The organism is Burkholderia sp. BC1 (assembly GCF_052683555.1).
Genome location: NZ_JBQYLP010000022.1, coordinates 1 through 56,702, shown reverse-complemented (window position 1 = coordinate 56,702; position 56,702 = coordinate 1). Strand labels below are relative to the sequence as shown.

Here is a 56,702-nt window from a genome sequence, read left to right as displayed (position 1 = left end):
TATCCGCTCGCGCTGATGCTCGAGCCGCTGTTCCGCTGCAACCTCGCGTGCAACGGCTGCGGCAAGATCGATTATCCGGATCCGATCCTGAACCAGCGCCTGTCCGTCGAGGAATGCCTGCAGGCCGTCGACGAGTGCGGCGCGCCGGTCGTGTCGATCGCCGGCGGCGAACCGCTGCTCCACAAGGAGATGCCGGAAATCGTCAAGGGCATCATGAAGCGCAAGAAGTTCGTGTATCTGTGCACGAACGCGCTGCTGATGGAAAAGAAGATGGACGACTACCAGCCGAGCCCGTATTTCGTCTGGTCGGTCCACCTCGACGGCGACAAGGAGATGCACGACCACTCGGTGTCGCAGGATGGCGTGTACGACAAGGCCGTCGCGGCGATCAAGGAAGCGAAGCGCCGCGGCTTCCGCGTCAACATCAACTGCACGCTGTTCAACGATGCGATTCCGGAGCGCGTCGCGAAGTTCTTCGACACGCTCAAGCCGATCGGCGTCGACGGCATCACGGTGTCGCCGGGCTATGCGTACGAGCGCGCGCCGGATCAGCAGCACTTCCTGAACCGCGACAAGACGAAGAACCTGTTCCGCGAAATCCTCAAGCGCGGCGAAGGCGGCAAGCGCTGGTCGTTCAGCCAGTCGTCGCTGTTCCTCGACTTCCTGGCCGGCAACCAGACGTACAAGTGCACGCCGTGGGGCAACCCGGCGCGCACCGTGTTCGGCTGGCAGAAGCCGTGCTATCTGGTCGGCGAAGGCTACGTGAAGACCTTCAAGGAACTGATGGAAACGACCGACTGGGACAGCTACGGCGTCGGCAACTACGAGAAGTGCGCGGACTGCATGGTCCACTGCGGCTTCGAGGCGACCGCCGTGATGGACACCATCGCGCATCCGCTGAAGGCGTTCGCGGTGAGCCGCAAGGGCGTGCGCACCGACGGCCCGTTCGCGCCGGACATCTCGATCGCGAAGCAGCGCCCGGCCGAGTACGTGTTCTCGCGCCACGTCGAGATCAAGCTCGAGGAAATCCAGCGTGCCGGCAAGGGCAAGCTGCAAAAGCCGGCGAAGCCGGCCACGGCGGCCTGAGCGACTGTCGCGCAAAGCGGAGGCCTCGCCTCCGCGCATGCACGCAGGAATAGAAGCGCCACGGAGTGAATGCCGCTCCGTGGCGCTTTCGTTTTGGGCCGCGTCTTGCCGGTATGCGCTCGCGTCGGCAGCCGCGAGGACGCACGGTCGGCCCTGTCTCCTCCTACCTCCCTCGGTGCGCGGCCTCTAGGCGGCCAGCGCCTCGGTGCGGTGCGCCCGCATCCGCGCGGCCGCATGCTCGATCAGCTTCGGCTGGCCGCTCGCCACGAACGCGCAGACATGCCGCCACAGCTCCGCCAGCCGATATCGCGTCAGCGAGTCGACACAGGCGTCGTTCGCGGCAAGCACGCGCTCGAGCAATGCCCCTTCGTCGTCGGTCAGCGTCCATGCGCCGCTTTGCTCGGCGCGCGCCGTGCTCGCGTCGAGCGCGCGTTCCGCGTCGACGCAGAGGTCGACGCTCGCGTCCGCGCCGGTCAGGTCGTCGAGTGCCAGGAACACGAGGTAGAGACTCGTGCGCAAGCGCAGCAGCAGCGCTTCGCTGCCGTGCTCGCCGCGCAGCGCGACGAGCGCCATGTGGCATTTGAGGGAAATGTCGCGCGCGTACGCGGGCGGCAGCGGCAACAGCCACTCGCGCGTCAGCGGCGCGTGGCGACGGGTTTTCTTCCTGGCCTTCATGATTCGCGCTCGCTTCGCGGATCGTCGTCCGCGCTCACATCGGGCAATCCGGTTCGGCACGCGCAGGCGCCGCGGCTCGCACCGCGATGGCCGGGCGGACGCCGCCACGCGCCGCGCAGATCGATCCTTCGCGACGCCGGGCGCACGTCCGGCAGCCGACGCAGTGCCGATGCACGCACGACGTCGGGGAATCGGGTCATGCATCCCATGCTCGCCTCCTGCATCAGAACGTGTTCTCGCCCTTCAGGTAATACGCGGTCTTCACGAAGAACGCCCTGACCGGATGACCCGTCTGCGCGTCGCGCGCCGCGCGCGCCTGCATCGCGGCCTTCTCTTCGGCCGAGCGGTCCGGCACCGGGTTGCGTACGCGTTCGAGCGCGCGCTGCATCGCGAGCGGATAGTTCTGGTTGCCGGCCGTCGTCGCGCGATAGCCGACGCGCGTCATCTGCATCAACTGCACGTCGGTTTCCGCGCGTGCCGCGGACCAGGTCAGATGCGTGGCGTTCGGCGACCAGTCGGCACCGGCGGACTGCGCGAAAGCGACGGCGGGCAGCGCAACGAGTGCGCCGGACAAAACAGCAGCGGATACGAGAGATCGCATGGTGGTGTCCTCAAGATAGTTGTTTCCGCATCGATCGTCGCGATGCGTCGAAACCATCGTATGCCGCGCACTGCCCCGCTTGAATAGCCGAATCCGCAATTGATATTTTCGGGTCGGGTGTTCAGGCTGAAACCGGCCGCGTTCGAGAATCGCGCCGGAATGGAATTTCCTTATTCCATTCAATTACCTGATCGCGTTTTGCGCGGCAGTTTCGCGCGGCGCGCACGGCTTTTTTTCAATTTGCGTAACGACATGTTGCCGATGCCAAGAAGGAGGGCGCGCGCGTCGTTGCGCGATGCGCCGCACGTGACGCCGCGTGAAAAATCCCGCACCTGCATCGCATCTTTTCGACATCCGACAAGCACTTGCTCGCCAGGACGCGCTACGCCCGACGCGTGCGCGCGATAATGACGTATCGCGCCGCTTCATGCGGCGCATCATGCAGGTTCTACTTTTCTTCGGGTCTTTCCATGGATTTCATCGACGTCAATGCCATCCGGAACTGGCACGCGCACGTCTACTTCGATGCGGCCAGCCGCGACGCGGCATGGACGTTTCGTCAGACCATCGAAGCACGCTTCGGCGCGATCATCGAACTCGGCCGCTTTCACGAACGCCCGGTCGGGCCGCATCCGGCATGGTCGTACCAGATCGCGTTGGGCGCCGCGCAGTTCGACGAGATCGTGCCGTGGCTCGTGCTGAATCACGGTGCGCTCGATATCTTCCTGCACCCGAATACCGGCGACGATCTGCGCGACCATCGCGATTCGGCAGTGTGGATCGGGAAGTCGTATGCGCTGAATCTCGACGCGCTGGCGGGATAGGGATCGCGCATCGCGCGGCGCCGATGCCGCGCGCGTGACGGCATCGACATTTCGGTTTGCGTTGAAACGTCCGTCGGGGCAGCGTCGATACAGTGGGCCTCCTTCGTCACCGATCTTTCGAGGAACCCGCGATGACTCCATCCGATGCCGACGCCTGCGCACGGCGCATTCACGACGACTGGCACGCCGCCGTCGTTGCCCGCGACCTCGATGCGCTGATGGCACTGTATGCGGACGACGCGGTGCTCGAAACGCCGCTGATCGTCGTCACGCTGCCCGCGCACGGTTCAGGCGTGCTGCACGGCAAGGCCGCGATCGGCGCGTTCTTCGCGGCGGGCCTGCGCAATCCGCGCAATCGGCTCGGACGCTGGTACCGCACCGGCCTGTTCTTCTCGAACGGCCGGCAACTCCTGTGGGAATATCCGCGCGCGACGCCGGAAGGCGATCAGGTCGATCTCGTCGAAGTGATGGATCTCCGCGACGGGCTGATCGCGCATCACCGCGTGTACTGGGGATGGGTCGGCTTCCAGGCGTTGGCGGCGGCGGCAGCCGCGCGCGATCTCGGATGAAAGTCGCGCCGCCGCGCAGCGTCACGCGCCGCGCTCACGCGACATACATCGCGACACTGACGAACTGGCACAGGCTGCCGGCCAGCACGAACAGATGCCAGATCCCGTGGCCGTGGCGAATCCGTTCGTCGTTGATGAAGAAGTAGATGCCGACGCTATAGATCACGCCGCCGGCGACGAGCCATGCGGTGCCGACGGGCGGCAACGCATGAATCAGCGGACGGACCGCGACGAGCGCGAGCCACCCCATCAGCACGTACAGCACCATCGACAGCACGCGCGTACGCCGGCCGAGCGTCAGTTCCTGCACGATGCCGAACACCGCGAGCCCCCAGCTCACGCCGAACAGCGACCAGCCCCACGGGCCGCGCAGCGTGACGAGCGTAAACGGCGTATAGCTGCCCGCGATCAGCAGATAGATGGCCGCGTGGTCGCATTTCTGCAGGATCGCCTTCAGGCGCGGATCGCGCACGCTGTGATAGAGCGTCGAGATCGCATAGAGCACGCAGAGCATCGCGCCGTATACGCTGAAGCTGACGACCTTGTAAGCGTCGCCGTCGAGTGCGCCCATCGTCACGAGCGTCGCCAGCCCCGCGACCGACAATAGCGCGCCGACGAGGTGCGTAATGCTGTTGAAACGCTCACCGACATGCACGACCCATCCTCCTGCACGATTCCTCGATACGAACGGGCTCCATGATACCGGGCGCCGCACAACGGCGATGCGCCGCGCGCGCAATGAAAAAGCGCCGTGACTTGCGTCACGGCGCCTTCGACTGACATCACCGGAGTCCGGCCGGTTCAGTTCAGCAGCACTTCCCCGCGCCCGATCCGTACCGCGCGTTCTGACGCTCGCGGAAGAATTCCTCGTACGTCATCGGCTCGCGGTCCGGATGCGTCGTGCGCATGTGCGCGACGTAAGTGTCGTAGTCGGGCAGCCCGACCATCAGCCGCAGCGCCTGCCCGAGATAACGTCCGGCGCTGCGCAGGTCGCTGCCGAGATCGCTGAACATCGCGGCCTCCGCTTCAGCGTCCGCTGCCGAGCGCCTGCGCGGCCGGCATCGCTTCGTACGGCGTCTCGCGCACCGTCGGCTTCGCCTCGCGGCGTGCGCGCAGCACGGCGATCAGCCCGTACACCGCGATGCTGACGACGACGAGAATGAACAGCCCCGCGAGCGCGGCATCGACATAGTCGTTGAAGATGATCCGCTTCATCTGCGCGATCGACTTCGCCGGCGCGAGCACCTTGCCTTCGTCGACTGCCGCCTGCAGCTTCGCCGCGTGCGCGAGGAAGCTGACCTTCGGATTCGCGTCGAAGATCTTCTGCCAGCCGGCCGTCAGCGTGCAGATCAGCAGCCAGGCCGTCGGCACGATCGTGACCCACGCATAGCGCTCGCGCTTCATCTTGAACAGCACGACGGTGCCGAGCACCAGCGCGATCGCGGCGAGCATCTGGTTCGAGATGCCGAACAGCGGCCACAGCGTGTTGATGCCGCCGAGCGGATCGACCACGCCCTGATACAGGAAGTAGCCCCACGCCGCTACGCACAGGCCGGTCGCGATCAGGTTCGCGGGCAGCGACTCGGTGCGCTTGAGCGCCGGATGGAACGTGCCGAGCAGATCCTGCAGCATGAAGCGGCCCGCACGCGTGCCGGCGTCGACCGCCGTCAGGATGAACAGCGCCTCGAACAGGATCGCGAAGTGATACCAGAACGCCATCATCGCTTCGCCGCCAATCACCTGGTGCAGGATGTGCGCCATCCCGACCGCCAGCGTCGGCGCGCCGCCCGCACGCGCGATGATCGTCGTTTCGCCGACGGCCTTCGCCGTCTGCGTGAGCATGTCGGGCGTCAGCACGAAGCCCCACTGCGTGACGGTGTTCGCGACGGCTTCCGGCGTCGAGCCGAGCACGGCGGCCGGTGCGTTCATCGCGAAGTAGATGCCCGGCTCGATCACGCACGCGGCGACGAGCGCCATGATCGCGACGAACGATTCCATCAGCATCGCGCCGTAACCGATGAAGCGCGCGTTGGTTTCGTTGTCGATCAGCTTCGGCGTCGTACCCGACGAGATCAGCGCGTGGAAGCCCGACACCGCGCCGCACGCGATCGTGATGAACAGGAACGGGAACAGGTTGCCCGACCAGACCGGGCCCGTGCCGTCGACGAACTTCGTCAGCGCGGGCATCTTCAGTTCCGGCGCGACGATCAGGATGCCGATCGCGAGACCGACGATCGTGCCGACCTTCAGGAACGTCGACAGATAGTCGCGCGGCGCGAGCAGCAGCCACACCGGCAGCACCGATGCGACGAAGCCGTAGCCGATCAGGATCCAGGTGAGCTGCGTGCCGCTGAACGTGAACCAGGCGGCGAGCGTCGGCGAGTCGTGCACGTGCTGGCCGTACGCGATCGACGCCATCAGCAGCACGAAGCCGATGATCGACACTTCGCCGATGCGGCCCGGCCGGATGAAGCGCGTATAGACGCCCATGAACAGCGCGATCGGAATCGTCGCGGCGACGGTGAACGTGCCCCACGGCGAATTGGTCAGCGCCTTCACGACGATTAGCGCGAGCACGGCGAGGATGATCACCATGATCAGGAACGCGCCGAACAGCGCGATCACGCCGGGCACCGTACCGAGTTCCATCTTGACGAGATCGCCGAGCGAGCGGCCATCGCGGCGCGTCGAGATGAACAGCACGATGAAGTCCTGCACCGCGCCGGCGAACACGACGCCGGCCAGGATCCACAGCATGCCGGGCGTGTAGCCCATCTGCGCGGCGAGCACGGGCCCGACGAGCGGCCCGGCGCCGGCGATCGCGGCGAAGTGATGGCCGAACAGCACGTACTTGTTGGTCGGCACGTAGTCGAGGCCGTCGTTGTACTTGACGGCCGGCGTCATCCGCAGGCCGTCGAGCTGCATGACCTTGCTGGCGATGAAGCGGCTGTAGAAGCGATATGCGATCAGATACACGCAGACTGCGGCGATCACGATCCACAACGCGCTGACGCGCTCGCCGTGTGCGAGTGCGATCGTTCCGAACGCGAACGCGCCTAGCAGCGCGACCGCGATCCAGATCAGGGTGCTGGATGCCCGATTCATGGCGTCTCCTAGTCTCCTATTTGGTTCTCGATTGAGCGCGGCGGCACACCGCGCCCACGTGACGTCAAAGCGTCGCGCCCCGGTCCTGGGCGGCCGGGGCAGTGGGTCGTAGTATTCCGGCGGCGCGCATCACTTACAAGCGGACAACTACGTACCATCTCTACGTAGAATTACGTAGCGCGCGGACGCGGCCTGCATGTCGCGTCCCGCGCAGCGGCCCGTACGCCGCGCGGCCGCGCGCGCATCGGATGCGCTGCGCGTCCCGTAAAATACGACATCGGCCGGCGCGCGACGCGCGTTCGCGCCGGCTTGCGCAACGCCCCACTCTTCGACGGCAGGAAACATGGAGCTACGCCATCTGCGGTATTTCGTTGCGGTCGCCGAAGAACGCAGCTTCACGCGCGCCGCGCAACGCCTGCATATCGCGCAGCCGCCGTTGAGCCGGCAGATCCAGCAGCTCGAACAGCTGCTCGACGTGCAGCTGTTCGAGCGCAATTCGCGCCCGCTCAAGCTCACGGAGACGGGGCGCTTCTTCTATCAGCATGCGGCGCAGCTGCTCGCGCAAACCGCCGAACTCGAATCGATGACGCGCCGCGTCGGCAAGATCGAGCGCAGCCTGTCGGTCGGCTTCGTCGGCTCGACGCTGTACGGGATGCTGCCGAAGATCATCCGCCGCTATCGCCAGCAATACGCGGAAGTCGAGCTGAGCCTCCACGAGATGTCGACGATGGATCAGATCAAGGCGCTGAAGGAAGGCCGGATCGACGTCGGCTTCGGCCGTATCCGTCTCGAGGATCCGAGCATTCGGCGCGTCGTGCTGCGCGAGGAGCGGCTGATCGCGGCGCTGCCGCTCGGCCATCCGCTCTGCGACGCGAAGCCGGTGCTGTCGCTGCACGACCTGCTGAAGGAAACGCTGATCATCTTCCCGAAGGCGCCGCGGCCGAGCTATGCCGATCAGGTGCTCGCGGCGTTCCACGACCGTTCGCTGAAACCGGCGCGCGTGATCGAGACGCGCGAGCTGCAGATCGCGCTCGGGCTCGTCGCGGCCGGCGAAGGCGTGTCGATCGTGCCGAAGAGCGTGTACGGGCTGAAGCGCGACGACATCGCCTACAAGGATCTCGACGACGCGAAGCTCGTGTCGCCGATCATCATGAGCATGCGGATGCTCGACCAGTCCGAGGACATCGAGCGCATGCTGCAGCTGATCTACGATCTGTACGAAGAACAGGGCATGGAATACATGACGCCGTCGGAGCACGAACCGACGGCGCGGCGCGGGCCGGCGCCGGACTGAACGGGCCGACGCCCGTTCGCGGCGTCAGCGGTTCGCCGCTGCGAGATCGGCGCCCGGCGTGCGGCCGAGACGCAGCCCGAACGCGGCGAGCGCGGCGCCGGCGAGCGGCACCGCCAGCGCGGTGAAGAAGCCGGGCGCACCGCCCCACGCGAGAAACGTGCCGCCGATCGCCGAGCCGGCAATCGCGCCTGCACGCCCCATTCCGATCGCCCAGCCCGTCGCCGTCGCGCGCAGCGCGGTCGGATACGCGCCGACGATCAGATAGTTGAGCGCGATCTGCTGGCCGCCGATCCCGAAGCCGGCCGCGCCGACGAGCACGAACACGAGCGTCCAGTTCGTGCCGGCCTGGCCGAGCGCGAGCGCGACCGCGATACCGAACGCGAACATCGCGCACAGCAGGTTGCGCACGTTCACGCGCGGCAGCACGATCGACAGCGGAATCGCGCAGACGATGAATACCGCATTCACGATCACGGTGCCGACCGGCGCCTGCTGCGCGATCAGACCGGCCGCCTTGAGCACGGTCGGCAGCCACGACAGCAGCATGAACCATGCGATCCAGTTCAGCAGATAGATGGCCCAGATGCCGAGCGTCCGGCGCGCGTAGCCGTTGCGGAACAAGGCGCCGACGCTCGCCTTCGCGCTTGCTTCGTCGGGCACCGTGAAGCGCACGTCGGCCGGCAGCGGCTGCGTCGCGATTTTCGACAGCGTCGCCCGCACGCGCTGCTGTGCACGCGCATCGTCGCGCGACACCAGATAGCAGAGCGATTCCGGCAGCAGCAGCGCGACCGCGCCGAGCATTGCGAGCGGCACGCCGCCGCCCACCACGAAAATGCCCTGCCAGCCGATCGCCGGCAGCATCCGCGCGGCCAGCAGCCCGCCGAGCATCGCGCCGGCGGGCAGCCCGAGCAGCACGCCGGTCATCACGGCGCCGCGCAGCCGCGCGGGGCAGTATTCGGCCGCGAGCGCGAGCAGCACCGGCGTACAGCCGCCCATCCCGAGTCCGGCAATGAACCGCAGGACGAGAATCTGCGACGGACTGCTCGCCCACGCGGTCGCGAGCGTCGCCGCACCGAACAGCGCGAGCCCGATCATGATCGCGGGCCGGCGCCCGATGCGATCGCCGACGAGGCCGAGCGTCATCGCGCCGATCGTCATGCCGACGATCCCCGCGGTCAAAATCGGTGCGAGCGCGCCGGCCGGCAATGCAAACGACGCGAGAATCGCGGGGCCGGTAAACGCGATCGCCTGCGTATCGAAGCCGTCGAGCAGCGCGATCAGCACGCACAGCGCGAGCACGCGGATCTGGAACGCGCCGAGCGGCGCATCGTCGATCCACGCGGGGATCGAGCGGGTGGCGGAAGCCGTCATCGAGGGAAGTCTCCTGAGTCCGGGCGCGACGACGCCCGGTTGTTTTTTTGTCTGTCGTGGTCGAACGCCGCTCGCGCACTCAGCGCGACAACACCGCCACGGCCTTGATCTCGACGATGTAGCCCGGCGCACCGCCGAGCATGTGCGCGCCGACGGCCGTCCACGCGGGCAGCGGATCGGCGGTGAAGTAGCGGTTGCGCACCTGCATGAACAGCGGCAGATCGCGCATGTCGGTATGGAACGTGGTCAGATCGACGACGTCGGCGAGCGAGGCGCCGGCCGCTTCGAGCACATAGCGCAGATTCTCGAATGCCTGCACGATCTGCGCCTCGCGGCCGTCGACGAGCTGCATCGACCGGTCGCGCCCGATCTGCCCCGACACATAGATCGTGTCGCCGACCTGAATCGCCGGTGCATAGCCGATCTGTTCGTAGACGGCCTCCATTCCTGCGGGCACGATGGCCTTGCGCTGCTGCATCGATGTCTCCTCGTCCGGCGTATGTGCCGGCTGCGATGATGGAATGCGCACCGTCGCTCGACGGCGCGCGTACGTGCATGACGCGTGCGCGTCAGCCGTTGTCGCCGCCCGCGACGGGCAGCACGGTGCCGGTGATGTAGCTCGCCTCGTCCGACGCGAGGAACAGGATCGGCGCGATCTGCTCGTCGAGCGTGCCGTAGCGTTTGAAGAACGTCGATTCGGTGACCTGCTTCACCGCCTCGCTCATCCACGCCTGCTCCTGCTCGCTGTCCCCGGCCGCATTGCGCGGCACACGGCGCGGCGGCGCGGTCGTGCCGCCCGGCGCCGTCGCGACGACGCGAATGTTGTGCTCGCCGTATTCCATCGCGAGCGCCTGCGTCAGCGCATTGACGCCGCCCTTCGCGGCCGAGTACGGCACGCGGCGAATGCCGCGCGTCGCGTTCGACGACACGTTGACGATCGTGCCGCGCCCGCGTTCGAGCAGATACGGCAGCACCGCGTGGCACGCGTAGAGCGTCGGCATCAGCGAACGGCGAATCTCGGCGTCGATCTGCGCGGGCTCGAATTCGGCGAACGGACGCATCCGGATCGCGCCGCCGACGCCGTTGATCAGCACGTCGATCGCGCCGAACCGGCTGGCGGCGAACGCCATCGTCGCGCGCGCGCCTTCGTAGGTTTCAAGATCGGCGACGAAGCCGGCCGCGCGGTCGGTGCCCGCTTCGGCCGCCACGTCGGCGACGAACTCGGCGCGATCGACGAACAGCACTTGACCGCCTTCGGCCGCGGCGCGCAGCGCGACGCCGCGGCCGATCCCCTGCGCGGCGCCGGTGACGACGAGGGTCTTGCCAGCGAATCGTTGCATGGTCATGCCGCCTTTGCCGTCACGTTCGGCGTGAACTTCTCGTAGTGGAAGCTGTTCGGCTTCACGCCCGTATCGTCGAAATGCTTGCGCACCGCATCGACCATCGGCGGCGGGCCGCACAGATAGACGTCGACGTCGCCGTCGTTCAGCGCGTCGGCCGGAATGTGCTGCGTAACCCAGCCCTTGCGCGGGTGGCTCGACGCCTCGTCGGCGACCACCGTCGCGTAGCTGAAGTTCGGCAGCTTCGCGACGTAGGCGTCGATCGCGCCGACCTGCACGAGATCGAGATCGCGCGTGACGCCGTAGACGAGATGGATCTTCTGCTGCGACCCGGCGCGCGCGAGCACTTCGAGCATCGACAGGAACGGCGCGAGCCCCGTGCCGCCCGCGAGGAACAGCAACGGCCGCTGCACGTCGCGCAGATAGAAGCTGCCGAGCGGCCCGTGCAGGTCGAGCTTGTCGCCCGGCTGCGCCGCTTCGAGCCAGCTGCTCATCACGCCGCCCGGAATCTTCTTGATCAGGAAGCTGACCTTCGTCTCGCCGGGCGCCGACGAGAACGAATAGGACCGATGCTGACCGCTGCCCGGCACGTCGATGTTCACGTACTGGCCCGGCAGGAACACCGGTGCGTCGGCGGCCGTGTCGATGTCGAGTTCGAGCACGATCGCCGCGTCGTTGTGCGGCTCGATCTTCGCGACGGTCGCCGCGAACCGGCTGTTGCCGGTCTTGCACGCCGTCGACGACGTCGGCACCGCGATCACGCAGTCGCTCTGCGGCACCATCTGGCACGTCAGCACGAGGCCTTCGTCCTTCTCGTCCTCGGTCAGCGCGTCGTCGATGTAGTCGTCGCCGAGGTCGTAGCGGCCGCTTTCGGCGCGGCACTTGCAGGTGCCGCATACGCCGTCCGAACAATCCATCGGCAGGTTGATGCGTGCGCGAAATGCCGCATCGAGCACCTTCTCGCCGGCCTTGCATTTGATGAAGCGCGTGACGCCGTCCTCGAAGTTCAGTGCAATCTTGTAGCTGGACATGGAACGCTCCTCCATTCCGTTTTCGATATCAGGCATCAGACGTGATAGACGTCGAGCACCTGGCGGATGTAGTCGTTCTTCAGCACGATCTTCTTGTACGAGATCAGCAGCGCGTCGCCCACCTTGCGCAGCGTGACGAACATCGTGCCGAAGAAATGGTCGGTCACGCGGTAGCGATGATTGAGCGTGTGGAAGTTGTAGCGCACGTCCACTTCGTCGCCGCGTTCGGCCAGCACCTCGACGTTCGTCACGCTGTGGCTCGTGCGCGGCTCCGGCGTCGATGCGCCGCTGCGCTCGGTCTTGATGCGGAACACGCGATCCTCGAGGCCGCCGCGATCGGGGTAGTACATCAACGAGATCTGGCTTTCGTGATCGTCGGTCAGGCGATCGTCGTCGTCCCACGCGGGCATCCAGTACGTGACGTCGTCGGTGTAGCAGGTCAGCCACTCGTCCCACTGACGATCGTCGAGCAGGCGCGCCTCGCGGTACAGCGTCGCGCAGATGGTGTGGTAATCGAAGCTCATGACAGCGCCTCCTCGCGTTCCTGCTTCAGCGCGTCACGCATCACGCGCACCCAGTATTCGTGCTGGCACACGAACAGCCCTTCGTCTTCGCTGCGCTCGCCCGAGATCAGCGGCTTCAGCCCCATCTTCGTCGCGTTCTCGTCCGGCCCTTCGATCCAGAGCGGCGCGCCGCGCGACAGGTCGTTCCACAGCGACGTGATGCCCGCATAGCCGGCCTGGCATGCGCGAAACTCCTCGAGATCGTCCGCGGTGCCCATGCCCGACACGTTGAAGAAGTCCTCGTACTGGCGGATGCGCAGCGCGCGGTCTTCCGCGCTTTCGCCCTTCGGCGCGAAGCAGAAGATCGTCACTTCGGTCTTGTCGACGGCGAGCGGCCGCACGACGCGAATCTGCGTGCTGAACTGGTCCATCAGGAACACGTTCGGATACACGCACAGGTTGCGCGTCTGGTTCACGATGAAATCGGCGCGCACCTCGCCGACGCGCGCGCGGATCTCGTCGCGGTGCCGGTAGACGGGACGCACTTCCGGGTTCATCGTCTTCGTCCACAGCAGGATGTGGCCGTGGTCGAAGCCGTACACGCCGGCCACCGAGCGGCTCCAGCTGTTCGCGTCGACCGCCTTCGTGCCGTCTTCCTTGCGCCGGCCCATCGTCGCCGCGTAGTTCCAGTGAACGGTGCTGACGTGATAGCCGTCGCAGCCGTTCTCCATCTGCATCTTCCAGTTGCCCTCGTAGATGTAGGAGGAATTGCCGCGCAGCACTTCGAGGCCGTTGGGCGCCTGGTCGACGATCTGGTCGATGATCACGCGCGCTTCGCCGAGATAGTCTTCGAGCGGCAGCACGTCGGCATTCAGGCTGCCGAACAGGAAGCCGCGATAGTTCTCGAAGCGCGCGACCTTCTTCAGGTCGTGCGAGCCGTTCGTGTTGAACTGCACCGGATACTCGGTCGTCTTCTCGTCCTTCACCTTCAGCAGCTTGCCGCTGTTCGAGAACGTCCAGCCGTGGAACGGGCACGTGAAGCTGCCCTTGTTGCCATGCTTGCGGCGGCACAGCATCGCGCCCTTGTGCGCGCACGCGTTGATCACGGCATGCAGCTCGCCGTTCTTGTCGCGCGTGATCACGATCGGCTGGCGGCCGATCCATGTCGTGTAGTAATCGTTGTTGTTCGGGATCTGGCTTTCGTGCGCGAGATACACCCAGTTGCGCTCGAAGATGTGCTTCATCTCGAGCTCGAACAGCGCGTCGTTCGTGAAGATGTCGCGGCGGCAGCGGTACAGGCCGGCGGCCTTGTCGTCCTGTACGGCGGACGACAGCAGTTGGTCGAGTGCGTTCGCTTGGTCGAAATTGGCGGACATGGTGGTTCCTCCCATGCACGCGCCGGCGTGCATCGGTGTCGAAAGAGGGGTCGCGGGAGCCGCGCGGCGCAGCGCCGCCGCGGCGCCGGGGCGTTACGCGTCGGCGGACGCGCGCGGACGATGGACGACCTGGTTGTCGCGACCGTCGAGCAGCGGCGTCAGTACGATGTCGAACTCGATTTCCTTGTACGCATCGCTCTTCATGCCGAGCGCGGCGCCGCCGGTCTTGTCGACCACGTGCGGAATCAGTTCCTCGCGCGTCGCGTAAGCGAAGTCGTCCCAGATCAGCGGGTCGCCTTCGATGTTGAACTGCGTGGTCAGCTTGCGATGGCCGTCGCCGGACACGAAGAAGTGCACGTGCGCCGGGCGGTTGCCGTGGCGGCCGAGCCCGTTCAGCAGCTGCTGCGTCGCGCCTTGCGGCGGGCAGCCGTAACCGACCGGCATCAGCGTGCGGAATTCGTACTTGCCGTTGGCATCGGTGCGCACCGCGCCGCGCAGGTTGAACGCGGTCTGCGCGCCGGTCGGGTCGAAGTGCGAGTAGAAGCCCTTCGAATTCGCGTGCCAGCATTCGACGAGCGCACCGGCGAGCGGCTTGCCGTCGGTGCCCGTCACGGTGCCGCGGATCACAAGCGGGCCCGCGTCGGCGTCGTCGTCGAGATCGATCTTCGCGACGCCGTCGCGCACGGGCGCGCCTGCGACGTACAGCGGCCCTTCGATCGTGCGCGGCGTGCCGCCGTCGAGGCCGGCCGCGCGGTCGGCCGCATCCATCCGGATGTCCAGATACTTCTCGAGCCCGATGCCGGCCGCGAGCAGCGCCGCTTCGCCGTCCTGGCCGAGCTTGTTCAGATAGTTGACGCCGGCCCAGACTTCGTCGGGCGTGATGTCGAGATCGTCGATCGCCTTGAACAGGTCGCTCAGCAGACGATGCACGATCTGGCGAAAGCGCGCGTTGCCGGCGTCGCCGTTCAGGTTCGCGGCGGCCTTCAGCAGATCCTGCACTTCCTTCGTATCGAATACCTTGACGCTCATAATGGTGTCTCCACGTGTGTTTTAGGAAAAATCGACCGGCGCTCGCGCGGCATCGCGCGGCCGGCTCAGACGTCGTCTTCGCGAACCGACGACGGGTGGCGACACAACGGCGTCACCGAAATCTTCATGTACGGAAACAGCGGCAGCTGCGTCAGGATGTCGTGCAACTCGGCGTTGTCCGCGACGTCGAAAATGCTGTAGTTCGCGTATTCGCCGACCACGCGCCAGATATGGCGCCACTTGCCGCTGCGCTGCAGCGTCTGCGAATACGCCTTCTCGCGCGCCTTGATCTCGTCGGCCACGCCGGCCGGCATGTCGGCCGGCAGATTGACGTCCATGCGTACGTGGAAAAGCATCGTGATGATCCTGATACGTGTGTGGGGAATTCAGTTAGCGGACGACCTTCGTCAGCCCGTCGCGCGTAAAGCGCGCGACCTTCTCGTCGTCGAGCTCGATGCCGAGGCCCGGGCCGCTCGGCACGGTCAGCTCGAACTCGCTGTAGTCGAGCGGCGTCGCGAGAATCTCTTCGGTGATCAGCAGCGGCCCGAACAGCTCGGTGCCCCACTGCAGGTTCGCGAAGCTCGCGAACAGATGCGCGGACGCGACCGTGCTCACCGCGCCTTCGAGCATCGTGCCGCCGTACAGCTCGATGCCGGCCGCATCGGCGATCGTCGCGACGCGCTGCGCGGCGAACAGCCCGCCGCTCTGTTCGATCTTGATCGCGAAGACGTCGGCGCCGTGCTGCTTCGCGATGTCGAACGCGCTGTCCGGGCCCTGCAGGATTTCGTCGGCCATCAGCGCGACGGGGAAGCGGCGCATCAGCCGTGCGAGCGCGGCGGCCGATGCGACCGGCTGCTCGACCAGTTCGCAGCCGGCGTCCGCGAGCGCCGGCAGCGCGCGTGCGGCCTGCGTCTCGCTCCACGCCATGTTCACGTCGACGCGCACCGCCGCGCGATCGCCGAGCGCCTTCTTGATCGCGGCGACGTGGCGGATGTCGGCATCGAGCGCCTTCGCGCCGATCTTCAGCTTGAACACGTTGTGCCGGCGCACGTCGAGCATGTGCTCGGCCTCGTCGATGTCGCGCGCGGTGTCGCCGGATGCCAGCGTCCATGCGACCGGCAGGCGCTCGCGGCGGCGTCCGCCGAGCAGCTCGCTCACCGGCACGCCGAGACGCTTGCCGTGCGCGTCGAGCAGCGCCGTTTCGAGCGCGCTTTTCGCGAAATGGTTGATCTTCACGAGCTTGCCGACATACGCCATCAGCGCCTGGATGCGCGTCGCGTCGCGGCCGATCATCGCCGGCGCGAAGTACGTGTCGATCGCGAGCTTCATCGCTTCGGGGCTTTCCGGGCCGTAAGCCATCCCCGCGATCGTCGTGCCTTCGCCGATGCCCGTCACGCCGTCGCTGCAGAACACCTTCACCAGCATCAGCGTCTGGCCGTGCATGGTCGCGACCGACAGCTTGTGCGGACGGATCGTCGGCAGATCGACGAGCCGGGTTTCGATGCGTTCGATGGTGATCGGGGTCATGGGATACGTCGTGTATGTGGAGTGCTTGGAGCGATTTATACGTCTCGCCCAAATGCAGCGTCCAATACTTTTGGGCACCCCTATCCATACCTGTCAGGTATTCGATATTCGGCGCCGCATCGGAATGACCGTGTTTTCCATACCTCACAAGATTGGTCGGACGACCGGGGAGCCGCGTCGGAGCGAGGTTCGCGACAAGTCGGCAGGCGCGGCGGCGACGCGCCGGACGGCGCCGGTCCGATGGCTCGCAGCGGCAGGAAAAAACGCGCTCGACGATGCGCGATCAGGGTTTTCCTGAGGGGAAATCGCGGCACCGGCGCAGCCGGTCCGACGGCAATCGCATGGCTCGCGGAGTCGATGGCGCCGCCAGCGGCCTGAATCGAATCGGTGAAGGTGCAGCAGGAATGCGCGCGCATGCCGCTCGGCCGTCGCGGTGCGCGCGACGACGTCGCGCACGCGATCGCGTCGCTTGCGTCGCCGCAAGCGGCATGGAGGAGAGGACAGGGAGCGGCGGACGACGGCGGGCTCGATGCAGGGCAATCGCCGCGACGTCGCGGGACGCGCGTGCAGACCGGCGCCGCACGCGTGGCGCCCGGCGCGCGACACGCGGCGCATCACGCCACGGGCGCACGCGGACGCGCGAGGATCAGTGCTTGTCGTCGACCTTCTTCGGCTTCGGCGGCGACGGCACCTTCGCGTACTGGAATGCCGGCGTCGCCTTCAGCGCGTCCTTCGTCGCGCCCGGCAGATAGATGTTGCCGCTGCGCACGTCGAGCGACGCGATCGGCACCGCGACGTCGTGCGCGGCGACACCGAGGAAGCCGCCGGCCGAGACGATCGCCGCCGACACGGAGCCGTCGGGTGCGACGATCAGGTCGCGCACGGTGCCGACCTTCTGGTTCTGATCGTTGTAGACGGCTTTGCCGAGCACGCTTTTCTTCACGCTCCAGCCTTCCAGCAGCGCCTGCGATTGCTCGACGGTCACGCTGAGCGGCTGCGCGCCGGCGATCTGCGCGTGCGCGCTCACGCTCGATGCGAGGACGGCCACTGCGACGAGGGTCTTGTAGAACGCCATGCTTGTTTGCTCCGTTGATTGAGGAACGCTTCTGGCAGCAAAACCCGGACCGCGCCGGCCATCCGCGATACGGACCGCCGTCGCGACGCCGGGCTTCGCCGAGGGATCGGCGGCACGGCCGCGCCGCCGCGTGCAGGTATCGACCGGGCCGGCATCGCGGGCCGTCGATACGTCGCACGGCCCATGTTAGCGTCTGCGCGAAAGCGCTGCAGCGAGCACGATGTCGCAGTGCGCGTGCACCGTCACGCGTTGCGCGCGAACACGCGGCGATGACGCACGGCTTCGGCGAGCACGTCGAGCACCGGTTCGGTCTGCGCCCAGCTCAGGCATGCATCGGTGATCGATACGCCGTACTTCAACGGCACGCCGGGCTTCAGATCCTGACGGCCGGCTTCGAGATGGCTCTCGATCATCACGCCGACGATGCGGTGCTCGCCTTGCGACAGCTGGCGCGCGAGATCCTGCGCGACGTCGATCTGCCGCTCGTGCGACTTGTTCGAATTCGCATGCGAGCAGTCGACCATCACCTGCTCGCGCAGGCCCGCCGCGCGCAGCACGGCGCAGCTCGCGTCGACGTGCGCCGCGTCGTAGTTCGGGCCGTTCTTGCCGCCGCGCAAAATCACATGAGCGTCGTCGTTGCCGCGCGTCTCGAAGATCGCGGCCATGCCCATCTTCGTCATCCCCATGAACGCATGGCTCGCGCGCGCGGCGACGATCGCGTCCGACGCGACCTGCACGCCGCCGTCGGTGCCGTTCTTGAAGCCGATCGGGCAGCTGAGGCCCGACGCGAGCTGACGATGGCTCTGGCTCTCGGTCGTGCGTGCGCCGATCGCACCCCACGCGATCAGGTCTGCGATGTACTGCGGGCTCAGCAGATCGAGGAATTCGGTCGAGGCGGGCAGGCCGAGCGCGTTGATGTCGAGCAGCAATTGCCGCGCGGCGCGCAGCCCTTCGTTGATGCGGAAGCTGCCGTCGAGACGCGGATCGTTGATGTAGCCCTTCCAGCCGACCGTGGTGCGCGGCTTCTCGAAGTACACGCGCATCGTGATCAGCAGATCGTCCTTCAGCGCATCGGCGGCGGCCTTGAGGCGGCGCGCGTAGTCGAGCGCCTGGTCGTGATCGTGGATCGAGCACGGGCCGACGACGAGCAGCAACCGGTCGTCGCGGCCGTGCAGGATGTCGCCGATCGCCTTGCGCGTGTCTTCGACGAGCGTCTGCGTGGCCGCCGGCACCGGCAGTTCGTCGAGCAGCAGCGCCGGCGAAATCAGCGGACGCACGGCGCCGATACGGACGTCGTCGATGCGCGTCGTATCGAGCGTCGCGTCGGCGACGCCGACCTCGCGATCGTGCGTGGGATTGTCGAGCTTCTGCATGGGGATTCTCCGCGGGCGTCTGGATGGATCGGCAGGCTCGATTATGGCACCCGCGTCGGGCGTCAGTTCGCGTCGCCCGGCGCGTCGGCGTCGATCCCGAGTTCGGACGCCATGCGGCGCACCAGCGCGTTCAGCCGCGCGACTTCGTCCGCGAGACGCTTCTGCTCCGCCTTCAGCGCCTCGAACTCGGACGGCGCCACGGCCTCCGCGCCGCCGCCGTCCGCGCCCGCGAATTCGCCGACGTTGACGTCGCCGCACAGCAGATGCATCCAGCGGTTCTCGCGTGCGCCCGGCGCGCGCGGCAGCCGCACGACGAGCGGCGGCTCACGCGTCGCGAGTTCGTCGAGAAACGCCTCGACCGACGAGATGTCCGCGAAGCCGTGCAGCCGCGCGCTGTTCAGCCGCAGCTCGGCCGCCGTCTGCGGGCCGCGCAGCATCAGCACCGTCAGCAGCGCGATCGCCTGGCTCGGAATGCCGAGCACGCGGTTCAGGTTGTGTTCGAAACGCGGCACGCGGCTGCTGCTGCCCTCGAACACGAGGCTCAGATGCTTGAGCGCGTCGAGCGCCGTCGTCACTTCGTCGTCGGTCACGTTCATCACCGGCGCGCGCGCGGTCTTCTGGTTGCAGCCCGCGGTCAGCGCATTCAGCGACAGCGGATAGGTATCCGGCACCGTGTGTTGCTTCTCGACGAGCACGCCGAGAATGCGGGCCTCGAGGGGCGTGAGTTCGCGAAGGGCGCGTGGCGTGGGCGTGTCCGGCGTGGTGTTCATGAGTGGCGTCGCGGCAGCAGCAGAGAGGAATCGGTTCGGTGCGCGTCCGGCAGGCGGACGGGTGACGCATATGATAGCTCGCGGCGAAGCGCGCTCGCGCAGGCACGCGTGCCGCCGTTTGCGCGTCGCGCGGTGCGGCGCTACGATAGCCGTTCATCCGGATATCCACGACGCGACGCAGCCCCGCCCGGCGCGCGCCGCGTACCGTTTCGTTTTCGCGCGACGCCGCCGCGCGTGCGCGCTCCACGTTCTTCATCGTTCACCGACATGACTTCATCCGCCAGCGCACCGAACGTGCGCGCCATCGTCACCGGTCATACGCGCGGGCTCGGCGCCGCGCTCGCCACGCAATTGCTCGATCAGGGCATCGCCGTGCTCGGCGTGTCGCGCAGCCGTCATCCGTCGCTCGCGGCCGCGTCGCACGCGCCGTTCGCCGAGATCGAGCTCGATCTGTCGGACACGGCCGCCGTCGCCGCGTGGCTCGCCGGCGATACGCTGCGACGCTTCGTCGATGGCGCATCGCTCGTGCTGCTGTTCAACAATGCGGGGATCGTCGATCCGATCGGCCCGCTCGACGTGCAGGACGCGAATACGGTCGCACGCGCGGTCAACCTCAACGTCGCGGCGCCGCTGATGCTGTCGGCCGCGCTCGCGCAGGCCGTCTCGGCGCCGACGGAGTGCCGGATCGTGCACGTGTCGAGCGGCGCCGCACGCAATGCCTACGCGGGCTGGAGCGTCTATTGCGCGACCAAGGCCGCGCTCGATCACCATGCGCGCGCGGTCGCGCTCGACGCGAATCGTGCGCTGCGGATTGGCAGCGTCGCGCCGGGCGTCGTCGACACCGGCATGCAGGCGACGATCCGCGCAACCGGCGACGACCGCTTTCCGATGCGCGACAAGTTCGAGCAGTTGAAGGCGAGCGGCGCGCTGTCGACGCCCGAGGCGGCCGCGCGACAGCTGATCCGCTACGCGCTGAGCGACGCGTTCGGCGCGACGCCGACGGCCGACGTGCGCGAACTGCCGCCCGCCTGATCCGCTAGAATCCGTCGATCGCCTTTGCCCGAGAGTTTCCCGATGGTCATGAAGACCACCGCGCCGTTCCAGCAGATCAAGACGCTCGTTCGCCAGAAAACCGAAGCGGGCGAATGGCGGCCGGGCGACCGCATTCCGTCCGAACTCGATCTCGCCGCGCAGTTCGGCGTCGCGCGCATGACGGTCAACCGCGCGCTGCGCGAACTGACCGAGGAAGGCGTGCTGAAGCGGATCGCGGGCGTCGGCACGTTCGTCGCCGAATCGAAGCCGCAGTCGAACCTGCTGATGATCGCGCATATCCGCGACGAGATCCGCGCGCGCGGGCACGCGTACCGATGCCGCGTGCTGAGCCAGTCGCGCGAGCCGGCGTCGTTCGACGTCGCCGCGGCGTTCGGGCTGCCGGTCAATACGCCGGTGTTTCATGTGGTGTGCGTGCACGAGGAAAACGGCCGCCCGATCCAGCTCGAGGATCGCTACGTGAACCCCGCCGCCGCGCCCGCGTTCATCGATCAGGACTTCGGCCAGGAACCGCCGTCCGAGTATCTGTACAACAACGTGTCGCACGACGAGCTCGAGATCGAGCACGTCGTCGACGCGTCGCTGCCGACGGCCGAGCAGGCGCGGCTGCTCGACATGCGCGCGGACGAACCGTGCCTGACGCTCACGCGCCGCACATGGACGAAGGGGTTGCCCGTCACGTTCGTGCACTTCCTGCATCCGGGCAACCGCTATCGGCTCGGTTCGCGCTTCAAGCCCGGCGCGGGACGCCGCCAGACCTGAGCGCACGCGGCCGTGCGGGCGCCGCACGCATCGCGTTCGCGTTCGCGTTCAGATCGCGCTCGCCTGCCCCGCATCGCGCGACCATACGACCGGAAACAGCGGATGCACGAGCGGCGCGCCGTCCGGCAGTTCGTCGGCGAGACCGGGGAAGTCCGGCGACGTCTTCCAGCGACGCGGCGCGTGACGGATGTCGTCGCCGACGAAGCGGATCGAGAACGCGCGCCGCCGGTTGCGCGTGCCGCCCGACGCATGCAGCGTCAGCATCCGGAAGCAGACCATGTCACCGGGCTCCAGCGCCCAGCGGCGGATCGGGAACGCGGCGCGGTCGGCCTCGATGTCCGGCAAGTCCGCGAGGCTGCCTTCCGGAAACCATTTCGCTTCCTTGTCCATGAACGTGCGCGGCATCAGCCACGGCCCGCGATGCGAGCCCGCGACGAACTCGAGCGTCGACTCGAGCGGCACCGGATCGACGGGAATCCACATGCTGACGTTGTCGTCGCCTTCGATGTTGTAGTACGGCTGATCCTGATGCCACGGCGTGCGCTGTCGCGTGCCGGGCTCCTTCACGAGCAGATGGTCGTGATGCAGCCGCACGGTCGCGGTGCCCATCAGCGCGGCCGCGACCGACGGCGCCGGCGAACGCACGATGAACTGCCGATACGCGTCGTTGTGCTGCCAGTTGCAGAAATCCTCGAAGAACCAGCCCGGATCGTCGGGCCGGCTCGCGACCTTCGCGCGTGCGCTCGGATGCGCGAGGTTCTCGTCGATGCCGGCGCGCAGCGCGGCCACTTCGTCCGGCGAAAAAATGCCGCGGATGCATACCGCGCCCTCGGCGCGGAACGCTTCGATCAGGTCGGGCGTCACGGCTTGCGCGACACGCTCGGAGATGCTCGTCGTCATGGTCTGCCTGCAGTCGGTTGAATGCGCGCCGCTTACTGCTTCGCGCCGTAGATGTCGAAGTCGAAGTATTTCGCGGCGATCTTCTGGTAGGTGCCGTTCGCGCGGATCGCCGCGATCGCGTCGTTCAAACGCGCCTTGAGCGCCGCATCGCCCTTGCGCAGCCCCATCGCGACGCCGAAGCCCGTGATCCGCGAATCGGTGATGTCGTCGCCGGCAAACGCGAAGTGCTTGCCGCGCTCGGTCTTCAGAAACGAATAGCCGGCCTGCGTCTTGTCCTGGAACGTCGCGTCGAGGCGGCCGTTCACGAGATCCTGATACACCTGGTCCTGGTTCTGGTACGTGACGATCGTCACGCCCTTCGGCGCCCATTCGGCCTTCGCGTACATGTCCTGCGTCGTGCCCTGGATGATCCCGACGCGCTTGCCCGCGAGCGACGCGGCCGTCGACTGCAGCTTCGAGCCGGCCGGCGCGACGAGCGCGGCCGGCGACGCGTAGAGCTTGTTCGAGAAGTCGATCTGCTTCAGCCGTTCTTCGGTTGCCGTCATCGCCGACATGATCACGTCGAACTTGCGCGCGCGCAGCGCCGGAATCATCCCGTCGAAGTTTTGCTCGACCCATACGCATTTCGCATGCAGCTGCGCGCAGATCGCGTCGCGCAGGTCGATGTCGAAGCCGGTCAACGAGCCGTCCGGCTGTTTCGCCTCGAACGGCGGATACGTCGGGTCGATGCCCCAGCGGATCGTCGACGTGTCCTGCGCGAACGACACGAGCGGCGCGCAGGCGAGTGCGGTGGCGAGAAGCTTGGCAATCCGGTTCATGGCAGATCCTCTGGGTCTCGACGCGGCGCGCGGGCGCGCGACGTCCGGTGGATACGCCGCGCCGGATACGAATACCGGCGCGGTGTGATGCGCGAAACACGGCATTTCGATGACGTGCGATGCAGTCTAGACCGCTGATTTTCCGTGCGCAAGACAGGAGCGACGCGCTTGCACGCGGCTGTGTGCGACGAGTGATCGGTCGCACGCAGGAAGCCGGATGGATGCGCGTTGTTGGTCGGAAATTCGGCGGTACTTGCACGCAGTTTCCATGTTTACCCTGTCCGCTGTTCGACAGTCCCGTCGTCGGTTTTTTTCTGGCTGCCGGTTCGCGACGGATGTCTATACCGCCCATGGTCAATCATGCCCGCTCCGGCGAAACCGCGATTGCCCGGCGTGGCGCCGCATGTTAAAAGTCGTCCTCCGCATTCGGAAACGCAATGCTCGCCCCACCAGAAGTGCAGAAATGAATAGACCTTTGTTCGACCTCGACCTGCTTCGCGCGCTCGTGATGGTCGCCGATTGCGGCAGCTTTACGGCCGCGTCCGCGCGGCTGCACTCGACGCAGTCGACGGTGAGCCAGAAGGTGCGGCGGCTCGAGGAAATCGCGGGGCATCGTCTGCTCGATCGCGGCACGCGCGACGTGCGGCCGACCGATGCGGGCGTGACCGTGCTGAGCTATGCGCGGCGCATGCTCGCGCTGAACGACGAGATGCTCGAAGTACTGGCCGGCGCGACGGTGGCGCTCACCATCCGGCTCGGCGTGCCGGACGATTTCGCGGCGGGCCGCACGACGCACGCGCTCGCCGCGTTCAAGCGCGCCCATCCGCAAGTGAAACTCGAAGTGACGTGCGGGCTGAGCCGCGACGTCAGCGCCGCGTACGATCACGGCGAACTCGATCTCGTGCTGATCAAGCAGCGGCGCGACAGCCGCGAAGCGGTCGCGCGCTGGCCCGAGAAACTGCGCTGGATCGACAGCGCGAAGCATCCGTCGATCGATCTCGACCCGCTGCCGATCGTCGCGTTTCCGCCGCGCGGGCTCTATCGCGACGACATGATCCAGGCGATCGAGGCGCGTGGCCGCCGCTGGCGCATCGCGTTCACGACGTCGAGCCTGAGCGGCATCCAGGCGGCCGTCGCCGATGGGCTCGGGATAAGCGTGCTGCCCGCGCGCGCGGTGACGGCCGAGCATGTCGTGCTGACCGCGACGCAAGGCTTCGCGCCGATCGAGAACATGGACGTCGCGATCCTGCATCGGCCGACCGCCGATCCGATGGTGCGCGAGCTGACGAAGGCGCTCGCAGACATGCTCGAACACGAGCAGTAAGCTGCGCGCGGCATGCGCGGCATGCGCGGCGGTATGCGGCCACACACGTGCCGCCGCGCACCGCCGTGCGCCGGTCAGACCAGCGCGCCGTTTCGCGCGACGATCTTCCCCGACGACACGACGAGCCGCCGCACCGGCCGTGCGACCACGGCCTCCGCGAGCGTCATTGCATCGACGAGCACGACGTCGGCGCGCGCGCCGGGCTGCAGCCCGTAAGCGTCGAAGCCGCAGCCGCGCGCGGCGCCGTGCGTCACGCATTCGAGCGCGACTTCGAGCGCATCGTCGCGGCGGAAGTCGTTGCGCATCGCGATCAGCATCGCGCGCTCGAGCATGTCGGGCGATCCGTACGGCGTCCACGTGTCGCGCACGCCGTCGTTGCCGCCGATGACGGTCACGCCGGCCGCGCGGCACGCGAGGACCGACGGCACCGGCACCGCGGCCGGCGCGGTCGTGACGACAGCGACGCCGAGCTCGGCCATCCGCACAAGCAGCGCATCGCGCTCGCGTTCCGCGAGGTCGCCGAGACAGAACGCGTGGCTGATCGTCACCTTGTGCTGCATGCCGAGCGCGGCCGTGCGCTGCAGGATCAGGTCGAGCGAATACGCGCCCATCGAGCCGCGCTCGTGCAGATGAAGGTCGAGCCCGCGGCCGTGGCGCTCCGCGATCCCGAACAGCACGTCGACCGCTTTTACCGGGTCGCCTTCGATCGCGCACGGATCGAGGCCGCCGAGCAGATCGGCGCCGGCCGCGAGCGCGTCGGCGAGCAGCGCGTCGGTGCCCGGCCGCTTCAGCACGCCCGACTGCGGAAACGCGACGATCTGGATCTCCACCTGGCCGCGCAACGTCTCGCGCGTGTCGAGCACGCGATGCAGATGACGCAGCCCCGCATCGGTATCGACGTCGACGTGCGTGCGGATCCGCGTCGTGCCGGCCGCGAGGAACGCGCGCGCGAGCGCGAGCGATGCCGCGCCGGCATCGTGACCGCTCGTCGCGCGATAGTGCCGCTCGTTCTCGATGCGATCGACGAGGCGCGGGCCGACCGCGTTGCGATACCACGGCATGCCCCAGTGCGTCTTGTCGAGATGCGTGTGGCCTTCGACGAGGCCCGGCAGCGCGATCGCACCGGCGCCCTCCTCGATCGCGCAGCCGGGCGGCACATCGAGCGACGGGCCCGTGCGCGCGATGCGGTCGCCTTCGATGAGGATGTCGAGCGCGTCGTCGGCGCCCGTGCGGACATTGCGGATCAGCAAGGCGGTCATGTCGATCTCGTGCGGTCGGTGTGGAGGCGGGCGCCGTGTGAACGGCTGCAGTGCAAGCTGACGGCGCGCGATGCGCGCGCGGTCGGCATCATCATCGCGCGAAATCGAGCGCGGGCGCGTACGGCGCACCGCGGTCGCTTTCGCCGCGGCGCACGACCCAGCGCTCGGCCGGCACGCCGGCGACGGCCGCCGCCGCATTCGGCGCGCGCACCGCGACAAAGGTTGCGTCGCAGCCGACCGCGAGCCCGTAGTGTGCGCGGCCGATGGCGCGTGCGCCCGCGTGCGTCGCCATGTCGAGCGCGATGCGCAGCGCGTCGTCGGTATAGAAGCCCGACCGATAGCCGATCAGCATCGCGCGCTGCAGCATGTCGCCGTTGCCGTACGGCCACCACGCGTCGCGAATGTTGTCGTTGCCCGCGAACACGTGCACGCCCGCATCGCGCAACGCCAGCACCGGCGGAAACGCGCAGTCGCCGGGCGCGTTCGTCATGATCGACACGCCGGCGTCGGCCAGCGCGGCCGCGGTGCGCGCGACGACGTCGGCGCCGACCTGGCCGAGCGCATACGCGTGGCTCACGTTCACGCGCCCGCCGAGGCCGGCCGCACGCGTGCGCGCCGCGATCCGCAGCAGTTGTGCGATGCCGGTGTCGCCCGGCTCGTGCAGATGAATATCGATCTTCACGCCGCGCTTCTCGGCGATGCCGAACACGATGTCGAGTTGGCCGTCCGCATCGCCGTCGAGCGTCGTCGGATCGATGCCGCCGACGACGTCCGCGCCTTCGCGCACGGCCGCGTCGAGCATCTCGGCCGTGCCCGCGCACGACACGACGCCGGCCTGCGGAAACGCGACGAGCTCGATGTCGACGATGCCGCGCCACCGTTCGCGCGCGGCCATCACCGCGTGCAGGTTCGCGAGGCCCGTCGTCGCGTCGACGTCGACATGGCTGCGCATCGCGACCGTGCCGAATGCGGCGGCCTGCGCGATCAGTGCATGCGCGCGCTCGGAGATCGGCGGCGCGGCGGCGAGCTGACGCTTCTCGACTGCGAGCCGCTCGCGCAGCGAGTCGACCGGTTCGTGCGGCACCCAGCGGTCGCCGACGAAGCTTTTGTCCAGATGAATGTGGCCGTCGACGAAGCCGGGCAATACGACACGGCCATCGAGATCGATCGTTTCCGTGCCGGGCGCGGCGCCGCAGTCGCGGCCGATTGCGACGAAACGGCCGTCGCGCACGAGCAGTTCGAGGGGCTGGCCGTCGGCGTCGACGGCATGGGTGAAGAGGCGGTCGGTCATCGTTCGTGATAGGGCGAAGGTCGCGGCGCGACGCCGGGGCGAACGGCAAACGTCGGACCGGTGCGGCGCGACCGTGAATGGGGTGCGGCCACGATAGCGGACCGCGCGCCGCGAGGCCAATTAAATGTCACGATGCCGCGCATTCGATTTCGCGATGCATGGGCGAGGGCGCGCATGCGGCCGGCGGGGCCCGCAGCCCGCGCGTGGAGCGACGCCGCAACAGACTTTACACGTTGTTACCCGGCCGCACCGGACGCGCATCGGGCCATTCCTTATACTCACGCCCAGTTCGCCTCCGTCCCGGAATCCGTCGGCGAACACGTTGCCGATTCAGGAAACCCCATGATGCGCCTGCCTTCCAAGAAGACCGTCCTGTTTGCGTCGCTCGTCGCCGTCGCGGCGCTTCCGCTGACCGCGTGCGTCGCGCCCGGCTACGGTCCGTACGGTGCGCAGCCCGGCTACCCGCAGCAGCAGCAATATGCGACGCCCGGCTATGCGCAACCCGCTTACACGCAACCGGGCTACGTGCAGCCCGCGTATCCGAACCAGCCGTACGACTCGCAGCAGCAGTACGGGTCGCAGCCGTACGGGAACCAGTACGGCAATCAGTACGGGAACCAGTATGGCGGCCAGTACCAGAACGGCTACGGCACGCAGTACGGGACCGTTGCGAACATCCGTCCGATCAACAGCGCGGTCGGCCCGTCCGGCGTCGCGGGCACCGTGGTCGGCGCGCTGATCGGCGGCGTGCTCGGCAATCAGATCGGCCGCGGTCACGGCCGCGATGCGGCCACCGTGATCGGCGCGCTCGGCGGCGCCGTTGCGGGCAATCAGATCGGTCAGCAGATGGGCGCGCAGCAGGCGCCGAGCGGCTATCGGATCGACGTGCAGGTCAGCGACGGTTCGATGCGCTCGTTCGACGTACAGTCGCCGGGCGACCTGCGCCCCGGCGATCGCGTACAGATCAACGGCAGCCAGCTGTCGCGCTACTGATGTCCCGATCGCGTGCGACCGGTCTGCCGATCGGTTGCGTGCGCAACGATGAATCTTCACGGCCGTGCCGCAACCCGGCACGGTCGCTTGCGCGCTTCGCGGGCATCGGTCGCCGTTGAGGCATCGAGGCGCGCGACATGCGGCACGCAATACGCAACACGCATAAGCCGCTTTCACATCGGCATCGTTCACGCCACGCATCGCCGAACCATGGCGCGCGCCACGCCGCCGTCCGAACCGCCCTCCCGCACCGTCTCCATCGCCAAGCCGCATCGAAATCGCGCAACGTCTCAGCATGCGCGTGCGTTTTCGCTTAGCATCGACATTCGCTGCCGCACATCGGCCAGCGCCCCCCGACATTCGAAGCGCTTGCGCGCATACCGACCGATGATCACGATCCGCCTGCTCGACGCCGCCGACGCGGCCCCGTTCCAGTCGCTGCGCCTTGCCGCGATCCGCACGTCGCCGACGTCCTTCCTGCCGACCGAAGACGAAGTCGCGGCCGTGCCGGTCGAAACCTTCGCGACGCAAATCACGCCGACGCACACGCAAGCCGTGTTCGGCGCGTTCGACGGCGAGACGCTGATCGGCAGCACGGGCGTGCGACGCGACGCGCACGCGAAGGTCGCGCACAAGGCGACGATCTGGGGCGTGTATGTCGACGCCGCGTATCGCGGCCGCGGCATCGCACAGTCGTTGCTCGAACACGCGATCGGGCATGCCGAACACGCGTGGCAATGCGCGCAACTGATGCTGTGCGTGAATGAATTCAACGCGACCGCGGAACGGCTCTATGCGTCGCTCGGTTTCGAGCGGTTCGGCACCGAGCCGCGCTCTCTGTGCGTCGACGGTCGGTTCTACGACGAGCACCACATGGTGAAGCGGCTCGCATGATCGGCGCCAGCGGCGCGCAGCGCGAGATCGCGCGCGCCGCTTCTTGCTGCCACGATCAACGCGAATCGGTGATCGTCGTGTTGACCGTCTGCCCGGTAATCACGACGTTGCGCAGCGTCATCCCGCTCACGTTGAACGCATAGATCGGCCCCGGCGACGTGACGGTCGGCGTGCCCGATGCGACCGGCGTGCCGAAATCGCAGTTGCTGATCGTTACGCCGGCGATCGGTTGCACGGTCGGGGCGGGCGACGCGCCGTTGTAGTCGAACGCGACCGGCCCCTGCGCGACGATCGCCTGAAAGCACGATGCGGTCACGCCGTTCAGCGTCACGTTGCGCGCGGTCACGTCGGCGATCGTCACGTTCTGCACGACCGGCGCCCGCGTGCGCACCGCGTCGTTCGCCGGTTGATAGTCGCAGTCGAACGTGACGATCCCGCCTTGCGCGGCCGACGGATTGCCGGCGGCCGGCGTCACGACGCCGAGCGGCACGCTCGCATTGATCGGGCTGCCCGCGAGCAGCGCGCTGCCGTAGCCGCCGCCCTTCAGCGTGACGCCGTTCGGCAGCGACACGCCCTTCACGTGAAAGTCCTTCACGTAGCCGCCGCGATTCATGTTCGTCTTCACGCGAATCGCGATGTTCAGCGGATTGGTCTGCCAGTTCGCGTTCAGCATCGACAGGTTCGTCGCGTAGATCTGCTCGACGCCGCCGCCCATCTCGCTGCCGAGCGTGATCCCGCCGTGACCGCTGTTCATCGTGCAGTTGCGCACCAGATGCCGCTTCGCCGGCCCGTACTCGGTGTCGCGGTTCTTGCCGGACTTGATCGCGATGCAGTCGTCGCCGGTGTTGAACGTGCAGTCCTCGCAGAGCACGTCGGTGCATGCGTCCGGATCGAAGCCGTCGTTGTTCGGGCCGATGCTGTTGGTCGTCACGCCGCGGATCACGACGTTGCGGCACGCGGTCGGATGGTGCTGCCAGAACGGCGTGTTCTGCGTCTGGTAGTTCTCCATCAGCACGTTCGTGCAGCCGATGAATTCGACCATGCACGGCCGCAGATAATGACCGAGCCCGAAGATGCGCTTGTCGACCGGCACGCCGGCTTCCGAGAGCGCGGGCAGATAGTTCTGGTCCTGCTGCCACGGCGTGACGGGCGACGTCAGCATCGCGTACAGCGCATCGGAGATGCCGGGCGCGACGATCCGCAGATCGAGGTTGTTCGGATTCGGATACGCCTGGCTCGGCACCGACGACGCCGCGCCGTACGCGCCCGACGAGCCCTTGTACGTCCACCAGCACACGCTGTCGTTGCCGCTGCCGGCAAACGGCGTCATCGCCTGCCCGTTCAGCACCGACGTCGGCCCTTCGCCGGTCAGCGCGATGTTCACGGCGTTGCGCGCGTACACGGGCGCGCCGTAGTTCAGGCAGTCGTTCGCCTGCCAGCGGCTGTAGTACAGCCGACCGTTCGCGCCGCAGTCGACGGGGCCGTCCTTCGCGCAGTCGGCCGGGTTCGGGCTGAAATAGATCGTGCAGTTTGCGCTCAGATGGAAGTTCACGTTGCTCTGCAGCACGATCGGACCCGCGCAATACCAGTTGCCGGGCGGCACGACGACGCGGCCGCCGCCTTCGCGCACGCACGCGTCGATCGCGGCGAGAAACGCCGGACGCGAGTCGAAGGCGCCGGGCGCCGTCGTCCGGTCGGCACCGGGGCTCACCGGCGATTTCGCGACGTTCGTGTACGGCGACGTTTGCGGGACCGTCGCGCACGGACGCGCGCCGTAATGCGTGACGTCGAAGTCGCGCGCGCGGAATGCAAGCCGCGACACGTGCGCGAGCGACGCGGCGATCCGGGCGGCCGCGCCGTGCTCGCCCCAGATCAGGTCGACCGCGGACGACGCGGGCAGGTTGCCGGCCCAGGCGCGCGTGGCCGCGAGCGGGCCGCCGAGCACCGTGCCGCCGGCCAGTGCGCCGGTCCAGCCGAGGAAGGCGCGGCGCGACAGGCGCTTTAGCGAGCGCGAACGAACGGACGAAGACGGACGGCGGCGGGCAGCGGCCATGGACACTCCTTCAAGTCGATAGAGGGCGGGCGACGCGCCGGGCGGGCACGCCGATTATTCATACGTCGTCGTACTACTTGAAGCAGTCTAGTCGCGAATAGCGCGTTCGATGTATTTGTCGTTTACCCTGCTTATCTCCGGATTTCTGTCTAATGTGTGCGCCGACTCACGTTGGCAGTTTCCGTCGCGTTGACATACGTTGTCGTATGTTTATGCGCACAAACTGTCGCCCGCGGCGCGCGCCGCGTCTTCTCCGCCCCCGTGATTCCGCCCCCTGTTCAGCGGCCCGCCGCGCGCGCTATCGTGTCTGCTCCTTCACAACCAGGAGCCGCACTTGTCTTCCCGCCACGGAGTCGACCTCACCCGCGCCCGCGCGCTGTTCGACCGCGAGCGTCGCGCGTTCACCGAAGCCATGCCGATTTCCCGCGCGCTGTCCGCGGAAGCGGCGGAGCATCTGCTTTTCGGCGTGCCGTTGCACTGGATGCAGGATTGGTCGACACCGTTTTCGCTGTACGTGAAGGAGGCGCGCGGCGCGACGTTTACCGACGTCGACGGGCACCGCTACGTCGACTTCTGTCTCGGCGATACGGGCGCGATGTTCGGCCATGCGCCCGAGCCGGTCGCCCGCGCGCTCGCCGAGCAGGCGACACGCGGCTACACGACGATGCTGCCGAGCGAGGATGCCGCGTGGGTGTCGCGCGAGCTCGCGCGCCGGTTCCGCCTGCCGTTCTGGCAGTTCGCGCTGAGCGCGAGCGACGCGAACCGCTTCGTGCTGCGCTGGGCGCGCGCCGCGACGGGTCGCAACACGATCGTCGTGTTCAACGGCTGCTATCACGGCACCGTCGACGACGTCTTCGTCGATCTCGTCGACGGCCGCCCGGTGCAGCGCGACAGCCTGCTCGGGCAATCGTACGACCTGCTCGCGAACACGCGTGTCGTCGAATTCAACGATCTGGACGCGCTCGAAGCAGCGCTGAAGCACGACGACGTCGCGTGCGTGATCGCGGAACCCGCGATGACGAACATCGGCATGGTGCTGCCCGAGCCCGGCTTCTGGCGCGAGGCGCGCGCGCTCACGCGCCGCCACGGCACGCTGCTCGTGATCGACGAAACGCACACGATCAGCAGCGGCCCCGGCGGCTACGCGGTCGCGCACGATCTCGAGCCCGACGTGCTCGTGGTCGGCAAGCCGATCGCGGGCGGCGTGCCGTGCGCGGTGTACGGATTCAGCGCCGAATTCGCCGAACGCGCGAAGCAGGCGAAGCTGAACGCGCCGCCCGGCCATTCGGGCATAGGCACGACGCTGACGGCGAACATGCTCGCAATGCATGCGATGCGCGCGACGCTCGCCGAAGTCGCGACCGACGCCGCGTATGCGCACATGTTCGAACTCGCCGCGCGCCTCGCGGCAGGGCTCGAGCAGACGATCGCGAAACACGCGCTGCCGTGGTGCGTGACGCGCATCGGCGCGCGCACCGAGTTTCAGTTCGCGCCGGCACCGCCGCGCAACGGTACGCTCGCCGGCGCGCAGCTCGACAGCGAGCTCGAGCACATCGTGCATCTCTACCTGTTGAACCGCGGCGTGCTGATCACGCCGTTCCACAACATGATGCTCGTGTGCCCGCAGACGACGGCCGACGACGTCGACCGGCTCGTCGCCGCGTTCGACGCGTGCCTGAGCGAGCTGACCTGAGCGCTCGAACCGCGCGACGACACGCGCGGCCGGTCCGTCGTCGGTCACCGGATTGCGCGACAGCCGGACCGCTGGACCGCCGCGCGCATCGCTCACACACTCAGCGACAACTAAAGCTCGCCGCCGAATTGAGATCGCCCGAGCCGTTATAGCGCGCGACCTGCGGATACGGACACAGCGGCCGCGACCGCCCCGTGCCCCACGATGCGGGCACCTCCGCATTCGGCACCGGATTCGCCGCATCGCGCGCGGCCGCGACGATCGCACCGGGCGCCTGCCCCTGCTCGACCCACGCGACGAGCGGCGTCAGCATGTCGAACTGGTCGGTCGCCGGCCCGCCCGAGCAATGGTTCATCGCCGGCACCGGATAGAAGCGCGCGAAATCCGAAGCATCGCCGCCGTTCGCCTGCGCGAGCCGCGCATACCAGTCGCGCGTGTCGTTGAACGAGAACACGGGATCGCCGGTGCCGTGATACACGAGCAGCTTCGCACCGCGCTGCTTCAGCGCGCCGAGGTTCGTTTCGTCGGGCGGCGTCATGAACGACCATGCCGATTGCGTGTACGCGCCGCTCGTCGCGAAAATCGCCGGCGCATCGTTGTCCATGTCGAAGCCGAGCGCGAAACCGGCCAGGTTGGCGAGCGTCGACGCGGGCTTCGGCGGCGTCATGAACGTGAACGCCATCGCGGCCGGATCGAGCGCGATCGAGTTCGACTGCTTCCACGCGGCCCAGCCGCTGCCGGCCACGCCCGGATCGTACGGAAAGCTCGCGTAGAGTGCGGCGCCCGCGCTGTTGCGCGCACCGGCGAACACGTTCGCGAGCGCGGTCTTCTGTGCGGGCGTCAGACACGCACCGGTGCGCGTACCGTTCGCGCAGTCCGGTATGTCGGTGTCGAGGCTGAAGTGCGCCTGGCACGCGGCGACGTCCTGCACGATCCCGTCGGCCGCGCCGTCGAGCGCGTCGCATTTGGCGAGAATCGCCGCGCCGACGAAGCGGCGCTCCGCATCGTTGAATCCGCTGCGGATATCCGGCAGCCCGTTCGCGCCCGTCGCCGACGCGATCTTCGCGAACTGCTGCGCGCCGTACATCTCGCCGATCGCCGCCTTCGGCAGATGGAAGCCGGGATCGCCGGCGATGATCCCGTCGTAGTCGGCTGCGTTGCGCACGGCCGTGACCATCGCGTGACGGCCGCCGTTCGAACAGCCGCCGAAATAGCTGCGGTCCGGCGCCTTCCCGTATGCGATGCGGATCACCTGCTTCGCCATCGGCGTCAGCGCATCGACGGCGCCGTAGCCGTAATCGATACGCGCCTGCGGATCGACGCCGAACAGCGGATTCTGCGCGGCGCTGTGCCCGGAATCCGAGCTGATCACCGCGAAGCCCATCGCGAGCGCATCGGTCAGCGGGCCGCCGCCGCCGATTTCGCCGGTCGCGCTCACGACGTTGCCGTCGAGTCCGCCGTTCGCCTGATAGAAGAAACGGCCGTTCCAGGCCTTCGGCAGCCGCATCTCGAAGCCGATCGCATAGGTGTTGCCGTCGACCGCGCTCACGCGCTCGTTCATCTTGCCGACGATCACGCAGTGCTCGGGGACGGGCTTGCCGGCGACGGTCAGCGCGCCGGCCGCCGCGGTCGTCACCGACGCGAACGACGTGTTCGCGTACGCGAGCTTCGCGGCGAGCGCGTCGCAGGTCTGCGTCATCGCGGCCGGCGTCGCGGCGCTCAGATGCGTCGGTGCGGACGTCACCGAATCGTCGCCGCCGCACGCGGCGAGCAGTGCGGCCGACAGCGCCGCCGCGCACAGCAGTTTGCGGTTGATCATGTTGTCCTCGCGCGCTCGTCGAATCAGAACAGATGCTTGACGCCGACCATCGCGCCGAGCTGCCCCATCCCTTCGCCCGGCGTCGTGCCGGGGCCGCCGCCGCTGACCGCGTAGCGCGCATGCGCGCTGTTCCACAGATATGAAGTCTGCGCATAGACGGACGTGCGCTTCGTCAGCAGATACGTCGTGCGCAGCGTCGCCATCGTCGCGCGCGTGTCGTGCGCGCTGTTGACGATCCGGTAGCCTTCGCCGTCGACGATCAGATACGGCTTCACCGTGTACGACGCACCGACGAAGAACAGATCGGAATGCGCACCGGCCGCGGCCGGCGAACCGGTCGACACGCGGCGCCCGATCCAGCCCGCGCCGACGCGTGCGCCGCCGGCTTGCGCATACGCGCTCAGATGCACGCGCGCGTCCTTGCCCGCGCTGCTCGTGAAGGCGACCGGCGCGACGCCGTCGAAGAAGTTCGCGGCCGCACCGGTCCCGCCGCGCTGCTCTTCGTACGAGGCCGCCGCACCGAAATACGCGCTGTCGTACTTCAGCATCGCCGACCAGTTCCGGCATTCGACCGCATGGCCCGGCACCTGCCCCGCGCACGTGCCCTGCCCCGGCGAGTTGCCGGTGCCCGCGCCGTCGCGGCCGAACGAATACGCGGCGCCGAGCGTCACGCCGCGATAGGTGCCGATGTAGGTGACCGCGTTGTCGGCGCGGCCGTTCGGCACATACGCGTCGAGCGAGCCGAGGCCGTAGATGTCGGGGCCGATGATGTCGGCACCTTGCAGCGCGAGATACGTCATCGTGTACTGGCGGCCGAACGCGAGCGTGCCGAAGCCGCCCTTCAGGCCGACGAACGCCTGCCGGCCGAACAGCCGGCCGCCCTGCCCGAGATCGCCGCCGCGCACGTTGAAGCCGCTTTCGAGCACGAACACCGCCTGATAGCCGCCGCCGAGATCCTCGTTGCCGCGAATGCCCCAGCGCGACGGCATCTCGCCCGTCACCGCGGGCATCCGCACGACGTGATCGCCGGCCGCGTTCGCGTGCGTGACGAATTCGACGCCCGTGTCGACGATTCCGTACAGCGTCACGCTCGATTGCGCATGCGCGCCGGTCGCGGCGAGCGCGCATGCGCCGGCCGCCAGCAAGGCTTTGGTGTGCTTCATGATGAGTGTCTCCAGACCTGCGTCGATGTCGCGCTCTGACGGCGCGTCGGGTTGAAAGAAGGAACTCAGTCCTGCGCGTGCGGCCGGCGGATCAGCAGCAGCGCGGCGATCGCGGCGACGAGCGTGACGGGGATGCTCGCGCCGATCACGACCGACGCGCTGCGGCCCATCGCGAGCAGTTCGGCGGCGGCGAGCGGCCCGACGACCGAGCCGAGCCGCCCGACGGCCACCGCGGAGCCCACGCCGGTGCCGCGCATCGCGGTCGGGTAGTAGATCGCGGCGAGCGCATACAGCACCGACTGGCCGCCGACGACGAACATCCCGGCCGAGAACGCGGCGACGGACAGCCACATGAGCCCCGGCGCGATCGCGAGCGCGGCAAGCGACAGCACGATCCCCGCATACATGCCGCCGACGACGCGCGCGGGCCGCATCCGGTCCATCGACATGCCGATGCCGAGCACGCCGAGGCCGCTGCCGATGTTGAAGAAGATCTGCACGATGCCGGCCTGGCCGCGCGCGAGCCCTTTCGCGGCCATCAGCGACGGCAGCCAGTTCAGCAGGAAATACAGCACGATCAGCGTGCAGAAGTAGCTGATCCACAGTGCGAGCGTCGAGCCGGTGCGGCCGCCGCCGAACAGCGTGTCGCGCACGCCGGCGCGCGCGGCGCCCGACGCGCTGACGTCGAGAAACGCGCGCGACTCGGGCAGCAGCGCGATCAACAGCGGCGCGAGCAGCAGCGGCCCGACGCCGCCGACGTAGAAGATGTGACGCCACTCGGTGTCGCCCGCGAGCAGCACGCCGATCAGCGACGCGATCACGCCGCCGAACGGAATCCCGCAGTACATGACGGCGACCGCGCTGCTGCGCGAGCGCGCGCCGACCGCCTCGGACGACAGCGCGATCAGGTTCGGCATCGCGCCGCCGAGGCCGAGCCCCGTGAGCGCACGCACGACGACGAGCATCGCGAAGCTCGATACCTGCGCGGTCGCGATCGACAGCAGCCCGAACAGGCATACCGACGCGATCAACACCTGTTTGCGGCCGATCCGGTCCGCGAGCCAGCCGCCGAGCATCGCGCCCGGCAGCAGCCCGAACGTGCCCGCGCTGAATGCAATGCCCATCTGCGAAACGGTCAGCCCGAATTCATGCGCCATGCGCGGCGCGGCGACGCCGACCGACTGCAGGTCGAGCCCCTCGAGCAGCGCGATCGCGAAACACAGACCGAGCGTCGTCGCGACGGCCGGCCTCTCGGCAACGGAAGTGTCCATGTCGTCTCCAAACCTGGACCCGCACGCGATGCGACCGCACCTGCGCGAGGGCTTTGTCGTAACCGGATCATGATCGGCTTTATCAGGCTGCCTGATTCTATGTCCGAAATAAAATCCGCGCGGCGTGCTGACGTGCGGACCGTCGTTCCATCGAAGGACGCGACGATTTAATAACAGGTAACCTGATATTTCAAGTACGAAACGGGCCGGTGTTAACCCGCAACGCGCGCGGAAACGGGCCGACCGGGCCGTGGGGAAGCCGACGAAACGGTCGTGCTCAGTCGCGCAGATTGCGCACGAACAGCTCGAGCGTGCGCTGGACCTGCGCGACGTCGTCGGCGGTCAGGTCGTCGCCGAGCATGCGGCGCTCGAGCGGGCGCAGCACCTGTTCGCATTCGCGCAGGATCGCCGAGCCTTCGTCGGTCAGGCGCAGCAGGATCACGCGGCCGTGGCTCGGGTCGGCCTCGCGCGTGACGAAGCCGCGCGCGGCCATCGCGCTCATCACCTCGTTCGCCGATTGCGGCGTGATGAACGAGCGCACCGCGAGCTGCGCGTTCGACAGCGCACCGCGCGCCTCGAGCACCGACAGCGCCGTGTACTGCGCGAGCGTCACGCCGAGCGGCGCGAGCGCGTCGCTCATCTGACGCCGCAGCAGGCGGTCGAGATTGCCGATCAGGTAGGTCAGCCGCTGCTGCGTGCGCACGCGCGGCCGGGCTTCGGTGACGCGGGCGGCGCGCTTCGCGCCGGCCGGTTTGGCGGGGGTCGAACTCATGAACGTGTCGGAATCGATATCGCGGGCCATCTTACCTCACGCGCTGCGCGTGCCGACAGCGGTCGTGCCGGGCGTTGCGTCGCCGCGCGTCGGGCAGCGGCATGCGCTGCGCGACGCTGTATACAGCACGCCTCCAATCGGCGCCATTCCTTCGTGGTTTACCCGTGAATTCGCGCGATTCCACTTGATTTCGTCTCGGCGATGTATACATTCTTATCAAGCAACCTGATAATCCATCACGCCGCGATCGCTCGCGGCGCGCACGTTTTCCGCTACCGATGACGACCGTCGACACGCCCGCTTCCGACACGCGCCCTGCCGCGTCCCCGTCCCAGACCGTCCGCGCGCTGCTCGGGCTGCGCGAACTCATCGTCGGCGGCGAACTCGGCCCCGGCGAGCGCATCTCCGAGCTGTGGGTCGTCGAGCGGCTCGGCGTGTCGCGCACACCGGTGCGCGCGGCGCTGATCCGGCTGCAGGAAGAAGGGCTGATCGAGCCGATCGCGACCGGCGGCTTTGCGGTACGTGCGTTTTCCGCGCGCGAGATCGGCGACGCGATCGAGCTGCGCGGCACGCTCGAAGGGCTGGCCGCGCGTTTCGCGGCCGAGCGCGGCGTGCCGGCGTCGACATTGCGCAGCCTGCATGCGTGCGCGGACGAAATCGACGGACTGCTGGCCGGCCCGCTGACCGACGAAACCTTCTCGCGCTACGTCGACGCGAACGCGCGCTTTCACCGCCTGCTCGCCGGCGCGGCGGGCAGCGACGTCGTCGCGCGGCAGATCGACAAGGTCGCGACGCTGCCGTTCGCGTCGGCGAGCGCGTTCGTCGTCGTGCAGTCGCTCGATCCGCGTGCACGCGAAACGCTCGTCGTCGCGCAGGCGCAGCATCGCGCGGTGCTCGATGCGATCGCGCGCCGCCAGGGCGCGCGGGCCGAAGCGCTGATGCGCGAGCACGCGCAGATCGCGCACGACAACCTGCGGCGCGTGCTCGACAACCAGCGGGCGATGACGAAGCTCGCGGGCGGCAACCTGATCCGTCGCGACGCCGGCTGAGCGGCGCGCGGCATTTTCTCGTGCGGCGCGCGACGCGCCGCTTTTCCGAAGACGAACATGGCGTGCAAGCACGCCCTGGAGGAGACGCATGTTCCTGAAAAACGCCTGGTATGTCGCGTGTACGCCCGACGAATTCGCGAGCAAGCCGCTCGGCCGGCAGATCTGCGGCGAGCGCATGGTGTTCTTTCGCGACGGCGCGGGCACGGTCGCCGCGCTCGAGGATTTCTGCCCGCATCGCGGCGCGCCGCTGTCGCTCGGCACCGTGCGCGACGGCCATCTCGTCTGCGGCTATCACGGGTTGACGATGGGCGCGGACGGCAAGTGCACGAGCATGCCGTGCCAGCGCGTCGGCGGCATTCCGGCGATCCGCCGCTATCCGGCCGTCGAGCGCTACGGCTTCGTGTGGGTGTGGCCGGGCGATCCCGCGCAGGCCGACCCGGCGACGATCCACGCGCTGCACTGGGCCGACGATCCGGGCTGGGCATACGGCGGCGGCCTCTATCACATCGACTGCGACTACCGGCTGATGATCGACAACCTGATGGATCTCACGCACGAGACCTACGTGCATGCGTCGAGCATCGGGCAGCCGGAGATCGAGGAAGCGCCGCCGACGACGAAGGTCGACGGCGACACGGTCACGACGAGCCGCTTCATGGAAGGCATCGTGCCGCCGCCGTTCTGGGCCGCCGCGTTGCGCGGCAACGGGCTTGCCGACGACGTGCGCTGCGATCGCTGGCAGATCTGCCACTTCACGCCGCCGAGCCACGTGATGATCGAGGTCGGTGTCGCGCATGCGGGCAAAGGCGGCTATCACGCCGACCCGCGCGACAAGGTGTCGAGCATCGTCGTCGACTTCATCACGCCGGAGACCGAGACCTCGATCTGGTACTTCTGGGGGATGGCGCGCAGCTTCGCGGTCGACGATCGCGCGTTGACCGACACGATCCGCAAAGGCCAGGGCGCGATCTTCGCCGAGGATCTGGACATGCTCGAAGCGCAGCAGCGCAACCTGCTGCGCTGGCCGGACCGGCCGCTGCTGAAACTGAACATCGATGCGGGCGGCGTGCAGTCGCGCCGCGTGCTCGACCGGCTGATCGAACAGGAGCGCGCCGCCGCGCTGTCGTGCTGACCCTCGCGCCGCGTCCGCGCGCACGCGCGGCGCGGCGCCCTCATTGACCGTTGCCATGAAAGTCACGCTTCTCCGCAAGCTTCCCGTCGCGACCGACATCTGCATGTTCGAACTCGGGCCGGCCGACGGCGCCGCGCTGCCGCCGTTTACGGCCGGCGCGCATATCGACGTCCATCTCGGCGGACTCGTTCGCCAGTATTCGCTGTGCAACAGCCCGTCGGAGGCGGGCGTCTACCGGCTCGGCGTGCTGCGCGAGCGCGAATCGCGCGGCGGCTCGGTCGCGATGCATGCGTGCGAGCCCGGCACGACGCTCGAGATCGGCGAGCCGCGCAATCACTTCCCGCTCGATCCGCATGCCGCGCACAGCGTGCTGCTCGCCGGCGGCATCGGCATCACGCCGCTGCTCAGCATGGCGCTGCATCTGGCCGAGACCGCGCGATCGTTCGAACTGCATTACTGCGCGCGCGAACCGGCACGCGCGGCGTTCGTCGACCGGCTCGATACGCCGCCGCTGAACGCGCGCACGCGGCTGTGGTTCGACGATGCACCTGCCGGGCAGCGCATCGATTTCGCGCAGGTACTCGGCAAGCCCGATGCGCACACGCATCTGTACGTGTGCGGGCCGGCCGGGTTCATCGCGGCGGTGCTCGGCGCGGCGGCGCAGGCCGGGTGGGATCCGGCGAACGTGCATCGGGAGTACTTTGGTGCTGCCGGCGTAGGTGCTACCGGCGTAGGTGCTACCGGCGTAGGCGCTGCCGGCGTACGCGCGGTCGGCGTAGGCGCGGCCGGCTTAAGTGCGGCCGGCTTAAGTGCGGCCGGCGAAAGCGAAACATCGGCAGCAGCAACAGCCGATGGTCCGTTCCAGGTATCGCTCGCGCAATCGGGCCGCGTCGTCGACGTGCCGGCCGGTACGACGATCGTCGAAGCGCTGCGCGGCTGCGGGATCGAGGTGCCCGTGTCGTGCGAGCAAGGCGTCTGCGGCACGTGCCTCACGCGCGTGCTGTCCGGCACGCCCGATCATCGCGACGTCTACCTGACCGACGACGAACGCGCGGCCAACGATCAGATGCTGCCGTGCTGTTCGCGCGCGCTCACGCCGATGCTCGTGCTCGATCTCTGAGAGGGCCGCGCGGCGCAAGCCGCGCAGGCCGAAGTGCAGCCGCTACGTTTCGCGGCAAACGCCGCGCGCCGACGCCGCGCGTTGCATGCATGGCGACATGCAATGCAGTGCGCAGCGCGCACCGCGCAACGGCATCGGCGCGCATGCGGCCTCAGCCGTGTCGCGCGATGCGCTCGACGTCGGCGAAGATCAGTCCCGCTTCCGCATCGTCGCGCGCATCGGCCGCATACATGGCCTCGACCAGCGCCGCCCGATGCGCGAGCACCGCGCGCTGATTGATCGAGCCCTTGTCGGTCACTTCGCCGAGATCGAGCGACGGCGGTTCGTCGAGAATCCGCAGCCGCGTGATGAGCGTCGCGCTGCCGGTCGCGTCGCGGTTCAGCCGCGCGAGCAACTCGGCGAAGAACGCGCGCACGGCCGGCGCGCGCAGCACCGCACGCAGGTCGGCATCGGGCGCGGCGCCCGCGAGACGGCGGCAGTCGTCGATGCGCGGAAAGATCATCACGCCCACATCGTCGCGGTTCATCCCCGTCACGACCGCGTCCTGCACATACGGCGCGCCGTTCGAAATGATGCGCGCGCGCATCGGCCCGACGCTGACGAACGTACCCGACGACAGCTTGAAATCCTCCGCGATGCGGCCGTCGAACATCAGCCCGATCTCGGGCCGCTGCGGATCGACGAAGCGCACCGCATCGCCGCTGCGGTAATAGCCCTCGTCGTCGAACACGTCGCGCGCGTCCGCGTCGTTCGCGCGCCAGTAGCCGGCCATCACGTTCGGCCCGCGAAAGCGCGCCTCGAGCTTGCCGTCGACGGGCACGAGCTTCGCGTCGCAGCCCGGCGCCGGCAGGCCGATGTAACCGGCCGCCGAGAACGGTCCGGTCGTGAACATGCACGACGGCGCGGCCTCGGTCATCCCGAGCCCCGCCATGATCCGGATACGCTCGCCGCAGTGCGCGAGCGTCACGCGCTCGAGGCGATCCCATGCGGCCTGCGACAGCCCCGCGCCGGCGAAGAAATAGAGCTTCACGCGCGAAAAGAACGTGCGGCGCAGCGCGGCGTCCGTTTCGAGCGCGGCGGTCAGTTCTTCCCAGCCCTTCGGCACGTTGAAGTAGACGGTCGGCGCGATCTCGCGCAGGTTGCGCAGCGTCTCGTCGAACTTGCCCGCGACCGGCTTGCCGTCGTCGATGTAGAGCGTGCCGCCGTTGTAGAGCGCGATCCCGACGTTGTGGCTGCCGCCGAACGTGTGATTCCACGGCAGCCAGTCGACCAGCACCGGCGGCTCGATGCCGAACTGCGGAAACGTTTCGAGCAGCATCTGCTGATTGCTGCACAACATCCGGTGCGTGGTCGGCACCGCCTTCGGCAGCCGCGTCGAACCCGACGTGAACAGGAATTTCGCGATCCGGTCGCCCGTCACCGCGTCGTGCGCCGCATCGACGTCGCGCGGCACCGTATCGAGCAGCGACGCGAAGCGCGTCGCGCCCGGCATGCCGTCGCGCGCCGACACGATCACGCGTTCGACGTCGGCCGGCACCGCTGCATCGAGCGCCGCGCGGTAGGCGTCGCCGTCGGACGCGAAGACGAGCCCCGGCGTCAGCACTGCGAGCGCGTGACGCAGCTTGCCGTAGTCGCTCGACACGAGCGAATACGCGGGCGACAGCGGCGCATACGGAATGCCGGCCCACATCGCGCCGAACGCGATCTGCAGATGCTCGAGATCGTTGCCGGACAGGATCGCGATCGGCCGCTCGACCGACAGGCCGCGATCGAGCAGCGTCTGGCCGATCGCGCGCGCGCGTTCGAGCATCTGCGCATACGTGATGCCGATCCACGCGCCGTCCGCGCCGCGCCTTGCGACGAGCCAGCGATCCGGATGCGCCTGCGCGCCGCTGACGAGCCGGTCGGTGAGCCGGCGCGGATACGCGCCGAGCGGCGTCGCCGCGCGCAGATACCAGCAGCCGTCGCGCTGCACGATCTCCGGCGGCGCCGTGCCGATCGCGACCGGCCGGTAGCCGGCGGGAACGGTCTGCGCGGCCGCGTCGCCGCGCGATTGGGTCGGGTCCGCTTCCAAGTGTTGTCTCCGTGCGGTTCCGGCGCGCGTGCGCCTGCGCTCGGCCGGAACGTCGTTGTATCGTGATCGCGGCTGCGACGCGCGCAGCCCGTGCCGATCGTCAGATCGGGTAATGCCGCGGCGCGGTCTGCACCGTGATCCAGCGCAGATCCGTGAATTCGGCGATCGACGCCTTGCTGCCGAAGCGTCCGTAGCCGCTCGCCTTCACGCCGCCGAACGGCATCTGCGCCTCGTCGTGCACGGTCGGCCCGTTGATGTGGCAGATGCCCGATTCGATCCGCTTCGCGAGCTGCATCGCGCGCGCGATGTCGCGGCTGAACACGGCCGCCGACAGCCCGTATTCGCTGTCGTTCGCGGCCGCGAGTGCGGCCTCGTCGTCGTCGACGCGCTGCACGGTCACGACGGGCCCGAACGATTCGTCCGCGTAGAGCTTCATGTCGCGCGTGACGCCGTCGACGATCGTCGGCTGCATCACCGCGCCGTCGACCTCGCAGCCGAGCGGCAACGCGGCGCCGTGCGCGTGCGCATCGGCGACGAGCGCCGCGATGCGTTGTGCGGCCGCCGCGCTTTCGAGCGTGCCGAGCACGACGCCCGGCGCGGCCGGATTGCCGGCCTTCAGCGTGCGCGCCTTCGCGACGAGCTTGTCGACGAACGCATCGGCGACGTTGCGATCGACGATCACGCGCTCGGTCGACATGCAGATCTGCCCCTGGTTGAAGAACGCGCCGAACGCGACCGCATCGACGGCCGCATCGAGATCCGCGTCGTCGAGCACGAGCACCGGCGCCTTGCCGCCGAGTTCGAGCAGCGCGGGTTTCAGATGCTGCGCGGCGAGCGTCGCCACGATGCGGCCGACGCGCGTCGAGCCCGTGAAGTTGACGCGCCGCACGGCCGGATTCGCGATCAGCCGCTCGACGATCGCCGGTGCGTCGTGCGGCGCATGCGTGATCACGTTGACGACACCGTCGCCGAGCCCCGCGTCGTGCAGCACGCTGCCGATCAGCCGGTGGACGCCGGGGCAACCTTCCGACGCCTTCAGCACGACCGTGTTGCCGCAAGCGAGCGGCATCGCGAGCGCGCGCGTCGCGAGGATCACGGGCGCATTCCACGGCGCGATGCCGAGCACGACGCCGCACGGCTGGCGCACGGCCATCGCGAGGCTGCCCGGCACGTCGGACGGAATCACGGCGCCGTCGATCTGCGTCGTCATCGCGGCGGCCTCGCGCAGCATGTTCGCCGCGAGCATCACGTTGAAGCCGTACCAGTTCGCCATCGCACCGGTTTCCGCGCGGCCGATCTCGATGAACTCGCCGGTGCGCGCGTCCATCGCGTCAGCCGCCGCGAGCAGCCGGCGGCGACGTTCGGTCGGTGCGAGCGCCGCCCAGCCGGGAAACGCGCGCGCGGCGGCCGCGACCGCGGCATCCGCATCGTCAAGCGTCGCCGCCGCCGCGCGCGAGGCGACCTGGCCGGTCGCCGGATCGATCCGGTCGAACGTCGCGCCGTCCGACGCGCCGCGCGACACGCCGTCGATCAACAAACTCACTTCGTGCATTTCGCTGTCTCCGCTCAGTTTCGGCCCAGGTCGGGTTGCGCCGCGTCGCCGCTCAGCGCTTGTACGCCTGCAGGCCCGGCTTGATGCTCTTTTCGTCGAGGAACTGCTTGAGCCCCTGCTCGCGGCCGCCTTCCGGATCGCGATAGTTGGCCTGGTCGAGCTTCGCGTACAGGTAGTCCTCGTTTTGCTCCCACGTCAGTTCGCGGCACCGCTTGAAGCCGTGCTTCGCGTTGCGGATCACGACCGGATTCTTGTCGAGCAGCTTCGCGGCGAGCGCACGCACCTCGTCGCGCAACTGCGCGCGCGGCACGCTCTTGTTGACGAGGCCCATCTGCGCGGCCTGCTGGCCCGTGAACGTGTCGCCGGTCATGATGTAGTAGAGCGCCTGACGATGACCGACCGTATCGGCCATTGCCTTGCTGACCAGATTGCCCGGCGGAATGCCCCAGTTGATCTCGGACAGCCCGAACACCGCCTCGTCGGCCGCGATCGCGAGATCGCAGGCGACGAGCGGCGAGAAGCCGCCGCCGAAGCACCAGCCGTTGACCATCGCGATCGTCGGCTTCGCGTACATGCGCAGCAGCTGCCACTGCCAGCGGCTCGCGTCGCGGCGAATCTTTTCCTGCAGGATTTCGGGGCCCGCATCGACTTCGCGGAAATATTCCTTGAGATCCATCCCGGCCGTCCATGCGTCGCCTTCGCCGGTCAGCACGAGCACCTGCGCTTCGGGGTCGAGTTCGATCGCTTCGAGCACGTCGATCATTTCCGCGTTCAGCGTCGGGCTCATCGCGTTGCGCTTCTCGGGACGATTCAGCGTCACCCACGCAATCCCGCCCTCGACGGCGACTTTCACGGTTTTCCAGCGACCTTCGTAACTCATCTTCGTTCTCCAATGACAGTGCCGCCCGTTGCGACTCGCCGCCAATTTACTATCAGGTAGCCTGATATGTAAAGCGGATTGGACGCGCGTCCGGACAAACCCCTAAACGGGTGCGAACGCGGTGTGGCGTGCCGTGTCCGACGCGGCGCCGCAGGCATGCGCGCGCGACGGCGGGCGCCGGTGGAGCGATCGAGGAGGCGAGTTTTCGTGGAAAACGGGAGTCGCGATGCGGAGGCGCAGCGCGCGGATGACGTGCGGTTTTCGACGACGTATTCGGCGCCGTATTGGTCGCCGTCGTGCCGCGGCGCGGCGCGGCGCGAGTAACGAAAGTGTGCGGCGCACGACGCGCAGGCAGCGAAGCAAAGCGCGCGGCGGCACGGCGATTGCCGCGCGCGCCGCCGCGTCGCGCGATCAGGTCCCGACGCCGCGCTTCAGCGCGAATCGCGCGGTCGGCAGCCCCGCATGCCGCGTCGTCGCGACGAACACGCCGCCGGCGTGCGGATCGTCGGCAAGCGCATCGTCGGCCAGGCCGACGCGCGCGCTCGTCACGTAGAGCCGGCCTTCGCCGTCGAGCGCCGGGCAGCTCGGCTGCGCGGTGGGCACGTCGACACGCTCGGTCTCGATGCCGTCGGGGCCGTAACGCACGACGCGCCGGCCGCCCCACTGCGCGCTCCACAGCCCGCCGTCGCGGTCGACCGTCGCCCCATCCGGATCGCCGTCCGGATCGGTCAGACGCGCGAACGACCGCACGCCGGACACGCCCGCACGGCTGTAATCGCCGACGAAGATCTCGCGCACCATCGAATCGCAGAAGTACATCTTCGTGCCGTCGGGCGAGAACGCGATGCTGTTCGCGATCGCGGCCGGCGGCAGCGCGAGCCGCTCCAGCACGCGATCGGGACCGAGCCGGTAGAACCCGCCGACCGCGCGCGGCGGCTCGCCGCCTTCGTCCTTCATCCCGAACACGAACGCGCCGAACGGATCGCAGCGGCCGTCGTTCAGGCGCGTCGGCAGTTCGGGCTCGACGTCGACGATCCGCGTGAACGCGCCGCTGCGCAGATCGAAGAACGCGAGATGCGTCGCGAGCCCGACGAGCAGCACGTCAGGATCATCGGTCAGCGCGAAGCAGGCGAGACGCTCGGGCATCGGCCACTGCGCGAGCGCGGAGCCGTCCGCGCGGCAGCGCCACAGCCGCGCGCCTTCGATGTCCGTCCAGTACAGCGTATTCGTTGCGTCGCACCACGTCGCGCCCTCGCCGAGCGCGTTGCGGCAGTCGGCCAGCAGCGAAGCCGCCGCGGCCGGTCGATTCTGTTGCATGCCGTCTCCCGATAATCGATGCTCAGGCGGCGCGCACGCTCAGATCTTCATCGCGCGCCGCTGGTTGCGACGATACTGGTCGAACAGCACCGCGAGCAACAGAATTCCGCCGCGTATCAGATATTGGTAAAAGGTCGGCACGTTCAGCAGGCTCATCGCGTCCTGCACCGAGCCCATGATCAGCACGCCGACGAGCACGCCGGAAATCGTCGCGACGCCGCCCGTCAGCGACACGCCGCCGAGCACGCACGCGGAGATCACGCCGAGCTCGAGGCCGACCGAGGTCTTCGGATCGCCGAGGCTCATCCGCGACGCGAGCATCACGCCTGCAAAGCCGGTCACGAGCCCTTGCAGCACGAACACGGTGATCTTGATCCGCATCACGGGCAGCCCCGCGAGCAGCGCGGCCTCGCCGTTGCCGCCGACCGCGAGCACGTTCTTGCCGAACACCGTCTTGCGCAGCAGGAAGCCGAACACGACGAAGCCGACGATGTTGCTCCAGATCGGATACGAGATGCCGAGGAACGAGCCGCCGCCGAGATCGAAGAAGCGCTCCTCGGAGATCATCACCGCGTCGCCGTTCGACGTGATGAACGCGAGGCCGCGCACGACCTCCATCATCGCGAGCGTGACGATCAGCGAGTTGATGCGCCAGCGCGCGATCAGCACGCCGTTGACGAGGCCGACGGCGCCGCCCGCGAGTACGCCGGCCGCGATGCCGAGCACGACGCTGTGCGTCGCCGTGATCAGCGTCGAAGCCACGACGCCCGAGAACGCGACGATCGACGCGACCGACAGGTCGACCTCGCCGAGCGCGAGCACGAACATCATCGTCACGGCGATCGAGCCGATCAGCGTGACCGACAGCAGCAGGCCCTGGATGTTGCGCGGCGTGAGGAAGTCCGGCACGGTCAGCGACAGCGTCGCGAACAGCACGGCGAACACCATCACGATGCCGGAGCGGTTGATCAGTTGCCACACGCCGCCGCGTGCGCGTACGGGGACGGCGGCCGCGTCGGGGGACGGGGAAGTCTGTTGGGGTTGCATCGCCTGGCTCATGTCATTGCATTCCGTTTGTCACGCGTTCGCGCATCCGTCAGCGCGGCAGCGCGAGCTTGATCAGCGTATCGGGCGTCGCCTGCGCCTTCGCGACTTCGCCGGCGATACGCCCTTCCTTCATCACGACGATCCGGTCCGACACGCCGATCACCTCGGCGAGATCGCTCGAGACGAGGATCACCGTGCGGCCCGCTTCCGCGAGTTCGTAGAACAGGTTGTAGATTTCGGCGCGCGCGCCGACGTCGATGCCGCGCGTCGGCTCGTCCATCAGGAACACGTCGATGCGCTCGGCCAGCCAGCGCGCGAGCACGACCTTCTGCTGGTTGCCGCCGGACAGCGCGCCGATCGGCGTGTCGCCGTCGCGCGTCTTGATCGCGAGCCGCTCGATATAGCGCTGCGCGAGCTCGCGTTCGCGCCGCGCGTCGAGCAGCATCCGCGCGGGGCTGAAATGCCGGCGTGCACTGATGTTCAGGTTGTCGGCGACCGACGCGATCGCGACGATCCCTTCCTGCTTGCGGTCCTCCGGGCACAGCGCGATGCCGGCACGCACCGCGTCGCGCGGGCTCGCGAACGCGACGCGCCGCCCGTTCAGCTCGACGTGCCCGGCACTCGGCCGTGCGGCGCCGTACAGCAGCTTCATCAGCTCCGAGCGACCGGCGCCGACGAGCCCGAAGAAGCCGACGATCTCGCCGCGGCGCGCGGCGAACGACACGGGCTCGGCGAGGCCGGGCCCCATCAGCCCCTTCGCTTCGAGCAGCACGTCGCCGGCCGTGCGCGGCCGATAGCCGTAGACGTCCTGGATCGAACGCCCGACCATGCAGCCGATCAGCCGGTCGCGGTCGAGATCGGCGACCGACTCGAACGTCTCGATCTTGCGGCCGTCGCGAAACGCCGTCACGCGGTCGCACAGCGCGTCGACTTCCTCCATCCGGTGCGTGACGTAGATGATCGCGCGGCCGTCCGCGCGCAGCGCGCGGATGATGCGGGACAGCTGCGCGGTTTCGCGCGCCGAGAGCGAACTCGTCGGCTCGTCGAACGCGATCACGCGCGCATCGCGCATCAGCGCCTTGCCGATCTCGATCATCTGGCGCTGACCGATCGACAGGTACTTCACCGGCACGTGCGGATCGATCCGCTCGCCGAGCCGTTCGAGCGCGTCGAGTGCGCGCGCGGCCAGCGTGCGTTCGTCGACCACGCCGAGCCGGCTCGGCAGCTGCCCGAGCATCAGGTTCTCGGCGACCGTCAGCTCGGGTACCAGATGCAGTTCCTGATAGATGATCGCGATGCCCGCTTCGAGCGCCGCGCGGGTCGACGCGAAGCGCTGCACCTCGCCGTTCAGCGTCAGCGTGCCGGCCTGCGGCTGGTTCACGCCGGACAGCACCTTCAGCAGCGTCGACTTGCCGGCGCCGTTCTCGCCCATCAGTCCGTGCACTTCGCCGGCGCGCACCGACAGCGACACGCCGTCGAGCGCGCGCACGCCCGGAAAGCTCACCGTGATCCCGTCGAGCGCGAGCAGCGCATCGCGCTGCACGGGCGCCGAAGCCGCGGCGGGAGGGGCGGCGGCCGTCATCGTCTGCGTCGTCATCGCGTCCTCGCTCGCGCCGCTCAGATGCCGAGCTCGGCGCGCACCGCCTGCCAGTTGCTGCGCGTCATCAGCTTGCCGCTCGTCTGCGTATCGGCGGGCGGCATCTTGCCGTTGCGGATCCAGTCGACGAGGTTCTGCGTGCTTTCCTTGCCGTGATTCGTCGAGCTGACCGCGATCGTGCCGAAGAAGCCGGTCGGCTCCTTCTTCTGGAATTCCGCGAACGCCTCGCCCGCACCGTTGATGCCGACGCCGATCACGTCGGCCGCCGGAATGTGCAGCTGTTCGGTCGCGCGCACGGCGCCGAGCACGGTTTCCTCGTTCAGCGCGTAGATCACCCACTTCTTCACGTTCGGGTGACGCGCGAGCACCGGTGCCGCCGCGCTGAAGCCGCCTTCGTCGTCGGTCGTCTTCTGCGGTGCGTCGAAGATGTTCTCCTTGCGGAAGCCGTTCGCGAGCAGCGCCTGCGTCGCGCCGTCGGTACGCAGCTTCGCGGTCGGCAGTTCGTAGTTCGTGATGCGCAGCGCGCCGACTTCCTCAGGCTTCCAGCCGCGCCGCTTCATCTCGTCGGCGATCGCCTGGCCGACCTGGTTGCCGATCTTCGTCGCCGACATGCCGAGGTGCGGCACGTTCGCGAGCGGCTTGCCGGTCGAATCGACGAGCTGGTCGTCGACGGTCACGAACTTCATGTTGTAGCGCTTCGCGCGCGCGGCGATCGCCGGCCCGAGCCGCACGTCGGGCGCGCAGATCACGAAGCCCTGCGCGCCTTGCGAGCCGAGGTTGTCGATCGCGGCCAGCACCTTCTCGCCGTCCGGCGTGCCGATCTTCACGACCGAGAAGTTCTCCTTCTGGCCGAGCGCGGCCGCCGCGTTCTGTTCGTTGATGAACCAGGCCTGCTCAGGCATCTTGACGAGGAAGCCGATCTTCAGCGGCGCATCGGCGCGGGCCGTGCCCTGCATGCCGAGCGGCGCGATGCACAGCGCGGCCAGCAGCGCGCGCAACAGGGTTCTGCGATTCGTGCGAAACATGTCTTTGTCTCCTTGTATGACTCTGTGTGTGTGGTGGTTCTCGAAGGTGATGCGCGTGCGGCCGCCGCGCTCAGCGGCCGAACGCTTCGGTGTCGACGCGGCGGCCGAACAGGAACGCGTCGGCGACGAGCCGCAGCGGCCGCACGTCGACGTCGCTTTCGCGGCGCGCGATCAGCGCATGAAACTGCGCATAGAGCGCCGGATACTCGCGCGCCGGCCCGACTTCGACCGGCTCGCCCGCGATCGACAGCTTCGCGCCGCCCGCGCTGATCGCGAGCACGCCGTCGGCCGTGTCGACCGCGATCTCCCATTGCTCGACCGGGCCGTGGCGCCAGTCGAATTCCGCATGCACGGGCACGCCGTCGGTATCCGCGCATTCGAGCTCGGCCGCGATCGGCGTCTGCGTGTCGCTCGGCACGACGAGCGTCGCCTCGCGCAGCACGAGCTCGCGCGGCAGAATCCGCGTGACGATCGACAGCGCGTTGATGCCCGGATCGAACACGCCGAGGCCGCCCGGCTCCCAGATCCATTGCTGCCCCGGATGCCAGCGGCGCACGTCCTCCTTCCAGCGCACCTGCACCGCGCGGATCTCGCGCGTCGCGAGCCATGCGCGCGCCGGTTCGACCGCGCTCGCGCAGCGCGAATGCCAGGTTGCGAACAGCGTGAGGCCGCGCGACCGCGCGAGCGCCTCGAGCGCGGCCACTTCGCCGAGCGTCGCGCCCGGCGGCTTCTCGAGCATCACGTGCTTGCCGGCGTTCAGCGCCGCGCGCGCCTGCGCGTAGCGCACCTGCGGCGGCGCGCACAGCGACACGGCGGCGAGCTCGGGTTCGCCGGCCAGCAGCGCGCCCAGATCCGGATAGTTCCGCACGCCGGTGACTTCCGCATGACGGCTCGCGCATGCGGTCAACGCGAAACCGGGCTCGGCGGCAATCGCCGGCAAATGCTGGTCGCGGGCAATCTTGCCGATCCCGACGACACCCAGCGAAACGACTTGGCTCATCGTGCGCTCCTTGGTTCGTTGCTCAGCGTGCCCAGCGCAGCACGAGCGGATCGAGACGGCGCGCGATCGCGATCAGCTCCGCGCGCGTGTCCGGATGCAGCGTCGGCATCGGATGCCGCGGCGCCTCGCACGCGATCACGCCGCCTTCGCGCATCAGCGCCTTCGCGGTCAGGATCCCGGACTGCCGGTTCTCGTGGTTGATCAGCGGCAGCCACGTCTGATAGCGCGCGAACGCGTCGTCGTGGCGCCCTTCGCGATGCGCTTCGAGGATCGGCCGGATGCCGTCCGGATACGCACCGCCCGTCATCGCACCGGTCGCGCCGGCGTGCAGGTCGGCGAGCAGCGTGATCGCTTCCTCGCCGTCCCACGGCCCTTCGATCGCGTCGCCGCCGAGCCGGATCAGCTCGCGCAGCTTGTTCGCGGCGCCCGGCGTCTCGATCTTGAAGTACGCGACGTGCTCGATCTCGCGCGCCAGCTGCGCGAGAAACGGCGCGGACAGCACCGTGCCGCTCGCCGGCGCGTCCTGGATCATGATCGGAATCGACAAGGCGTCCGACAGGCGCGCGTAGAACGCGTGGATCTGCGCTTCCGGCACGCGGAACGTCGCGCCGTGATACGGCGGCATCACCATCACCATCGCCGCGCCGAGCTGCTGGGCGCGTACGCTGCGCGCGATGCAGGTCTGCGTGCTGTAGTGCGACGTCGTGACGATCACGGGCACGCGGCCGGCGACGTGCTCGAGGATCGTGCGCGTCAGCACGTCGCGTTCGTCGTCGGCGAGCGCGAACTGCTCGGAGAAGTTCGCGAGAATGCAGAGCCCGTCCGAGCCCGCGTCGATCATGAAGTCGACCGCGCGCTTCTGGCTCGCGAGGTCGAGCTCGCCGGTCTCGGTGAAGGTCGTCGGAACGACCGGGAAAATGCCGCGGTAACGCGGCGTACGGCTCGATGTCATGGTTCGGATCCTGCGTCAGTCAAACGGCGGTCAGCCGGAAAGCGGCCGCGATTCACGCGCGAGCGCGTCGCCCGCGCGCTGCGGCGCACGCAGCGCCGCGCGCACCGCGAACGTGATCAGCACGGCGAACAGCAGCGTCGCCGCGAGGAAGTACAGGCCGGCAGCAAGACTGCCGGTCGCCTGCTTGATCAGGCCGATGCCGTACGGCCCGACGTAGCCGCCGAGATTCGCGAGCGAATTGATCGCCGCGATGCCGACCGCCGCGCTCGTGCCCGTCAGGAATTCGCCGGGCAGCGCCCACACGACGGCCTGAATCGAATAGAGCGAAAACGCGGTCAGGCAGATGAACAGGAACTGCAGCGCGGGCTGCCGCACCCACGCGCTGGCCGCCATCGTCAGCGCCGCCGCGGCCGACACGACGACGATGTGCGCATAGCGCTCGCGCGTCCGATCGGAATGGCGCGGCACGACGAGCAGCCCGACCACGGCGAACAGGTACGGGACGGCCGACAGCAGCCCGGTCGCCGCGTCGCCGGTGCCGAACGCCTTGATGATCGTCGGCAGCCAGAGCGACAGCCCGTAGATGCAGAGCGGGAACGGCAGGAACAGCGCCGCGAGCAGCAGCACGCGCCGGTCGCGCAGCGCCGCGAGCGGATTGCGATGCGCGTCGGGCCGGTAGGTGTCGCGGTCGGCCGCGAGCTCGCGCGCGATCCAGCGGCGCTGCGCGTCGTCGAGCCAGCGCGCGCGCTCCGGCGACTCGGGCAGCACGCGCAGCGTCGGCCACACGAGCAGCACGGCCGGCAGCCCGCTCGCGACGAACAGCGTCTGCCAGTTCGACAGGCCGAACAGGCCGTGCGTCGACAGCAGCCAGCCTGCGAGCGGGCCCGTCACGATGCCCGCGACCGGCTGCGCGAGCACGAGCAGTCCGATCACGCGCGCGCGGTCGCGCATCGGAAACCACTGCGTCAGGAAATAGAGGATGCCCGGATACAGTCCGGCTTCCGCCGCGCCGAGCAGAAAGCGCAGCACGTAGAAGCTCGTGGGGCCGCGCACCAGCGCCATCGCCATCGTGATCACGCCCCACGTCGCGAGAATCCGCGCGAACCACACGCGCGCACCGAAGCGGCCGAGCGCAAGGTTGCTCGGCACTTCGCACAGGAAGTAGCCGATGAAGAACAGGCCCGCGCCGAGCCCGTATGCCGCGTCGCTGAGCCCGACGGCCGCGTTCATGTGCAGCTTCGCGAAGCCGACCACCGTGCGGTCGACATACGCGACCACGTAGATGAGCGCGAGAAACGGCACGAGCCTGCGCGTGAGCAGTCCCATCAGTTGCCGTTCGTCGACGGCTGCCGCCGGGCCAGACGGGGCCGCGGCCGATGCCGCGGACGTGTGCTGCGTCGTCGTCATCCTGTCTCCATCGATGTGCGTGCCGGCGTCGTCGCCGGTCTGTGTCGTTCAGGTCGTGTCACCTCGTGCCGCTCGCGCCGCCTCGTGCCGCGCGCCGCGCTCAGTGCGAGTGGCTCGGCACCTCCGCGCCGCGCGTGCCGACCAGGAAGTCGAGGTCGCACCCTTCGTCGGCCTGCAGCACGTGATCGAGATACAGCCGCGCATAGCCGCCCTTGCCCGCCTGCCCGGCGACGCCCGGCGCGGCCGCCGGATCGACGTCGGACAGCCGGCGCTGCAGTTCGTCGTCCGGAATGTCGAGATGCAGCGTGCCGGCCTCGCAATCCAGTTCGATCCAGTCGCCGTTGCGCACCGCCGCGAGCGGGCCGCCCGCGGCCGCTTCCGGCGCGACGTGCAGCACCACCGTGCCGTAGGCCGTGCCGCTCATCCGTGCGTCGGAGATCCGCACCATGTCCTTCACGCCCTGCCGCAGCAGCTTCGGCGGCAGGCCCATGTTGCCGACCTCGGCCATTCCCGGATAACCGCGCGGCCCGCAGTTCTTCAGCACGAGCACCGAGTTCGCGTCGACGTCGAGCGATTCGTCGTTGATCGTCGCCTTGTAGTGGTCGAAGTTCTCGAACACCACCGCGCGGCCGCGATGCTTGAGCAGCTCGGGGCTCGCCGCGGACGGCTTCAGCACCGCGCCGCGCGGCGCGAGGTTGCCGCGCAGGATGCGGATGCCGCCGTCGGCGATCAGCGGACGGTCGAGCGGACGGATCACTTCGTCGTCGTAGTTCGGCGCCTCGCGCACGTTGTCCCAGATCGTCTTGCCGTTGACCGTCAACGCATCCGGATGCGGCAGCAGGCCGCCCTCGCCGAGCCGGCGCAGCACGGCCGGCAGGCCGCCCGCGTAATAGAACTCCTCCATCAGGAAGCGTCCGGACGGCATCAGGTCGACGATCGTCGGCGTGTCGCGGCCGATGCGCATCCAGTCCTCGAGTTCGAGCGGCACGCCGATGCGGCCCGCGATCGCCTTCAGATGGATCACCGCGTTCGTCGATCCGCCGATCGCCGCGTTCACGCGAATCGCGTTCTCGAACGCCGCGCGCGTGAGCACCTTCGACAGCACGAGCCCTTCGAGCGCCATCTCGACGATGCGGATGCCCGACATGTGCGCGAGCACGTAGCGGCGCGAATCGACGGCCGGAATCGCCGCGTTGTGCGGCAGCGCGACGCCGAGCGCTTCGGCCATGCAGGCCATCGTCGATGCGGTGCCCATCGTGTTGCAGGTGCCGGCCGAGCGCGACATCCCGGCTTCGGCCGACAGGAAGTGATGCAGATCGATTTCGCCGGCCTTCAGCGCTTCATGCAGTTGCCAGACCGCCGTGCCGGAGCCGATGTTCTTGCCTTCGAGCTTGCCGTTCAGCATCGGGCCGCCCGATACGACGATCGCCGGCACGTCGCAGCTCGCGGCGCCCATCAGCAGCGCGGGCGTCGTCTTGTCGCAGCCGGCGAGCAGCACGACCGCGTCGATCGGGTTGCCGCGGATCGCTTCTTCGACGTCCATCGATGCAAGATTGCGCGTGAGCATCGCGGACGGGCGCAGGTTCGATTCGCCGTTCGAGAACACCGGGAACTCGACCGGGAACCCGCCCGCCTCGAAAATCCCGCGCTTCACATGCTCGGCGAGCTTGCGAAAATGCGCGTTGCACGGCGTCAGTTCGGACCACGTATTGCAGATGCCGATGATCGGCCGGCCGTCGAATTCGTGATCGGGAATGCCCTGATTCTTCATCCAGCTCCGGTACATGAAGCCGTTCTTGTCGTTGGTGCCGAACCATTGAGCGGAGCGCAGCCTGGGTTTCGTTGCCGACATCGTCAATCCTGTGGAGGCGAGATACCGGCGCAGTCTAGGGAGAATTTTGATAACCTACCAATGACGTTTTCGCCGTTTCCCATATCGAATCAGACATTGATATAAACCCGTACGATGCCCGATGCCAGTCCGTGGGGAAACCGTTCCCGCCTGAAAACCCGCCAGTTGCTGCTCGTCGTCGCGCTTGCCGACGAGGGCAGCATCCATCGCGCGGCCGCCGCGCTGAACATGACGCAGCCCGCTGCCTCGAAGCTGCTGCGCGAGCTGGAGGAGTCGATCGGCGCGGTGCTGTTCGAGCGGCTGCCGCGCGGGATGCGGCCGACGCTGTACGGCGACGCGCTGATCCGCCACGCGCGCGCGGCGCTCGGCAGCCTCGATCAGGCGCGCGAGGAACTGGCCGCGCTGAAGTCGGGGCATCTCGGGCATGTCGCGGTCGGCGCGATCACGTCGCCCGGGTTGCGCATCGTGCCGGCCGCCGTCGCCGACGTGAAGGCGTCGCACGCGAACATCCGCATCTCCGTCGAAATCGACACGAGCCTCGCGCTGCTCGAGCATCTCGCGCAAGAAAAGCTCGACATCGTGCTCGGCCGGTTATCGGCCGAACACGACAAGCTGCATCTGCGCTACGAGCCGCTGACCGGCGAGCCGGTCGCGGCCGTCGTGCGCACCGGCCATCCGCTGCTCGCCGATGTACCGCTCGCGCTCGCCGACGTGCAGCGCGCCGCGTGGATCGTCCCGCCGGCCGGCAGCGTGCTGCGCCATCGCTTCGAACTCGTGTTTCAGCGCGCGAGCCTTGCGCCGCCCGCGAACGTCGTGGAGACGGCCGCGCTGCTGTTCATCACGCAGCTGCTCGAACAGAGCGACATGATTGCCGTGGTCGCCGAAGACGTCGCGCATTACTACGCGCGGCACGGGATCGTCAGCGTGCTGCCGTTGGAGATGGACTGCCGGATGGACGACTTCGGGATCATCACGCGCACCGATCGGCTGCCGTCGCCGGCGGTGGAGGTGATGACCGATGCGATTCGGGCAGCGGCGCGTCAGGTGTATGGGGCGGGGGTGTAGGGGCTGTCTCTTATACACATCT

52 protein-coding genes (1 of these 52 running past the window's edge) are annotated in these 56,702 nt (G+C 68.3%); 14 read left to right on the top strand and 38 right to left on the bottom strand.

Annotated features, from left to right (window positions below; all coding sequences use genetic code 11):
* Positions 1–1,086 carry the 3' portion of an adenosyl-hopene transferase HpnH gene (gene hpnH / locus ACSHSS_RS13350; RefSeq protein ID WP_006413734.1) on the top strand. Its footprint begins 75 nt before the window's first position, so only the last 1,086 of its 1,161 coding nucleotides appear in the window; its start codon lies off the left edge, out of view; its stop codon occupies positions 1,084–1,086.
* Positions 1,087–1,272: 186 nt separating this feature from the next.
* Here the strand turns inward: hpnH and ACSHSS_RS13345 are convergent, their stop codons facing one another.
* The 3 genes from ACSHSS_RS13345 to ACSHSS_RS13335 form a co-directional block, all read right to left on the bottom strand.
* Complete coding sequence (locus ACSHSS_RS13345; protein ID WP_060041258.1) at positions 1,273–1,761, bottom strand: hypothetical protein; 489 nt, start codon at positions 1,759–1,761, stop codon at positions 1,273–1,275.
* Between the two features lie 223 nt (positions 1,762–1,984).
* A complete protein-coding gene (locus tag ACSHSS_RS13340) occupies positions 1,985–2,362 on the bottom strand; it encodes a hypothetical protein (protein ID WP_060041323.1) in 378 nt (125 codons plus the stop codon).
* Between the two features lie 179 nt (positions 2,363–2,541).
* Positions 2,542–2,700, bottom strand: a complete 159-nt coding sequence (locus ACSHSS_RS13335) for a hypothetical protein (RefSeq protein ID WP_175744434.1) — start codon at positions 2,698–2,700, stop codon at positions 2,542–2,544.
* Between the two features lie 132 nt (positions 2,701–2,832).
* On the opposite strand from ACSHSS_RS13335, the gene ACSHSS_RS13330 reads away from it, so the two are divergent.
* Complete coding sequence (locus ACSHSS_RS13330) at positions 2,833–3,186, top strand: DOPA 4,5-dioxygenase family protein (protein ID WP_445545069.1); 354 nt, start codon at positions 2,833–2,835, stop codon at positions 3,184–3,186.
* Positions 3,187–3,317: 131 nt separating this feature from the next.
* Positions 3,318–3,755, top strand: a complete 438-nt coding sequence (locus ACSHSS_RS13325) for a nuclear transport factor 2 family protein (RefSeq protein WP_445545068.1) — start codon at positions 3,318–3,320, stop codon at positions 3,753–3,755.
* A 34-nt stretch (positions 3,756–3,789) separates the two neighbouring features.
* On the opposite strand, the gene trhA is transcribed toward ACSHSS_RS13325, so the two are convergent.
* The 3 genes from trhA to ACSHSS_RS13310 all read right to left on the bottom strand — a co-directional run bounded on the left by trhA (position 3,790) and on the right by ACSHSS_RS13310 (position 6,860).
* Complete coding sequence (gene trhA / locus ACSHSS_RS13320) at positions 3,790–4,410, bottom strand: PAQR family membrane homeostasis protein TrhA (RefSeq protein WP_012216244.1); 621 nt, start codon at positions 4,408–4,410, stop codon at positions 3,790–3,792.
* A 151-nt stretch (positions 4,411–4,561) separates the two neighbouring features.
* Positions 4,562–4,768, bottom strand: a complete 207-nt coding sequence (locus ACSHSS_RS13315; protein WP_006397447.1) for a YbdD/YjiX family protein — start codon at positions 4,766–4,768, stop codon at positions 4,562–4,564.
* Between the two features lie 13 nt (positions 4,769–4,781).
* Positions 4,782–6,860: a carbon starvation CstA family protein gene (locus ACSHSS_RS13310; RefSeq protein WP_006413727.1), complete on the bottom strand. Its 2,079-nt coding sequence runs from the start codon at positions 6,858–6,860 to the stop codon at positions 4,782–4,784.
* Positions 6,861–7,203: 343 nt separating this feature from the next.
* Here ACSHSS_RS13310 and ACSHSS_RS13305 point away from each other — a divergent pair, with 343 nt between their 5' ends.
* Positions 7,204–8,154 (top strand): LysR family transcriptional regulator, encoded by a 951-nt coding sequence (locus ACSHSS_RS13305; protein WP_088926364.1) that lies wholly within the window; start codon positions 7,204–7,206, stop codon positions 8,152–8,154.
* 24 nt (positions 8,155–8,178) lie between these two features.
* Here ACSHSS_RS13305 and ACSHSS_RS13300 read toward each other — a convergent pair whose 3' ends face one another.
* The 12 genes from ACSHSS_RS13300 to ACSHSS_RS13245 all read right to left on the bottom strand — a co-directional run bounded on the left by ACSHSS_RS13300 (position 8,179) and on the right by ACSHSS_RS13245 (position 19,549).
* Entirely contained in the window at positions 8,179–9,525 is a 1,347-nt protein-coding gene (locus ACSHSS_RS13300; protein ID WP_445545067.1) for an MFS transporter, read from the bottom strand.
* A 79-nt stretch (positions 9,526–9,604) separates the two neighbouring features.
* Complete coding sequence (locus tag ACSHSS_RS13295) at positions 9,605–10,003, bottom strand: RidA family protein (protein WP_006397454.1); 399 nt, start codon at positions 10,001–10,003, stop codon at positions 9,605–9,607.
* Between the two features lie 91 nt (positions 10,004–10,094).
* Positions 10,095–10,871, bottom strand: a complete 777-nt coding sequence (benD, locus tag ACSHSS_RS13290) for a benzoate diol dehydrogenase BenD (protein WP_006412144.1) — start codon at positions 10,869–10,871, stop codon at positions 10,095–10,097.
* Entirely contained in the window at positions 10,868–11,896 is a 1,029-nt protein-coding gene (benC, locus tag ACSHSS_RS13285) for a benzoate 1,2-dioxygenase electron transfer component BenC (RefSeq protein WP_445545066.1), read from the bottom strand. The genes benD and benC overlap by 4 nt, the downstream gene beginning before the upstream one ends.
* Positions 11,897–11,931: 35 nt before the next feature.
* On the bottom strand, positions 11,932–12,420 hold the full coding sequence (gene benB, locus ACSHSS_RS13280; protein WP_006397461.1) for a benzoate 1,2-dioxygenase small subunit: 489 nt from the start codon (positions 12,418–12,420) through the stop codon (positions 11,932–11,934).
* Complete coding sequence (locus tag ACSHSS_RS13275) at positions 12,417–13,775, bottom strand: Rieske 2Fe-2S domain-containing protein (protein ID WP_006397462.1); 1,359 nt, start codon at positions 13,773–13,775, stop codon at positions 12,417–12,419. Before ACSHSS_RS13275 ends, benB begins: the two co-directional genes overlap by 4 nt.
* A gap of 93 nt (positions 13,776–13,868) precedes the next feature.
* Positions 13,869–14,804, bottom strand: a complete 936-nt coding sequence (gene catA, locus ACSHSS_RS13270; protein WP_012216239.1) for a catechol 1,2-dioxygenase — start codon at positions 14,802–14,804, stop codon at positions 13,869–13,871.
* Between the two features lie 65 nt (positions 14,805–14,869).
* Positions 14,870–15,160, bottom strand: coding sequence for a muconolactone Delta-isomerase (catC, locus tag ACSHSS_RS13265; RefSeq protein WP_006407850.1), 291 nt, complete (start codon positions 15,158–15,160; stop codon positions 14,870–14,872).
* 34 nt (positions 15,161–15,194) lie between these two features.
* Positions 15,195–16,331 (bottom strand): muconate/chloromuconate family cycloisomerase, encoded by a 1,137-nt coding sequence (locus ACSHSS_RS13260; protein WP_445545065.1) that lies wholly within the window; start codon positions 16,329–16,331, stop codon positions 15,195–15,197.
* Positions 16,332–16,977: 646 nt separating this feature from the next.
* The gene (locus ACSHSS_RS13255; protein WP_006397467.1) at positions 16,978–17,406 is read right to left on the bottom strand and encodes a PRC-barrel domain-containing protein; all 429 of its coding nucleotides are present in this window, start codon (positions 17,404–17,406) and stop codon (positions 16,978–16,980) included.
* Positions 17,407–17,648: 242 nt separating this feature from the next.
* Positions 17,649–18,779: a 3-deoxy-7-phosphoheptulonate synthase gene (locus ACSHSS_RS13250; protein ID WP_006415916.1), complete on the bottom strand. Its 1,131-nt coding sequence runs from the start codon at positions 18,777–18,779 to the stop codon at positions 17,649–17,651.
* 62 nt (positions 18,780–18,841) lie between these two features.
* Positions 18,842–19,549 (bottom strand): YceH family protein, encoded by a 708-nt coding sequence (locus tag ACSHSS_RS13245; protein WP_006397469.1) that lies wholly within the window; start codon positions 19,547–19,549, stop codon positions 18,842–18,844.
* Positions 19,550–19,816: 267 nt separating this feature from the next.
* Between ACSHSS_RS13245 and ACSHSS_RS13240 the strand changes: the two genes are divergently transcribed.
* Positions 19,817–20,581, top strand: coding sequence for an SDR family oxidoreductase (locus ACSHSS_RS13240; RefSeq protein WP_261532465.1), 765 nt, complete (start codon positions 19,817–19,819; stop codon positions 20,579–20,581).
* A gap of 42 nt (positions 20,582–20,623) precedes the next feature.
* Positions 20,624–21,361, top strand: coding sequence for a histidine utilization repressor (hutC, locus tag ACSHSS_RS13235; RefSeq protein WP_059841081.1), 738 nt, complete (start codon positions 20,624–20,626; stop codon positions 21,359–21,361).
* A gap of 48 nt (positions 21,362–21,409) precedes the next feature.
* Here hutC and ACSHSS_RS13230 read toward each other — a convergent pair whose 3' ends face one another.
* The gene (locus tag ACSHSS_RS13230) at positions 21,410–22,261 is read right to left on the bottom strand and encodes a phytanoyl-CoA dioxygenase family protein (protein WP_006397472.1); all 852 of its coding nucleotides are present in this window, start codon (positions 22,259–22,261) and stop codon (positions 21,410–21,412) included.
* Positions 22,262–22,293: 32 nt separating this feature from the next.
* Positions 22,294–23,079 (bottom strand): ABC transporter substrate-binding protein, encoded by a 786-nt coding sequence (locus tag ACSHSS_RS13225; RefSeq protein ID WP_006397473.1) that lies wholly within the window; start codon positions 23,077–23,079, stop codon positions 22,294–22,296.
* 463 nt (positions 23,080–23,542) lie between these two features.
* On the opposite strand from ACSHSS_RS13225, the gene ACSHSS_RS13220 reads away from it, so the two are divergent.
* The gene (locus tag ACSHSS_RS13220; protein WP_261532466.1) at positions 23,543–24,403 is read left to right on the top strand and encodes a LysR family transcriptional regulator; all 861 of its coding nucleotides are present in this window, start codon (positions 23,543–23,545) and stop codon (positions 24,401–24,403) included.
* A gap of 74 nt (positions 24,404–24,477) precedes the next feature.
* On the opposite strand, the gene ACSHSS_RS13215 is transcribed toward ACSHSS_RS13220, so the two are convergent.
* Both ACSHSS_RS13215 and ACSHSS_RS13210 read right to left on the bottom strand, forming a co-directional pair.
* A complete protein-coding gene (locus ACSHSS_RS13215) occupies positions 24,478–25,662 on the bottom strand; it encodes an amidohydrolase family protein (RefSeq protein WP_261532467.1) in 1,185 nt (394 codons plus the stop codon).
* 91 nt (positions 25,663–25,753) lie between these two features.
* Entirely contained in the window at positions 25,754–26,953 is a 1,200-nt protein-coding gene (locus ACSHSS_RS13210) for an amidohydrolase family protein (RefSeq protein WP_261532468.1), read from the bottom strand.
* A gap of 342 nt (positions 26,954–27,295) precedes the next feature.
* Here ACSHSS_RS13210 and ACSHSS_RS13205 point away from each other — a divergent pair, with 342 nt between their 5' ends.
* Together ACSHSS_RS13205 and ACSHSS_RS13200 are read left to right on the top strand one after the other, a co-directional pair.
* Positions 27,296–27,946: an outer membrane lipoprotein gene (locus tag ACSHSS_RS13205; protein ID WP_006397478.1), complete on the top strand. Its 651-nt coding sequence runs from the start codon at positions 27,296–27,298 to the stop codon at positions 27,944–27,946.
* Positions 27,947–28,333: 387 nt separating this feature from the next.
* Positions 28,334–28,840 carry a GNAT family N-acetyltransferase gene (locus ACSHSS_RS13200; protein WP_261532469.1) on the top strand — a complete coding sequence of 169 codons (507 nt, stop codon included), beginning with the start codon at positions 28,334–28,336 and terminating at the stop codon, positions 28,838–28,840.
* A gap of 55 nt (positions 28,841–28,895) precedes the next feature.
* Here the strand turns inward: ACSHSS_RS13200 and ACSHSS_RS13195 are convergent, their stop codons facing one another.
* Entirely contained in the window at positions 28,896–30,893 is a 1,998-nt protein-coding gene (locus ACSHSS_RS13195) for a glycoside hydrolase family 28 protein (protein WP_261532470.1), read from the bottom strand.
* A gap of 334 nt (positions 30,894–31,227) precedes the next feature.
* Here ACSHSS_RS13195 and ACSHSS_RS13190 point away from each other — a divergent pair, with 334 nt between their 5' ends.
* On the top strand, positions 31,228–32,586 hold the full coding sequence (locus ACSHSS_RS13190) for an aspartate aminotransferase family protein (RefSeq protein WP_261532471.1): 1,359 nt from the start codon (positions 31,228–31,230) through the stop codon (positions 32,584–32,586).
* Positions 32,587–32,686: 100 nt separating this feature from the next.
* On the opposite strand, the gene ACSHSS_RS13185 is transcribed toward ACSHSS_RS13190, so the two are convergent.
* From ACSHSS_RS13185 to ACSHSS_RS13170, 4 genes are all read right to left on the bottom strand, one after another.
* Complete coding sequence (locus tag ACSHSS_RS13185; protein WP_261532472.1) at positions 32,687–34,405, bottom strand: tannase/feruloyl esterase family alpha/beta hydrolase; 1,719 nt, start codon at positions 34,403–34,405, stop codon at positions 32,687–32,689.
* A gap of 23 nt (positions 34,406–34,428) precedes the next feature.
* Complete coding sequence (locus tag ACSHSS_RS13180; RefSeq protein ID WP_006397484.1) at positions 34,429–35,568, bottom strand: porin; 1,140 nt, start codon at positions 35,566–35,568, stop codon at positions 34,429–34,431.
* Between the two features lie 65 nt (positions 35,569–35,633).
* Positions 35,634–36,839, bottom strand: coding sequence for a 3-(3-hydroxy-phenyl)propionate transporter MhpT (mhpT, locus tag ACSHSS_RS13175; RefSeq protein WP_261532473.1), 1,206 nt, complete (start codon positions 36,837–36,839; stop codon positions 35,634–35,636).
* Positions 36,840–37,116: 277 nt separating this feature from the next.
* Positions 37,117–37,611, bottom strand: coding sequence for a MarR family winged helix-turn-helix transcriptional regulator (locus tag ACSHSS_RS13170; protein WP_012468085.1), 495 nt, complete (start codon positions 37,609–37,611; stop codon positions 37,117–37,119).
* A gap of 278 nt (positions 37,612–37,889) precedes the next feature.
* Between ACSHSS_RS13170 and ACSHSS_RS13165 the strand changes: the two genes are divergently transcribed.
* The 3 genes from ACSHSS_RS13165 to ACSHSS_RS13155 all read left to right on the top strand — a co-directional run bounded on the left by ACSHSS_RS13165 (position 37,890) and on the right by ACSHSS_RS13155 (position 40,912).
* Positions 37,890–38,660: a GntR family transcriptional regulator gene (locus ACSHSS_RS13165; RefSeq protein ID WP_006407830.1), complete on the top strand. Its 771-nt coding sequence runs from the start codon at positions 37,890–37,892 to the stop codon at positions 38,658–38,660.
* Between the two features lie 88 nt (positions 38,661–38,748).
* Positions 38,749–39,792: an aromatic ring-hydroxylating dioxygenase subunit alpha gene (locus tag ACSHSS_RS13160; protein ID WP_261532474.1), complete on the top strand. Its 1,044-nt coding sequence runs from the start codon at positions 38,749–38,751 to the stop codon at positions 39,790–39,792.
* A gap of 55 nt (positions 39,793–39,847) precedes the next feature.
* Positions 39,848–40,912, top strand: coding sequence for a PDR/VanB family oxidoreductase (locus ACSHSS_RS13155; protein ID WP_261532475.1), 1,065 nt, complete (start codon positions 39,848–39,850; stop codon positions 40,910–40,912).
* A gap of 151 nt (positions 40,913–41,063) precedes the next feature.
* On the opposite strand, the gene ACSHSS_RS13150 is transcribed toward ACSHSS_RS13155, so the two are convergent.
* The 11 genes from ACSHSS_RS13150 to ACSHSS_RS13100 form a co-directional block, all read right to left on the bottom strand.
* Positions 41,064–42,986, bottom strand: a complete 1,923-nt coding sequence (locus ACSHSS_RS13150) for a feruloyl-CoA synthase (RefSeq protein WP_261532476.1) — start codon at positions 42,984–42,986, stop codon at positions 41,064–41,066.
* 100 nt (positions 42,987–43,086) lie between these two features.
* Positions 43,087–44,538 carry an aldehyde dehydrogenase gene (locus tag ACSHSS_RS13145; protein WP_445545064.1) on the bottom strand — a complete coding sequence of 484 codons (1,452 nt, stop codon included), beginning with the start codon at positions 44,536–44,538 and terminating at the stop codon, positions 43,087–43,089.
* Between the two features lie 52 nt (positions 44,539–44,590).
* Positions 44,591–45,418, bottom strand: coding sequence for a p-hydroxycinnamoyl CoA hydratase/lyase (locus tag ACSHSS_RS13140; protein WP_006397493.1), 828 nt, complete (start codon positions 45,416–45,418; stop codon positions 44,591–44,593).
* Between the two features lie 411 nt (positions 45,419–45,829).
* Complete coding sequence (locus ACSHSS_RS13135) at positions 45,830–46,735, bottom strand: SMP-30/gluconolactonase/LRE family protein (RefSeq protein ID WP_261532478.1); 906 nt, start codon at positions 46,733–46,735, stop codon at positions 45,830–45,832.
* Positions 46,736–46,774: 39 nt separating this feature from the next.
* On the bottom strand, positions 46,775–47,794 hold the full coding sequence (araH, locus tag ACSHSS_RS13130) for an L-arabinose ABC transporter permease AraH (RefSeq protein ID WP_006397496.1): 1,020 nt from the start codon (positions 47,792–47,794) through the stop codon (positions 46,775–46,777).
* A 37-nt stretch (positions 47,795–47,831) separates the two neighbouring features.
* Positions 47,832–49,379 carry an L-arabinose ABC transporter ATP-binding protein AraG gene (araG, locus tag ACSHSS_RS13125; RefSeq protein ID WP_445545063.1) on the bottom strand — a complete coding sequence of 516 codons (1,548 nt, stop codon included), beginning with the start codon at positions 49,377–49,379 and terminating at the stop codon, positions 47,832–47,834.
* 20 nt (positions 49,380–49,399) lie between these two features.
* Complete coding sequence (locus tag ACSHSS_RS13120) at positions 49,400–50,404, bottom strand: arabinose ABC transporter substrate-binding protein (RefSeq protein ID WP_006397498.1); 1,005 nt, start codon at positions 50,402–50,404, stop codon at positions 49,400–49,402.
* A gap of 70 nt (positions 50,405–50,474) precedes the next feature.
* On the bottom strand, positions 50,475–51,404 hold the full coding sequence (locus tag ACSHSS_RS13115; protein ID WP_006397499.1) for a Gfo/Idh/MocA family protein: 930 nt from the start codon (positions 51,402–51,404) through the stop codon (positions 50,475–50,477).
* A 22-nt stretch (positions 51,405–51,426) separates the two neighbouring features.
* Positions 51,427–52,356: a dihydrodipicolinate synthase family protein gene (locus ACSHSS_RS13110; protein ID WP_006397500.1), complete on the bottom strand. Its 930-nt coding sequence runs from the start codon at positions 52,354–52,356 to the stop codon at positions 51,427–51,429.
* Positions 52,357–52,386: 30 nt separating this feature from the next.
* Positions 52,387–53,763 carry an MFS transporter gene (locus tag ACSHSS_RS13105; protein ID WP_006397501.1) on the bottom strand — a complete coding sequence of 459 codons (1,377 nt, stop codon included), beginning with the start codon at positions 53,761–53,763 and terminating at the stop codon, positions 52,387–52,389.
* A gap of 100 nt (positions 53,764–53,863) precedes the next feature.
* Positions 53,864–55,615 (bottom strand): IlvD/Edd family dehydratase, encoded by a 1,752-nt coding sequence (locus ACSHSS_RS13100; protein WP_059781261.1) that lies wholly within the window; start codon positions 55,613–55,615, stop codon positions 53,864–53,866.
* 114 nt (positions 55,616–55,729) lie between these two features.
* On the opposite strand from ACSHSS_RS13100, the gene ACSHSS_RS13095 reads away from it, so the two are divergent.
* Positions 55,730–56,680, top strand: coding sequence for a LysR substrate-binding domain-containing protein (locus tag ACSHSS_RS13095; RefSeq protein WP_445545062.1), 951 nt, complete (start codon positions 55,730–55,732; stop codon positions 56,678–56,680).
* Positions 56,681–56,702: the final 22 nt, after the last annotated feature.

Coding starts and splice junctions, on each gene's coding strand:
- ACSHSS_RS13120 (WP_006397498.1), bottom strand. CDS start 50,404: ATGTTTCGCACGAATCGCAGAACCCTGTTGCGCGCGCTGCTGGCCGCG.
- ACSHSS_RS13325 (WP_445545068.1), top strand. CDS start 3,318: ATGACTCCATCCGATGCCGACGCCTGCGCACGGCGCATTCACGACGAC.
- ACSHSS_RS13160 (WP_261532474.1), top strand. CDS start 38,749: ATGTTCCTGAAAAACGCCTGGTATGTCGCGTGTACGCCCGACGAATTC.
- ACSHSS_RS13205 (WP_006397478.1), top strand. CDS start 27,296: ATGATGCGCCTGCCTTCCAAGAAGACCGTCCTGTTTGCGTCGCTCGTC.
- ACSHSS_RS13180 (WP_006397484.1), bottom strand. CDS start 35,568: ATGAAGCACACCAAAGCCTTGCTGGCGGCCGGCGCATGCGCGCTCGCC.
- ACSHSS_RS13275 (WP_006397462.1), bottom strand. CDS start 13,775: ATGTCCGCCAATTTCGACCAAGCGAACGCACTCGACCAACTGCTGTCG.
- ACSHSS_RS13230 (WP_006397472.1), bottom strand. CDS start 22,261: ATGACGACGAGCATCTCCGAGCGTGTCGCGCAAGCCGTGACGCCCGAC.
- ACSHSS_RS13195 (WP_261532470.1), bottom strand. CDS start 30,893: ATGGCCGCTGCCCGCCGCCGTCCGTCTTCGTCCGTTCGTTCGCGCTCG.
- araG (WP_445545063.1), bottom strand. CDS start 49,379: ATGACGACGCAGACGATGACGGCCGCCGCCCCTCCCGCCGCGGCTTCG.
- ACSHSS_RS13155 (WP_261532475.1), top strand. CDS start 39,848: ATGAAAGTCACGCTTCTCCGCAAGCTTCCCGTCGCGACCGACATCTGC.
- ACSHSS_RS13110 (WP_006397500.1), bottom strand. CDS start 52,356: ATGACATCGAGCCGTACGCCGCGTTACCGCGGCATTTTCCCGGTCGTT.
- ACSHSS_RS13185 (WP_261532472.1), bottom strand. CDS start 34,405: ATGATCAACCGCAAACTGCTGTGCGCGGCGGCGCTGTCGGCCGCACTG.
- mhpT (WP_261532473.1), bottom strand. CDS start 36,839: ATGGACACTTCCGTTGCCGAGAGGCCGGCCGTCGCGACGACGCTCGGT.
- benD (WP_006412144.1), bottom strand. CDS start 10,871: ATGACCATGCAACGATTCGCTGGCAAGACCCTCGTCGTCACCGGCGCC.
- benC (WP_445545066.1), bottom strand. CDS start 11,896: ATGTCCAGCTACAAGATTGCACTGAACTTCGAGGACGGCGTCACGCGC.
- ACSHSS_RS13140 (WP_006397493.1), bottom strand. CDS start 45,418: ATGAGTTACGAAGGTCGCTGGAAAACCGTGAAAGTCGCCGTCGAGGGC.
- ACSHSS_RS13305 (WP_088926364.1), top strand. CDS start 7,204: ATGGAGCTACGCCATCTGCGGTATTTCGTTGCGGTCGCCGAAGAACGC.
- ACSHSS_RS13255 (WP_006397467.1), bottom strand. CDS start 17,406: ATGGCGTTCTACAAGACCCTCGTCGCAGTGGCCGTCCTCGCATCGAGC.
- ACSHSS_RS13220 (WP_261532466.1), top strand. CDS start 23,543: ATGAATAGACCTTTGTTCGACCTCGACCTGCTTCGCGCGCTCGTGATG.
- ACSHSS_RS13250 (WP_006415916.1), bottom strand. CDS start 18,779: ATGCAGAAGCTCGACAATCCCACGCACGATCGCGAGGTCGGCGTCGCC.
- ACSHSS_RS13260 (WP_445545065.1), bottom strand. CDS start 16,331: ATGACCCCGATCACCATCGAACGCATCGAAACCCGGCTCGTCGATCTG.
- ACSHSS_RS13115 (WP_006397499.1), bottom strand. CDS start 51,404: ATGAGCCAAGTCGTTTCGCTGGGTGTCGTCGGGATCGGCAAGATTGCC.
- ACSHSS_RS13105 (WP_006397501.1), bottom strand. CDS start 53,763: ATGACGACGACGCAGCACACGTCCGCGGCATCGGCCGCGGCCCCGTCT.
- ACSHSS_RS13240 (WP_261532465.1), top strand. CDS start 19,817: ATGACTTCATCCGCCAGCGCACCGAACGTGCGCGCCATCGTCACCGGT.
- ACSHSS_RS13330 (WP_445545069.1), top strand. CDS start 2,833: ATGGATTTCATCGACGTCAATGCCATCCGGAACTGGCACGCGCACGTC.
- ACSHSS_RS13335 (WP_175744434.1), bottom strand. CDS start 2,700: ATGCAGGTGCGGGATTTTTCACGCGGCGTCACGTGCGGCGCATCGCGC.
- ACSHSS_RS13165 (WP_006407830.1), top strand. CDS start 37,890: ATGACGACCGTCGACACGCCCGCTTCCGACACGCGCCCTGCCGCGTCC.
- ACSHSS_RS13095 (WP_445545062.1), top strand. CDS start 55,730: ATGCCCGATGCCAGTCCGTGGGGAAACCGTTCCCGCCTGAAAACCCGC.
- ACSHSS_RS13210 (WP_261532468.1), bottom strand. CDS start 26,953: ATGACCGACCGCCTCTTCACCCATGCCGTCGACGCCGACGGCCAGCCC.
- araH (WP_006397496.1), bottom strand. CDS start 47,794: ATGAGCCAGGCGATGCAACCCCAACAGACTTCCCCGTCCCCCGACGCG.
- ACSHSS_RS13215 (WP_261532467.1), bottom strand. CDS start 25,662: ATGACCGCCTTGCTGATCCGCAATGTCCGCACGGGCGCCGACGACGCG.
- ACSHSS_RS13170 (WP_012468085.1), bottom strand. CDS start 37,611: ATGAGTTCGACCCCCGCCAAACCGGCCGGCGCGAAGCGCGCCGCCCGC.
- ACSHSS_RS13135 (WP_261532478.1), bottom strand. CDS start 46,735: ATGCAACAGAATCGACCGGCCGCGGCGGCTTCGCTGCTGGCCGACTGC.
- hutC (WP_059841081.1), top strand. CDS start 20,624: ATGGTCATGAAGACCACCGCGCCGTTCCAGCAGATCAAGACGCTCGTT.
- ACSHSS_RS13225 (WP_006397473.1), bottom strand. CDS start 23,079: ATGAACCGGATTGCCAAGCTTCTCGCCACCGCACTCGCCTGCGCGCCG.
- ACSHSS_RS13300 (WP_445545067.1), bottom strand. CDS start 9,525: ATGACGGCTTCCGCCACCCGCTCGATCCCCGCGTGGATCGACGATGCG.
- ACSHSS_RS13315 (WP_006397447.1), bottom strand. CDS start 4,768: ATGTTCAGCGATCTCGGCAGCGACCTGCGCAGCGCCGGACGTTATCTC.
- ACSHSS_RS13310 (WP_006413727.1), bottom strand. CDS start 6,860: ATGAATCGGGCATCCAGCACCCTGATCTGGATCGCGGTCGCGCTGCTA.
- ACSHSS_RS13345 (WP_060041258.1), bottom strand. CDS start 1,761: ATGAAGGCCAGGAAGAAAACCCGTCGCCACGCGCCGCTGACGCGCGAG.
- benB (WP_006397461.1), bottom strand. CDS start 12,420: ATGAGCTTCGATTACCACACCATCTGCGCGACGCTGTACCGCGAGGCG.
- ACSHSS_RS13340 (WP_060041323.1), bottom strand. CDS start 2,362: ATGCGATCTCTCGTATCCGCTGCTGTTTTGTCCGGCGCACTCGTTGCG.
- ACSHSS_RS13145 (WP_445545064.1), bottom strand. CDS start 44,538: ATGCACGAAGTGAGTTTGTTGATCGACGGCGTGTCGCGCGGCGCGTCG.
- ACSHSS_RS13245 (WP_006397469.1), bottom strand. CDS start 19,549: ATGAACACCACGCCGGACACGCCCACGCCACGCGCCCTTCGCGAACTC.
- ACSHSS_RS13100 (WP_059781261.1), bottom strand. CDS start 55,615: ATGTCGGCAACGAAACCCAGGCTGCGCTCCGCTCAATGGTTCGGCACC.
- ACSHSS_RS13295 (WP_006397454.1), bottom strand. CDS start 10,003: ATGCAGCAGCGCAAGGCCATCGTGCCCGCAGGAATGGAGGCCGTCTAC.
- catA (WP_012216239.1), bottom strand. CDS start 14,804: ATGAGCGTCAAGGTATTCGATACGAAGGAAGTGCAGGATCTGCTGAAG.
- catC (WP_006407850.1), bottom strand. CDS start 15,160: ATGCTTTTCCACGTACGCATGGACGTCAATCTGCCGGCCGACATGCCG.
- ACSHSS_RS13200 (WP_261532469.1), top strand. CDS start 28,334: ATGATCACGATCCGCCTGCTCGACGCCGCCGACGCGGCCCCGTTCCAG.